We start from the raw sequence: 55,667 nt of genomic DNA, 5'->3' as shown, positions 1-55,667 counted from the left end.
TTCCAACTGCGCCTGCCAACTGATGCCGCACTCACGTAGGGCAAGGTCGATATCAGCTCGCTGCAGGCCACGCTGGCTCAGCTCTTCGCGAATACGCGCCGGGCCGTAGCCTGACCGGGCTCGATAGGAGACAAAACTTTCAAGGTAACGGGATTCGGAAAGCAGCCCCTCTTCCGTCAAGCGGTCGAGGGCGGTTTCGATCATCTCGGGCTCCGCGCCGCGCTGACGCAGTTTACGCGTCAGCTCGACTCGACCATGCTCGCGGCGAGCGAGCAGGTCCATTGCGGTGCGCCGAACGGCGACGAGTGTATCCAGTACAACGGTCATCGTTTGCTTCAGATATCAGTGTCAGCTTCTTCCACTTCTTCAATCGGCTCGCGGTTGGCGGCAGCTTTCACGTCTGGTGCTGCGGTCAGCAGCTTGTCGCGAATCTGCTTCTCAAGCGTGGCGGCGATGTCCGGGTTATCCGCCAGGAACTTGGCCGAGTTGGCCTTGCCTTGGCCGATCTTGCTGCCGTTGTAGGCATACCAGGCACCGGATTTCTCGACGAAACCGTGCAGTACGCCCAAGTCGATCATCTCGCCGTTCAGGTAGATACCCTTGCCATAGAGAATCTGGAACTCGGCCTGACGGAAAGGCGGAGCCACTTTGTTCTTCACGACTTTGACGCGGGTTTCGCTACCCACAACCTCGTCACCTTCTTTCACCGCGCCGGTACGACGGATGTCCAGACGGACCGAAGCGTAGAACTTCAGCGCGTTACCACCGGTGGTGGTTTCCGGGCTGCCAAACATCACACCGATCTTCATACGGATCTGGTTGATGAAGATCACCAGGCAGTTGGCATTCTTGATGTTACCGGTGATTTTACGCAGCGCCTGGGACATCAGACGGGCTTGCAGGCCCACGTGCATGTCACCCATCTCGCCTTCGATTTCAGCCTTGGGCACCAGGGCGGCCACGGAGTCGACCACGATCACGTCGATGGCGTTGGATCGCACCAGCATGTCGGTGATTTCCAGGGCCTGCTCACCGGTGTCCGGCTGGGAGACCAGCAGGTCGTCGACGTTGACGCCCAGCTTGCCGGCGTATTCAGGATCCAGGGCGTGCTCGGCATCGACGAAGGCGCAGGTGGCGCCCATTTTCTGTGCCTGGGCAATCACCGACAGGGTCAGGGTGGTTTTACCAGAGGATTCAGGACCGTAGATTTCAACGATACGGCCTTTTGGCAGGCCGCCAATGCCGAGCGCGATGTCCAGACCCAGAGAGCCAGTGGAAATAGCCGGGATCGCCTGACGGTCATGATCGCCCATACGCATTACGGCACCCTTGCCGAATTGACGTTCGATCTGACCCAGGGCCGCAGCCAAGGCTTTCTTCTTGTTGTCGTCCATTAAAGTCCTCACGTAATCAATAAGGCCTGGTCGGCCAACACCTGTATAAGTAGACAGTATTGTTCCACAAAGATCAGAGATCGCCTACCCCTGATTTTCTATTTCTGCTGCAACTCGTCGCAACAAGCCCTCTAGCGCGGCCTTTACCGTTTGTCGGCGGACCTCATCGCGGTTGCCGGTGAAGTGCTCAAGCTCGGCCGTGATCTCTTCGCCCACGCCAAACGCCAGCCATACGGTGCCGACCGGTTTGTCTGGCGAACCACCGTCCGGACCTGCCACACCACTGACGGCGACAGCAAACCGCGCCAGGCTTTTTTCCTGGGCGCCACGAACCATTGCCTCCACCACTTCCTGGCTGACCGCCCCGACTTTTGCAAACAATGTCTCCGGCACATTCAATTGCCGGGTCTTCTGCCGATTGGAATAGGTGACATAGCCCGCCTCGAACCAGGCCGAGCTGCCCGGAATTCGCGTGATGGCCTCCGCGATACCGCCGCCGGTGCACGACTCAGCGGTGGTGACGTGAGCGTTGAGCACCTGCAGGCGGCGACCCAGTTCGGCAGCCAGTTGAGTGATTTCCTTCACGGTCGTCTCCAGTCGTGGGCGGGGGGTTCACCTACCCTACAGGAGCCAATCGCGCGCGCAAGTGACGGACTGTCTCAAGACACTAACGGGCGACGGCTCGCACATACGCCTGGCAGGCACGCAAGGCAATCAGGGCGCTGTCGCCGTCGTCGGTGATGCGGATAATTCGCTGAGCATGCGCTGGGTCAAGTCGGGCTCGCGGGGCTGCATGAACCACGCTGCCGGCGGCGGTGGCGGCCGGCATTGGGCAGCCACTGGAAGCGTCGAGAAGGACTGACAGCCGCACATCAGCAGTGGCAATGCGGTCACGCAAAGCGGCTTGAGTACGTTGGGCATCGCTCAACTCCCGCGCATGTTGTTGGTCGATGGCACTGAGCTGTTGCTCAAGGGCCAGCCGTCTGTCTTGTTCGGCCTGCTGTAGATGCAGGGCTTTCTGGGTCTGTGCGGCCGACAAGCGTTCAATCTGTGCCCCGTACCGCCAAGCCTGCACCTGCCAGACAACGACCACCAGCACGCATACGCCAATCGCAACTAAGAAACGCATAACACCGCCTTCGCCCGGGCCCACAGCTGCAAACGATCCTCCAGGCCATTGAGCCCGCCGTTGATGCGCCGGGTGATGGTGGTGAACTGGTCTTTGTCAGCGAGTTCATTCAAGCCATTGCTTTGCCAGAACCAGGCGGCGGATTCACAAGCCCATTGCGGTTGCTCCAGTAATTCGGGTTGTCGCAGCAAGCGATCATCGCCGAACAGCGCTTGGCTGCAGGCCAGGTAGTTGCGGCGACCGGTGATCTGGATCAGCCCCCGGCCCCTGTACTTCTGGCCGTCGCCGTCCGCTTCAGGGGTGTTGCCCAGGCGTGCGGCCAGGGTGCCGGTGTCGTACTTGCTCAAATAAGTATCGCTGCCGAGTTCGCGCACGTAGCGCAGTTCGCCGGACTCGTGGCCGATCTGCGCGAGAAAAGCAGCAGCGCGCAGTACGCTGTTGATTTCGTACCGAACAAAAGTCGCATTCAGCGCGGTTGAAAAAAGGCCCGCCGTACGGCGAGCGCCTGGCATGATTTGAATCAATTGAGGCTGCGTTATCAACACCACAGTCACCTTGAAAGCCCCCCTAGACAAACCAACGTCCGTGTTGGAACTGCGATAGGCACTGACCATCCAGTCAGGTACAACGAACTCGCGCCCCCTGTGATTAAGAAGATCACCCAGGCACGCCAATCCGCCAGGTCGTCCTTGTGCCACCAACTGGCGATCACCGCCCCAACGAGGCCCGCGATCAATAATTCGAACCTGTCGATCTTGTCGAGCAGGCGCTGTAGATACTCCATGCGCTCGACTCCGTGGGGCATGTTTGAAATAGGTCAGCCCCAGCAGCACTCCCAGCTCGGAGCGATGTGTGTGGAGGAGCCGAAAACGGAAAGGCCCCGCACGATGGCGAGGCCTTGGATAGTTGCGCGGCCTATGCCGCGCGGTATTGCCTAAAAGCCCAGTACGAGATCAGGGCTATGTCCTTCAGCGCGGCCTATGCAACGGTACCGTCTGCGTTCAGGGTGTCCCACGACAGTTTGGTTGGCAGAACGTAGTTCTGAATGTTGTAGATATAGACACCAAGCCCAGCCGGTACGGCCAAATCGTTGTAGGCGAGGACGTTTGGGGCAACTTCCTGCAGAACACTATCGTCCCGATCTTTGACGGTAGGAACCTTTGGCCCAAAAGCCATGGTGCCGGCACCGTAGAAAGATCGAAGGATGACGCCATTCACATTATCTGCTGGAGAGATCAGCACCGTGATGGGATTAGTCATCCCGTTGATGATCTGGTTTTTGAATTTTTACCAAGTTCGCGTACAGGCATTTCTGTTCACCTATTAAGTCGAATGAATTGTCGCGGAGAATTCCGCTTTCATGTCGCTCAAAGGCGATGGGAGAGGTTCATGACCTTCTGGTTGGTGGGCCCGAGAAACTACTACTTACGGCAGCAGGTCGTAGGTCACATAAGCAGTACCGCCGCCATTCTGAGTCATTGCTACCCACAGGCCCTGACCGGCAGGGATGGTCACAGAGAACGGGAGAGTGGAAGAACCGCCAACGGCGGACAAGATAACGGGCACGTTGGTCACCCAGCGCCCTTCCGGAATGGTCGTGCCGGTACTAATAAATCCATTCCCGACGGGGCTGATCATCGTAGCTGTTCGAACTACCGCGCCATTGACGTTCTGCGCCGGAGTGAAAACTGCCTCTGCGTAGCTTGTTGCGATCGATTTGAAACGGCTGCCGATTTGTACTGGTTCCATGTTTTCACCTATTGAGTCGACTGATTGTTCGCGGAAGATTCCGCATTCATGTCGCTCAATGGCGATTGCTCGAGGCTCATGGCCTTCACATGATTCAACGTGCCGCATCGGGGACACTTGATCTGGAGCTCTGTAAACCCACCCGTACGGGCGAGAAGTCGGTTGCAGTTACCGCATCTGAATTCTTTCAACATCTGCAAATTCCTTTTACTGAACCACCTTTTCCGTGTGATTGAGTAGGAAGCGGCGTTACATTCGCCGCCCTCTCACACCCACCTACATACAGGTCCGTAGACGGCGGCATGCCTGCGGGATTTTTGAGCAGAGACCGTCCGAGGTAGAAGTTCTGGGTAAAGGATACAAACCAAGTGTCGTAATCCGTTTCCGCACCGTTGAGCACGGAAGGTGCCGCGACAATCGCGGTGGGCAGGTCGCATTGTTCGGGCGGCAGGCCCCAGCGGTTATCCAGGGCCAAGTCCATCAGTTGGCTGGCCAGGTCGCAGGCATCAAACGGTTCCGACCCACTGGCAACCATGGCCCTGAGTGAAACCGACAAGACATGCGCCTTGCGCCCGGCAAGGGAGCGAACGCCCGGGCCATTGCGCTCCACGCTGATCAAAATGCCGTTTTTGTCGCCCGTGTCGGAGAAGTCATGGTGATTACCGACCCGTAGTTGTGGGAACGCGCGCGTCAGCGCGTCGCCAATCGCCACAGGCAGTTGGGAAGGTTTTTCGAGAAGTCTCATCTGCTTGCATCCTTGCAGCGCTTACTGCTGATCCGGGCGAGAGTTCGGGGCCTGGTTGACCCCAATGCGCTTGGCCGCCCAGCGTTCATAAAGGCCGATGGCCACGTCCGCACCGGCCATGGCGGTGAGGCAACCAATGGCCCCGGCGGTCCAGATCGACATGCCGGCGGCGTAGCACAGCATCAAGGCCGAGACCCCGCAGACCATGCACGCCCCGGACCGCAGGGCCAGGCGCCGGATCAACGACCAACCGCGGGCGCCCTCCTTGTCGGCGCGCCACATTTCGCCGGACACCCCGCCGATCAGGGCCAGTACGATCACCAGCCAGATAGGCATTTCCGCTAACGCTTGCTGCTCGTTTGTCATGTCACGCCTCCTGGCTGAGCACTACCGGCGCCGGGCCGGCTCTTGGGTAAATCCATTTCGTAGGTAGGCATTCCAAAAAGCCCGGTTGCCCGGGCTTTTCAGTAATGCGGTCCATATTCGATCTTTCGGCGCTACTGGCGCGGTACGGATCTTTCCTCGATGTTTTTCCGACCACGATCCCTGTCTGCCGGATAACTGCTTCTGGTGCTTTACGCTGCACACCCGGGTCAGTTGCCAACCCTCTGAACCGTTATGAGGCCGGTTCATCGCTGCCTGTGTTGGTCATGCTTTGAAACTAAAGAGCGTCGGCATCCTTGCCGGTATTGCCTGGCATCCCTGCCATCGCTCAGATGGCGTCCTTGCCGGTGTTGCGTGCCTTCCTTGTCTTTCCTGGCAGCATCCTTGCCGCCTCCACCAAGCCTTGTTTGGCTGGCTTGAGATGAAGAATAGATATGTATGCATATACAGTCAATGCACAAATGCATTTATTTTTACCAAATAAATGCATTGACGCATTTACAGCCTTGTAGGACGGGGTTTTGGCGATTTTCTGCAGACGGAAAAAAGCCCGCTCGTTGGCGGGCTTTGTCTTACGCGGGAAGGTTAACGGGCGTACATACCCCACCAGAACACATGACCCAGGATGCTGATCTGCTCATCCTGGATTTCCTGGAAGCTGTAGTCCTCATCCGGGTGCTCATCGCGGTTGAAACTGCGCAGGCGGATCCCGGAAGGCAGGCGATAGAGCTGTTTCACGCGCAATTGGCCGTTGTGATTGATGGCATACAAGTCACCATCGACGATATCGCCGATGCCACTCTTGCCCGCGTTCACCCCGACCGTCGCACCGTCGCGCAGCACCGGCAACATGCTGTTGCCGCGCACCGTCACGCACTTGGCCTGGTCGAACTGCACACCGTTATGCCGCAGGCTGCGCTTGCCGAACCGCAGGCTGGCCTTCTCGCTTTCCTCGATGACGAATCTTCCTGATCCAGCAGCCAATTCAACCTCGCGCAGAAAGGGGATCGACACCTCGTCATCATTGACGGGCGTGTCGTCGTCCCACAGGCTTATGTCCTTGAGTTCCGAATGCATCGGGTCGCGCGCGTCATCGCGCAACGCGCCCATCGCCGCGCGCCCGCGCAGGTAATCGGTGCTGACACGGAAGTACTCGGCGATACGGGAGATGTGCTTGTCCGACGGATCAACGATCTTGCCGCTGAGGATCCGGGACAGCGTGGATTGTGGCACGCCGGTGCGCCGGTAAAGCTCCGTGGGGGAGATCCGGTCGCGGTCCAGCAATTCTCTTAAGACGATAGAAACGTTGCGTTTTTGCATAACGAGGATAGTGACGGGAGTTTTTTGGCTTGGCAAATGCTAATTTGCATTTTTTATGCATACTATCACGCACTATGACAACCAAATCCTCTGTCCACGCATCCCGCGCCGAGTACGCCCGACGCATGAACCGCGTACTCAACTACGTCGATACCCACCTGGATACCCCCTTGGAGGGTGCCCGGTTGGCCGATATCGCCAACTTTTCGCGCTTCCATTTTCATCGGATTTTCGCGGCGTGGATGGGCGAGACATTGGGCAGTTATGTCCGCCGGCGGCGACTGGAGAAGGCGGCGTTCCGCCTGTCCTGCGGCAACCACGAAACCGTACTGGAAACAGCATTGGCCAGCGGTTTCAACTCGGGCGAAGCATTCGCACGGGCCTTCAAACTACAGTTTGGCTGCACGCCATCCGAGTGGCGCACCAACACACCGCAGCGACTGGCAGCACAGGCGGCTGCCATCGGCCCGCGCCCGGGTGCGCAGCAGAGCAATCCTGATCAGGTCTTCGGCAATGCCCATCAGGCACATGAGCGTACGTTCGACGACGCTGGGCTCTCTTCTCCTTCAACGAAAGAGCCCACCATGGACGTACGCATCATTGATTTACCCAAGGTACACGTTGCCTACCAACGCCTGATCGGCCCCTATGGCCCCGCAATCGGCCACTTCTGGCGCGGGACCATGGCGCCGTGGATGCACTCCAATGGCCTCGGCGATGAACGGTGTTACGGCATAGGGTATGACGACCCATCCATCACGCCCCCGAACAAGTGCCGCTACGATGCTTGCGTTGAAGTGCCAGCCTCTTTTGTAACCAGCGCCCAGGCAGACATTCAGACCCTGCCGGGCGGCCGCTATGCCGTAGCGAGCTTCAAAGGGAAAACAGAAAAAATAGCCGATGCCTGGATGTGGCTGACGCGAGAATGGATGCCTTCCAGCGGTCTGCAATGCGATGACCGACCATGTTTCGAGATGTTCTTTGCGGCAACCGCAACCGATTCTGACACCGGTGAGTTCATCTGCGACATCTGCATCCCTGTGCGGTCGCTGTAATACAAAGGCATGAAAGATACCGGCGGCGCGTTTACTTGCAGTTAAGTAAATGCAGCGCCGGCTTTTGCGTTTTACCTATCCGTTTGCGACCTGCGAAGCTCCGACCTCGCATGTTAACCTTGCGCCCATCGCAAAATCGCAGGGCGGAATGCCCCACATTTGCCCCACTCCTTTCAACGAATTTGCCTACGACCAATGAGTAAAACCACTTCAGACCTGTCCTCCCACACCCCGATGATGCAGCAGTACTGGCGCCTCAAGAACCAGCACCCTGATCAGTTGATGTTCTACCGCATGGGCGACTTCTACGAGATCTTCTACGAAGACGCGAAGAAGGCCGCCAAGCTGCTGGACATCACCCTGACCGCGCGCGGGCAATCGGCGGGGCAGTCGATTCCGATGTGTGGGATTCCTTACCATTCGTTGGAGGGTTACCTGGTCAAGCTGGTGAAGCTGGGCGAGTCGGTGGTGATCTGTGAGCAGATCGGCGACCCGGCGACCAGCAAGGGGCCAGTTGAACGCCAGGTGGTGCGAATTATTACGCCAGGAACGGTGAGTGATGAGGCGCTGCTGGATGAGCGTCGCGATAACCTGATTGCCGCCGTGTTGGGCGATGAGCGCCTGTTTGGCCTGTCGGTACTGGATATCACCAGCGGCAACTTCAGCGTGTTGGAGATCAAGGGCTGGGAGAACCTGCTGGCGGAGCTGGAACGCATCAACCCAGTGGAGCTGTTGATCCCGGATGATTGGCCAAAGGATCTGCCGGCAGAAAAACGTCGTGGGGCCAAGCGCCGTGCGCCGTGGGATTTCGAGCGTGATTCGGCGCTGAAAAGTCTGTGCCAGCAGTTCTCCGTACAGGACCTCAAAGGCTTCGGGTGCGAGACCCTGACCCTGGCCATCGGCGCCGCCGGTTGCCTGCTTGGCTACGCCAAGGAAACCCAACGCACCGCCCTGCCGCACTTGCGCAGCCTGCGTCATGAGCGTCTGGACGATACCGTGGTGCTCGATGGCGCCAGCCGTCGCAACCTGGAGTTGGACACCAACCTGGCCGGTGGTCGCGATAACACCTTGCAATCGGTGGTCGACCGCTGCCAGACGGCCATGGGCAGCCGCCTGCTGACCCGCTGGCTGAACCGTCCGCTGCGGGACCTGACAGTGCTGCAAGCACGCCAGACGTCCATTACCTGCCTGCTGGACGGCTATCGCTTTGAAAAGCTGCAGCCACAGTTGAAGGAAATCGGCGATATCGAGCGCATCCTGGCGCGGATCGGCCTGCGTAACGCACGACCCCGTGACCTGGCGCGCCTGCGCGATGCCCTCGGTGCCCTGCCGCAACTGCAGGTGGCGATGACCGAGCTGGATACGCCGCACCTGCAACAGCTTGCAACTACAGCCGGGACTTACCCGGAGCTGGCGGCCTTGCTGGAAAAAGCCATCATCGACAACCCGCCGGCGATCATCCGTGACGGCGGCGTACTCAAGACCGGTTACGACAGCGAACTGGACGAACTGCAGTCCCTGAGCGAAAACGCCGGGCAGTTCCTGATCGACCTGGAAGCCCGCGAAAAAGCCCGCACCGGTCTGGCCAACCTGAAAGTCGGCTACAACCGTGTGCATGGCTACTTTATTGAGTTGCCCAGCAAGCAGGCCGAATCGGCGCCGATCGATTATCAACGTCGCCAGACCCTCAAAGGCGCCGAACGGTTTATCACCCCGGAGCTGAAAGAATTCGAAGACAAGGCACTGTCGGCCAAGAGCCGCGCCCTGGCTCGAGAGAAGATGCTCTATGAGAATCTGCTGGAGGACTTGATCAGCCAATTGGCACCGCTGCAGGACACTGCCGCAGCGCTGGCCGAACTGGACGTGCTGAGCAACCTCGCCGAGCGTGCGCTGAACCTTGATCTGAACTGCCCGCGTTTTGTCAGCGAGCCGTGCATGCGCATCGTGCAAGGTCGTCACCCGGTTGTAGAACAGGTGCTGACCACGCCGTTCGTTGCCAACGACCTGTCCCTGGACGACGATACCCGTATGTTGGTGATCACCGGTCCGAACATGGGCGGTAAATCCACCTACATGCGTCAGACCGCTTTGATCGTGCTGTTGGCGCATATCGGCAGCTTTGTACCGGCGGCCAGTTGCGAGCTGTCCCTGGTGGACCGCATTTTCACCCGGATCGGCTCCAGCGATGACCTGGCCGGTGGGCGCTCGACCTTTATGGTGGAAATGAGCGAAACCGCCAACATCCTGCATAACGCTACCGAACGCAGCCTGGTGCTGATGGACGAAGTGGGGCGCGGCACCAGCACCTTCGACGGTTTGTCCCTGGCCTGGGCGGCAGCCGAACGCCTGGCGCACCTGCGTGCCTACACGCTGTTTGCCACGCACTATTTCGAGCTGACGGTGTTGCCGGAAAGCGAGCCGCTGGTAGCCAACGTGCACCTGAACGCCACCGAGCACAACGAGCGCATCGTGTTCCTGCACCACGTGCTGCCAGGGCCCGCCAGCCAGAGCTACGGCCTGGCCGTGGCGCAACTGGCGGGGGTGCCGAACGATGTGATCACCCGCGCTCGCGAGCACCTCAGCCGCCTGGAAACCACGGCCCTGCCCCATGAGACGGTGGTCGCCAGCCCAGCCAAAGCCGCCAGCAAACCGGCTGCGCCGCACCAGAGCGACATGTTTGCCAGCCTGCCCCATCCGGTGCTGGATGAATTGGCTAAGCTTGACTTGGATGGCTTGACGCCGCGAAAAGCGCTCGAAATGTTATATGCACTGCAAGTTCGGATATAACGCAGACGCTTGCAAGCTGGTAGACTCTCGCGCGGTTTGGGATGCTGCAGGCTATTAGCCTGGCCTGCAGACTATCGCTCCCAAACCTCGCGAGCCCTGCCACAAAGGGTTTCGCTGCCGCCGCCTGAGGAGAAAATTAGAAATGACCTTCGTCGTTACCGACAACTGCATCAAGTGCAAGTACACCGACTGCGTCGAAGTGTGTCCGGTGGACTGCTTCTACGAAGGCCCGAACTTCCTGGTTATCCACCCGGATGAGTGCATCGATTGCGCCCTGTGTGAACCTGAATGCCCGGCCGTCGCTATTTTCTCCGAGGATGAAGTCCCGGCGGAGATGCAGGAATTCATTCAGTTGAACGTCGAGCTGGCGGAAGTCTGGCCGAACATCACTGAGCGCAAAGATCCGATGCCGGATGCAGCGGAGTGGGATGGCAAAAAAGGTAAGATCGCACACCTCGAACGCTGATAGCGTCGCCCCATCCAAAAGGCCCCTTGCGGGCCTTTTTGCGTTTCTAGGTGGCCGGTTTCCCTTTCCTACAGGCAAAAAAAAGGGGCGGTATGACCCGCCCACATTTTTTCCCTAGTCCCTGTATTCCTTTTCATCATCCTGATGAATCGCATCCTGCGACGTTCCTTCAACCATCGTTCCTTGATGGCCGTGCCAATCCGTGGACACAGGGCTGATCTTAAAGAGTTCCAAAGGAAGTTCAACGGGATCCTACCCATGAACTGACATGCAATCGCCCTGAATACGGAATAATTAATTGTTAAATTTCAATTGGTTAGAAAAAAGCTTCGAAGAAAACCGACGTCCGTGGAAGGTAAAAAAACCAAACACTTACGAAAAAGTAAGCAAATGCTTACAAGACCAACTGCGTGATTGAGAAACAAACACACCTTGACCATCTTCCAGACATGAAAAAGCCCCGACACGTCGGGGCTTTTTTCCCTTCAACCGCCTCAGTCGTCGCTGACGGTGATGGTCGGCATGGCTGGCGTGGCTGCTTCCTGCAGGACGATCCGCGCACCTACATGACGCGCCAGCTCCTGATAGATCATGGCGATCTGGCTGTCCGGTTCAGCCACGACGGTAGGCTTGCCACCATCCGCCTGCTCGCGGATGAGCATCGACAGCGGCAACGAGGCCAACAGTTCCACGCCGTACTGAGTGGCCAGCTTCTCGCCGCCGCCTTCGCCGAACAGATGCTCGGCATGACCACAGTTGGAGCAGATGTGCACCGCCATGTTCTCCACGACGCCCAGCACCGGGATGTTGACCTTGCGGAACATCTCTACACCTTTCTTCGCGTCGAGCAGCGCCAGGTCCTGGGGCGTGGTAACAATCACCGAGCCGGCCACCGGGACTTTTTGCGCCAGGGTCAACTGGATATCACCGGTGCCTGGCGGCATATCGATCACCAAGTAGTCCAGGTCGCCCCAGGCGGTCTGGGTAACCAGCTGCAGCAAAGCGCCGGAGACCATCGGGCCGCGCCAGACCATCGGCGTGTTGTCATCAGTGAGGAAGGCCATGGACATCACTTCCACGCCCAGGGACTCGATCGGCACGAACCACTTCTGGTCCTTGACCTTCGGCCGTGTGCCTTCGGCGATGCCGAACATCACGCCCTGGCTCGGGCCATAGATATCCGCATCGAGAATGCCCACGCGCGCACCTTCGCGGGCCAGGGCCAGGGCCAGGTTGGCCGCCGTGGTGGATTTACCCACGCCGCCCTTGCCGGACGCCACGGCCACTACGTTCTTGACGTTGGCCAGGCCAGGGATCTGTGCCTGGGCCTTGTGCGCGGCGATCACGCACTGGATGTCGACCTTGGCCGAGCGCACGCCGTCGAGGTCTTCAATGGCCATTTGCAGCATCTGCGCCCAACCGCTCTTGAACAGACCGGCTGCATAGCCCAGTTCCAATTGGACCGACACCTGGTCACCCTGGACGTCGATGGCGCGTACACAGCCGGCACTGACCGGGTCCTGGTTCAAATAAGGGTCGGTGTACTGGCGAAGCACGGCTTCCACCGCTGCGCGATTGACGGCGCTCATGGGCTACTCCCGAAAAAGACTGACTGAAACAGGCGGCTATCCTAACCGTTCCAGCGGCGTTACGGCATGCTTTCGCAGGTTGGGAAGATTCTGAAACAGCACCACGGGGTGAAATATATTTCCCGGCGCTTTATAGTGGCCGACCTCCGTTTCATCAAGTAGCCGAGCCCCATGTCCGAGCCACGCAAGATCCTCGTCACCAGCGCCCTGCCCTATGCCAATGGTTCCATCCATCTTGGCCATATGCTTGAGTACATCCAGACCGATATGTGGGTGCGCTTCCAGAAGCATCGCGGCAACCAATGCATTTATGTCTGCGCGGACGACGCCCACGGTTCGGCCATCATGCTGCGCGCCGAAAAGGAAGGCATCACCCCGGAGCAACTGATCGCCAATGTGCAGGCTGAACACAGCGCCGACTTTGCCGAGTTCCTGGTGGATTTCGACAACTTCCACTCGACCCACTCCGAAGAAAACCGTGAACTGTCGAGCCAGATCTACCTGCGGCTCAAGGAAGCCGGGCATATCGACCAGCGTTCGGTGACCCAGTATTTCGACCCGGAAAAGAAAATGTTCCTGGCCGACCGTTTCATCAAGGGCACCTGCCCGAAATGCGGCACTGAAGACCAGTACGGCGACAACTGTGAAAAGTGCGGCGCAACCTATGCACCCACTGACCTGAAGGATCCCAAGTCGGCGATCTCCGGTGCTACCCCGGTGCTCAAGGATTCCCAGCACTTCTTCTTCAAGCTTCCGGATTTCCAGCAGATGCTGCAAACCTGGACCCGCAGCGGCACCCTGCAGGATGCCGTGGCCAACAAACTCTCCGAATGGCTCGACAGCGGTCTGCAGCAATGGGACATCTCCCGGGATGCGCCGTACTTCGGTTTCGAGATCCCGGGCGAGCCGGGCAAATACTTCTATGTATGGCTGGATGCGCCGATCGGTTACATGGCCAGCTTCAAGAACCTTTGCGACCGCACGCCGGAGTTGGACTTCGATACGTTCTGGAGCAAGGACTCCAGCGCCGAGCTGTACCACTTCATCGGCAAAGACATCGTCAACTTCCACGCCCTGTTCTGGCCGGCGATGCTCGAAGGTTCGGGCTACCGCAAGCCAACCGGCATTGCCGTACACGGCTACCTGACGGTCAACGGCCAGAAAATGTCCAAGTCCCGTGGCACTTTTATCAAGGCGCGCACCTACCTGGACCATCTGTCACCGGAATACCTGCGCTACTACTACGCGTCCAAACTGGGCCGTGGCGTCGACGACCTGGACCTGAACCTGGAAGACTTCGTACAGAAGGTCAACTCGGACCTGGTCGGTAAAGTCGTCAACATCGCCAGCCGTTGCGCTGGGTTTATCCACAAGGGCAACGCGGGTGTACTGGTAGCCGAGAACGCTGCGCCGGAACTGACCGACGCCTTCCTGGCCGCCGCGCCGAGTATTGCCGACGCCTATGAAGCCCGCGACTTCGCCCGTGCGATGCGCGAGATCATGGGCCTGGCCGACCGCGCCAACGCCTGGATCGCCGACAAGGCACCATGGTCGCTGAACAAGCAGGAAGGCAAGCAGGCGGAAGTCCAGGCGATCTGCGCCACAGGCATCAACCTGTTCCGCCAGTTGGTGATCTTCCTCAAACCCGTGCTGCCACTGCTGGCCGCCGACGCCGAGGCGTTCCTCAACGTGGCGCCGCTGACCTGGAACGATCACGCCACCCTGCTCGGCAATCATCAGTTGAACGAGTTCAAGCCACTGATGACCCGTATCGACCCGGTGAAAGTCCAGGCCATGACCGACGCTTCGAAAGAAGACCTGGTCGCCAGCCAGACCGACACTGGCGAATCGGCGCCGGCGGGTAATGGCGAGCTGGCCAAGGATCCGATTTCCGCGGAAATCGACTTCGACGCTTTTGCTGCAGTGGACCTGCGTGTCGCGCTGATCGTCAAGGCCGAAGCCGTGGAGGGTGCCGACAAGTTGCTGCGCCTGACACTGGACCTCGGCGGCGAGCAACGTAACGTGTTCTCCGGGATCAAGAGCGCTTACCCGGACCCGTCCAAACTCGATGGCCGCCTGACCATGATGATCGCCAACCTCAAGCCTCGGAAAATGAAGTTCGGCGTGTCTGAAGGCATGGTGATGGCGGCCGGCCCTGGTGGCGAAGAGATCTACCTGCTCAGCCCTGACAGTGGTGCCAAGCCAGGTCAGCGCATCAAGTAAGCTACCTTGCATGGGCATGTTGTGGTGAAGGAGCTTGTTGTGGCGAGCGGGCTTGCCCCGCTCACCACAACAACTCCCTGCCCTCCCATTAAACCCAGTTTGCTATGCCTGTGGTCACAGCATGAACCTCATTCAACGCATCGACGCACTGCTGCCGCAGACCCAATGCGGCAAGTGCGGGCACCCGGGTTGCAAGCCTTACGCCGAGGGCATCACCCGTGGCGAGGCGATCAACAAGTGCCCGCCCGGTGGCCAAGAAACCATCGCCGACGTTGCACGGTTGCTGCAGGTGCCGGTGCTGGATCTGGACGCCAGTCGCGGGGAAGCACCCGCCCAGGTTGCCTACATCCGCGAAGCTGAGTGCATCGGTTGCACCAAGTGCATCCAGGCCTGCCCCGTAGACGCAATCGTCGGCGCCGCCAAGCTGATGCACACCGTCATCATGGATGAATGCACCGGTTGCGACCTCTGCGTCGCGCCCTGCCCCGTCGACTGCATTGAAATGCGCCCGACAACCACTGTATTGCCGATTGTCGGTGGCCTGGCGACAAATGATCAGCAACGCCATGAACGCCACCTCAAGCGCGACCGGGCAAGGCGGCGGTATGAGCAACGCAATGCGCGCCTGCAACGGGAGGAAGCGCAAAAACTCGCTGAACGCCAGGCCCGGACCAAGCGCTCCGTGCCGGTTTTACCTGTGCAAGCCGATACGGCACAGGATGTCGCGATCAAGAAAGCTAAAATCGCTGTCGCAATGAGCCGGGCCCAATTGCACAAATCCTTGAAGGCGTTTGGTCACCCTCCGACCTTTGAACAGCAGTCGCAGTTGATCATCCTGCAACGGCAATTCGAAGCGGCGGAACAAGCGCTGGCTGCCTTGGAGGTGGGTGTCGTACCGAAAGCAGCGACGTCATCCAGCAACACTGCTGATCTGAAACGCGCCAAAATCCAGCTGGCGATGCGTCGAGCGGAACTGAAGAAAGCCCAGGACCTGAACATCGAACCTCGGCAACTGGCCGAGGCGCAACGCAAGCTGGAGGACGCGCAGCGCCAAATGGATGCGCTCAACGACGCCTGATCTGCAAACCGGGTGTGTGTTGATACAATCCCGCCAACCTTCTGCAAGGAACCCACCGCCCCATGAACGCCGCAAAACGCCTGGAAATATTCCGCAGGCTTCACGAAGACAATCCAGAACCCAAGACCGAACTGGCCTACAGCTCGCCGTTCGAGTTGCTGATTGCGGTGATCCTGTCGGCCCAATCCACCGACGTCGGCGTCAATAAGGCCACGGCAAAGCTGTATCCCGTGGCGAACACACCAGAGGCGATCCATGCCCTGGGTGTGGAAGGATTGTCTGAGTACATCAAGACCATCGGTCTCTATAACAGCAAAGCCAAAAACGTTATCGAGACCTGCCGCCTGCTGGTGGAACTGCATGGCGGTGAAGTGCCACAAACCCGTGAAGCCTTGGAAGCCCTGCCAGGAGTCGGTCGTAAAACTGCCAATGTGGTGCTCAACACCGCGTTCAGGCAACTGACGATGGCGGTGGACACCCATATCTTCCGGGTCAGCAACAGAACCGGCATTGCCCGTGGGAAGAACGTGGTTGAGGTCGAAAAGCAGTTGATGAAGTTTGTACCCAAGCCCTATCTACTGGACTCTCACCACTGGCTGATCCTTCATGGACGCTACGTTTGCCAGGCCCGCAAGCCGCGTTGCGGCAGCTGTCGTATCGAAGACCTGTGCGAATACAAGGACAAGACGTCCGACGATTGAGGGATCATTGGTTTTTTCGATCAGCCGATTGAAAAAATCTTTTTTACCCGATCATGGATTATCGTTATAAGGAGCGCCAACGGCAGTCCTAGCCCGGAGTGAACCTTATGAGCACTGGCAAAGAACAACTGGAAGTGGAAGACGACCTTGTTGAGTCGGATGACGATGGGGCAGAAGCACCCATTGAGGTAGCCAAGACCAATTTGAGCAAACGCCGCACCATCGACAATCTTCTGGAAGAACGACGCTTGCAAAAACAGCTGGCAGATTACGACTTCGATCTGTGATCGAACGGTCGACGGCCGGAAGCCTCCCTTACGGAGGCTTTTTTCTGCCGGTCACCCAGACAATGTGCGCTGCAGTGCCCTCCTCTATACCAAGCCGTTACGCTGGGCCAGTTCGATCAGGTCCACAAGGGAGCGGGCGTTGAGCTTGAGCAGCAAACGTGTCTTGTAAGTGCTGACGGTCTTGTTGCTGAGGAACATGCCGTCGGCAATTTCCTTGTTGGTCCGGCCCCGGGCCAACTGCTGCAATACCATCATTTCCCGACCCGACAGACGCTCGACCATATCGGCCTCGCTGGCATTGCCCATGGTGGAGCGTACCGAGTTGAGTGCCTGGTTGGGGAAGTAGCTGTAGCCTGACAGCACCGCCTTGATCGCACTCAGCAACTCGGTCAGGTCCTGTTGCTTGCACACGTAGCCGGCAGCCCCCGCCTGCATGCAACGCATGGAAAAATGGCCAGGGGCCTGGGACGTCAGCACCAGCACCTTAAAGGGCACGGATTGCTTGGTAGAAGACAGCCGGCAAATAACTTCCAGCCCGTCAAGTTTGGGAATCCCAATATCCAGTATGACAATGTCCGGCATATGCTCCCGTGCAAGTTGCAATGCATCGACACCGTTATCGGTCTCGGCAACGACCTCATAACCATGACGCTCCATTAGCATACGCACAGCAAGACGAATGACGGGATGATCATCCACGATCAGCACTTTATTCATGAGAAAGTCCAATTTCGCTGTTCGAATTATTTAGAGCAAGCACAATAGCCTAGTCGTTTCCTGGTTGGCATAGCGTTCCCCCCCGAGCAACAGCAAGCAGAGACCCACCCCACAGCGATAAAGGAATCGCCCTACAAAAAAACGCCAACTCAGATGTATCCAGTTTTATAGATCCTTTCAGACCTTTCCGGGGACTTACATATTTTGAGTGAAATATCCATGGAGTATCAGGGGGTGGGTAAACGTGCCGCACACAACTCTCAGGAAATGCCCCTTCCCTCTGCACTCCACTCAAGAATCCCGACAAGAAATGTCCGACTGTTTTAGTTCCATTTAACATATTCTCTTACACCCTTAATTCCTACAGCGTATTCCGTGCTTTATACGTTTGCCTCACTTTCATGAGTGAATCTTCTGTAAGACCAGTTCCTAGTCAGGTGTAAAAAAATCATTCGCCCTACAAACTTTCAACAACAGCACCCTCGAAGGTGCATTTGAAAATGCGTCGACTGAAAAACATCAACAAATGTTTAACCAGCTATAAACATCGCAATTCCACACAAAATCCATAGACAAAAAAAATGGCCCCTGAATAAGGGGCCATTCTTAAAACCGGCTGAGACTTAGAACAACGAGCGACCTTTGTTGGCCGCAATGCGCATGCGCAGTGCGTTCAACTTGATAAAGCCTGCTGCGTCCGCCTGATTGTAGGCGCCGCCATCTTCTTCGAAGGTAGCGATGTTGGCGTCGAACAACGACTCATCAGACTTGCGACCGGTGACGATCACGTTGCCCTTGTACAGCTTCAGGCGCACAACGCCGTTCACATGCACCTGGGAAGCATCGATCATCTGTTGCAGCATCAGACGCTCAGGGCTCCACCAGTAGCCGGTGTAGATCAGGCTGGCGTACTTGGGCATCAGCTCGTCTTTGAGGTGAGCCACTTCGCGGTCCAGGGTGATGGATTCGATGGCCCGGTGGGCGCGCAGCATGATGGTGCCGCCTGGGGTTTCGTAGCAACCACGGGACTTCATGCCCACGTAGCGGTTCTCGACGATGTCGAGACGGCCGATACCGTGTTCGCCACCGATACGGTTCAAGGTCGCCAGCACAGTGGCCGGGGTCATTTCGACGCCGTCCAGCGCGACGATGTCGCCATTGCGGTAGGTCAGTTCCAGGTATTGCGGCTTGTCTGGAGCGTTCTCCGGGGAGACGGTCCATTTCCACATGTCTTCTTCGTGCTCGGTCCAGGTGTCTTCCAGCACGCCGCCTTCATAGGAGATGTGCAGCAGGTTGGCATCCATCGAGTACGGGGACTTCTTCTTGCCGTGACGCTCGATCGGGATCGCGTGCTTTTCAGCGTAATCCATCAGTTTTTCACGGGACAGCAGGTCCCATTCACGCCAAGGGGCGATCACTTTCACGCCTGGCTTGAGTGCATAGGCGCCCAGCTCGAAACGCACCTGGTCGTTGCCCTTGCCGGTAGCACCATGGGAAATGGCGTCGGCACCGGTTTCGTTGGCGATTTCGATCAGGCGCTTGGCAATCAGCGGACGTGCGATGGAAGTACCCAGCAGGTACTCGCCTTCGTAGACGGTGTTGGCGCGAAACATCGGGAAGACGAAATCGCGGACGAACTCTTCGCGCAGGTCGTCAATGTAGATCTCTTTCACGCCCATGGCTTGCGCCTTGGCACGTGCAGGTTCGACCTCTTCGCCCTGACCCAGGTCAGCGGTGAAGGTCACCACTTCACAGTTATAAGTATCCTGCAGCCACTTTAGGATCACCGAAGTGTCCAGGCCGCCGGAATACGCGAGAACGACCTTGTTTACGTCGGCCATGCCATCACTCCACGGGGTTGTACGGAAAGGCGTCGATTCTACCGACCAAAACCGTGGATTTACAGGGGCGCGACAGCAAATGAAGATAAAGCGACAGATTATGTCGAACGGGCGACCGATGGTCGCACCTTAAGACGTGTGTGCAGGATTACTTGCGCCAGTGGCTTGGGGCGCCGGCTTCTCGGGGGCTGCCACGCGTTCAAGCTGGATATTCACACGACGATTGCGTGCCCGGTTGGCCGCATTGGTGTTGGGCGCAAGGGGGTAGCTTTCGCCATGGAAGCGCAGGGTGATCTGCGACTCCTGGATACCGTTGGCCTTGAAGTAGTCCATCACCGCCAAGCCACGGCGGCGAGAGACGTCGCGATTGGTCAGGCGGTTGCCGCTGTTGTCCGAATGGCCATTCAACTCGATATGGTTGACCGTCGGGTCGGCTTTCATGAATGCAAGAATCACGTCGAGTTTCTTCTTGGCGGCTGCGTCCAACTCGATACCGCCACCCGGGAATCCGACTTCGGTCTGTTTGACCTGATCGTAATTCATCGGCAACAGCTTGGCGGTGCACAGCTGGTAGTCGTTATAAGCCTTATTGAATTTCACCGGCAACAAGCGGATTTCGGAGTAGCCGCCTTCACGGCCGTAGTGGCGGACCGTCGGGCTGCGCCCTTCCAGCAGTCCGGTGAACAGGCGACCGGCCTGGGCCTGCGAGCTATTGAACAACACATCGCCACTACCGGCACGCACGGCGCCGAGGTTGATATCGCCTCGGCCTGGCTGCCAAGGGGCGGCGGCGGCCAACAAGGTGGCCGAGCCTGTGCCCAGCGAACCGTTATAGGCTTTCAGACGAAATGTTGCCTGCTCACCCGCCCGGCGCACGAACTCACCCGAACCGAAGTCTGTGATCGGCTGGGTCAGACGGCACTCGAACTGGTCGCCCTCTACCTTCCACTCAATGTTCTCCAGACGTGTCTGGAACGTGAGGGCCATCGCGGGCAGGCTGGCGAACACACTGAGCAGGGCTAGATAATGCTGGCGCACGGGAGGCTCCACTGGTTTCTACAACACTTCAAAGCGTCATACATCGATAAGGCATACAAAAGGCTATCGGTTGCATCCTGCAAAACTTGATAGCGAGTGCCTGATAGAGTCTTTTCCGGTAGCATTCCCCCCAGATTGACCCGCCTGGAATCCCCAATGTCCGACCGCCTGACCCTGCTGCGTCCCGACGACTGGCATATTCATCTTCGCGATGGTGCTGCGTTACCCCACACCGTGGCCGATGTGGCGCGTACCTTTGGCCGCGCCATCATCATGCCTAACCTGGTTCCTCCGGTGCGTAACGCCGAGCAAGCCGATGCCTACCGCCAGCGTATCCTCGCTGCACGGCCGGCCGGCAGCCGGTTCGAACCGCTGATGGTGCTGTACCTTACCGACCGCACCCAGCCCGAAGAAATTCGCGAGGCCAAGGCCAGTGGGTTTGTGCACGCCGCCAAACTGTACCCGGCCGGCGCCACCACCAACTCCGATTCCGGCGTGACCAGTATCGACAAGATCCTGCCGGCCATCGAAGCCATGGCCGACGTCGGCATGCCGCTGCTGATCCACGGTGAAGTCACCCGTGGCGATGTGGACGTGTTCGATCGCGAGAAGATCTTCATCGACGAACACATGCGTCGCGTGGTGGAGCTGTTCCCGACCCTCAAGGTCGTGTTCGAGCACATCACCACTGCCGATGCAGTGCAGTTCGTCACCGAGGCCTCGGCCAACGTCGGTGCGACCATCACCGCGCATCACCTGCTGTACAACCGCAACCACATGCTGGTAGGCGGGATTCGGCCGCACTTCTATTGCCTGCCGATCCTCAAGCGCAACACGCACCAGGTGGCCTTGCTGGATGCGGCGACCAGCGGCAATCCGAAGTTTTTCCTCGGCACCGACTCCGCGCCTCACGCCCAGCACGCCAAAGAAGCCGCGTGCGGTTGTGCCGGCTGCTACACCGCCTATGCCGCCATCGAGCTGTACGCTGAAGCGTTCGAACAACGCAACGCGCTGGACAAGCTCGAAGGGTTCGCCAGCCTCAATGGCCCGCGTTTCTACGGCCTGCCGGCGAATACCGATCGCATTACCCTGGTTCGTGAAGACTGGACCGCCCCTGCCAGCCTGCCGTTTGGCGAGCTGACTGTCATCCCGCTGCGCGCCGGTGAAACACTGCGCTGGCGCCTGCTGGAGGAAAGCAAGTGAGTGAAGACCATTACGATGACGAACACGAGCACAGCGGTGGCGGATCCCGTCATCCGATGGCCGAGCGGTTCCGCGGCTATCTGCCGGTTGTCATCGACGTAGAAACCGGTGGTTTCAACTGCGCCACCGATGCGCTGCTGGAAATCGCCGCGACGACTATCGGCATGGACGAACAGGGTTTTGTGTTCCCGGAACACACCCACTTCTTCCGCGTCGAGCCGTTCGAAGGCGCCAATATCGAAGCGGCTGCCTTGGAGTTCACCGGTATCAAGCTCGATCACCCATTGCGCATGGCAGTAAGTGAAGAAGCGGCACTGACCGATATCTTCCGTGGCGTGCGCAAGGCATTGAAGGCCAATGGCTGCAAACGCGCGATCCTGGTCGGCCACAACAGCAGCTTTGACCTGGGCTTCCTGAATGCCGCCGTGGCGCGGTTGGACATGAAGCGCAACCCGTTTCACCCGTTCTCCAGCTTTGACACCGCTACTCTCGCCGGGCTGGCGTATGGCCAGACCGTGCTGGCCAAAGCCTGCCAGGCAGCCGGCATCGACTTTGACGGTCGTGAGGCTCATTCGGCCCGCTACGACACAGAGAAGACGGCCGAGCTGTTCTGCGGCATCGTCAACCGCTGGAAACAGATGGGCGGCTGGGAAGACTTCAACGACTGAAGTGGAATCCCGCGCATAAAAAAACCGGCCTTCTCAGGCCGGTTTTTTTTGCCGCAAACGTGACTTACAGCTTGCCGGCGTTCTCGGTCAGGTAAGCCGCAACACCTTCCGGCGAAGCGTTCATGCCTTTGTCGCCTTTTTTCCAGTTGGCAGGGCAGACTTCGCCGTGCTCCTCGTGGAATTGCAGGGCGTCGACCAGACGGATCAGCTCTTCCATGTTACGACCCAGTGGCAGGTCGTTGATGATCTGGGAGCGAACCACGCCTTTGTCGTCGATCAGGAACGCGCCACGGAAGGCCACGCCACCTTCGGACTCAACGTCGTAGGCCTTGGCGATGTCGTGCTTCATATCGGCAGCCATGGTGTATTTCACTTTGCCGATGCCGCCATCATTGATGGCGGTGTTGCGCCAGGCGTTGTGGGTGAAATGGGAATCGATGGAAACGGCTACCACTTCAACGTTGCGCGCCTTGAAATCGTCCATGCGGTGGTCCAGAGCGATCAGCTCCGACGGGCAGACGAAGGTGAAGTCCAGCGGGTAGAAGAACACCAGGCCGTATTTGCCTTTGATGGCTTCAGACAGTTTGAAGCTGTCTACGATTTCGCCATTGCCGAGGACGGCAGGTACGTCGAAATCCGGGGCTTGTTTGCCGACGAGTACGCTCATTGGTTATCTCCTGATGTAAGGGTGACGATTGAAGTAAAAGGACCGGCCTCGAGTCTGCCGTTTATAAGCGACAGCCCTGTGACGCAGTCACGCTTCGTGAAGACCGACCATCATACACTGAAAAAACCGTTCGTCAGTGCGGGCACGGTGCCAGTGAATACCCTACGATTCTACTTTGACAATCATTCTCGTTAACATTAAGATCCACCGCACTTAAGCCTTAAACCCGCGATGGTTCTCCCTTATGTATGTGTGCCTTTGTACTGGCGTCACCGACGGAAAAATCCGCGAAGCAATCTATGAAGGTTGCTGCAGCTACAAGGAAGTGCGTGAAGCCACCGGCGTTGCCAGCCAGTGTGGCAAATGTGCTTGCCTCGCCAAGCAAGTGGTACGGGAAACCCTGACACAGCTGCAGACCGCTCAGGCTGCGCTCCCCTATTCAGCAGAATTTACACACGCCTGATTAGGCATGTTTTAAAGAACCGGACTTAGTGTCCGGTTTTTTTATGCCCGCAATTCAATAAGTTAGCGCTAAGACGCGGAACACAAACATTCTTATTCCGATTAATTTTCATTTATTATTCAATAACTTAGGTTTGACACTAGGGATTTCGCCGCTCAAACTCCGCTTTATACACAGCTATTACAGGGCAGGACCCCAGTCATGAAAGGCGACATCTCAGTCATCCAGCAACTCAACAAAATCCTTGCCAATGAACTGGTCGCGATCAATCAGTACTTTCTGCATGCACGCATGTATGACGATTGGGGCCTGGAAAAGCTGGGCAAGCGCGAATACAAAGAATCGATCAAAGCCATGAAGGACGCGGACGCGCTGATCAAGCGCATCCTGTTCCTGGAAGGCCTGCCGAACGTGCAGGACCTGGGCAAGCTGAACATCGGCGAGCACACCCAGGAAATGATAAGCAGCGACCTGGGTTTCGAGCGCAAGAGCCACAGCGACCTCAAGGCCGCCATTGCTCACTGTGAAACCAAAGGTGACTTCGGCAGCCGCGAACTGCTGGAAGACATCCTGGAAGACCAGGAAGAACACATCGACTGGCTGGAAACCCAACTGGGCCTGATCGATAAAGTCAGCCTGGAAAACTACCTGCAGTCGCAGATGGGCGAGTAACCCCGCTTCCTGTAGAAGCAAAAAAGCCCCGCTCTCTCTCGAGAAGCGGGGCTTTTTATTGCAGGCCAATCACGCGTCGGTCTTGGCCGCCGCATTTGCCGCTGCTTCTTTGATCAGCGTTTGCAACGAACCATCAGCCGCCATCTCAACGATGATGTCGCTGCCGCCGACCAGTTCACCGGCAACCCACAGTTGTGGGAAGGTCGGCCAGTTGGCGTACTTCGGCAGGTTGGCGCGGATTTCAGGGTTTTGCAGGATATCCACGTAAGCGAATTTCTCGCCGCACGCCATGATGGCCTGGGAAGCTTTCGCGGAGAAACCGCACTGAGGAGCATTAGGCGCGCCCTTCATGTAAAGCAGAATGGTGTTGTTGGCAATCTGCTCTTTGATCGTTTCGATGATATCCATGGAACACCTCGGCTGGAACTTTGCGACTCACAGGTCGGCACGGTGGCGCATTGTAACGCAAAATTCCAGCGTGGTGCTCAGGCGGCTGCTACCTGCACCGGAACGCCATTGAGTGCGGCATTGCCCGACAACTCATCCAACTGCCGCTCGTCGGTCAAATCGTTGGCGCTCGCCCCCGGCTGTCCGCTGGCGATTGTCATCTGCACGCCTGGACGGCCATGGCCCCAACCATGCGGAAGGCTGACTACGCCGGGCATCATGTCCAGGCTGGCCAGGACTTCCACTTCAATCATGCCGATGCGCGAACTCACGCGCACGCGCTGCCCATCGCTCAACTGCCGACTGGCCAGATCATCCGGGTGCATGAGCAATTGATGACGTGGCTTGCCCTTCACCAGCCGATGGTAGTTGTGCATCCAGGAATTATTGCTGCGCACGTGACGGCGGCCGATCAACAGCAGTTCGTCGGCCACCGGCACCGGCTGCGCGGCAAAACGCGCCAGGTCGGCAAGGATCACCCCCGGCGCCGCCTGTACCTTGCCATCAACGGTTTTCAAGCGTGCCGCAAGATTGGGCTGCAGCGGCCCCAAGTCCACACCATGAGGATGGTCTGCCAGCACGGCCACCGACAACTTGTGGCTGGACGCATCACCGTACACCCCGGCACGCAGCCCGAAGTCGATCATCTGCGCAGGCGGCATGGTCGGCTTGAGCGCCGCGCCCGTCTGTGCGGCAAAGGCCTTGGCCAGGCCGACAAAGATCTCCCAGTCATGCAGCGCGCCCGCAGGCTTGGGCAGGATTGCGCGATTGAAGCGGGTGACATTGCGCACCGCGAACATATTGAAGGTGGTGTCGTAGTGATCATTCTCCAGCGCCGACGTGGACGGCAGGATCAGGTCGGCATAGCGCGTGGTTTCGTTGATATAAAGGTCGATGCTGACCATGAACTCCAATCCGTCGAGGGCTTGTTCCAACTGCCGGCCGTTGGGCGTCGACAACACCGGGTTGCCCGCCACCGTTACCAACGCACGGATTTGTCCTTCCCCTTCGGTGAGCATTTCTTCGGCCAATGCTGACACCGGAAGCTCGCCGCCATACTCCGGGCGCCCGGAAACCCGGCTCTGCCAACGATTGAAATGCCCGCCACCGGTCGATGCCACCAGGTCCACCGCCGGTGTGGTGCACAGCGCCCCCCCCACGCGGTCCAGGTTGCCGGTCACCAGGTTGATCAGTTGCACCAGCCAATGGCACAGCGTGCCGAACGCCTGGGTCGATACCCCCATGCGTCCGTAACACACCGCCTTGTCGGCGGCAGCAAAGTCCCGCGCCAACTGGCGGATCTGTTCGGCAGGCACCGCACACTGACGGCTCATGGCCTCGGCGGTAAAGCCAGCGATGGCGCGACGAACCTCCTCAAGGCCTTCAACCGGCAAATGGCTGGTGCGGGTCAGGTTCTCGCTAAACAACGTGTTGAGCACTCCGAACAGCAATGCCGCATCACCACCCGGGCGCACGAACAGGTGCTGGTCGGCCATCGCCGCCGTCTCGCTGCGCCGTGGGTCGACCACCACCACTCTGCCACCCCGGGCCTGGATCGCCTTGAGGCGCTTCTCCACATCAGGCACGGTCATGATGCTGCCGTTGGACGCCAGTGGGTTGCCGCCCAGAATCAACATGAAGTCGGTGTGATCTATATCCGGGATTGGCAATAGCAGGCCATGGCCGTACATGAGGTAGCTGGTGAGGTGATGGGGTAACTGGTCTACCGAGGTGGCGGAAAACCGATTGCGCGTCTTCAACTGGCCCAGGAAGTAATTGCTGTGGGTCATCAGTCCGTAGTTGTGCACGCTGGGATTGCCCTGATACACCGCCACTGCATTCTGCCCGTGCCGCGCCTGAATCCCTGAAAGCCGCTCGGCTACAAGCGCAAAGGCGTCTTCCCACGCAATCGGCTGCCATTCACGGCCCACGCGCAGCATCGGCTGGTGCAGGCGGTCGGGGTCATTCTGGATATCCTGCAGCGCCACAGCCTTGGGGCAGATATGCCCGCGACTGAATGTATCCAGCGGATCCCCTTTGATCGAGGTGATCGCCAGGCTGCCGTCGTCGGCCTGGGTGGTTTCCAGGGTCAGGCCACAGATGGCTTCACACAGATGGCAGGCACGGTGGTGGAGAGTCTTGGTCATGGCCAGTCTCTTTTATAGGGGCTTTGATCCCACTATGGGCCGGGAGCGGCAGGCGCGCCAGCAACGTTCGCCACGTGAATCGACCAGCATCAGGCCCGGCCATGAGCAAGCGTGAGCAAATGTTTCAAAACCCGCCCCATAGCCTCTGAAACCGACGCAGCCTGGTCTGCGCCCGCCTCCGCGCATTGCAAAAGGTCTCGGCGCCAGTGTACAAATGGCCCGCTGCTGTCTGGAATTCATCTTCAAAAGCGCTTCGGCGCCCTGCTTGAACACCCTTAAAAACCGTAGCCCTATTGGTAAGACGCGACATTTAATTATAAGATCGCGCCTTCCCCTATTTCGTCGCCCCGTGCGGCTTTCGCCGCAGGTCTCGCCCGTTGTCACAACAAACAAGGCTTTGAGTATCTGCGGTCTGTTGCAAAAAGGTAGTTAATGATGAGCGCAAGGCACTTTCTCTCCCTGATGGATTGCACGCCCGAAGAGCTGGTCAGCGTGATCCGTCGAGGCATTGAGCTTAAAGACCTGCGTAACCGCGGCGTACTGTTCGAGCCTTTGAAAAACCGCGTGCTCGGCATGATCTTCGAGAAGTCGTCGACCCGCACCCGTGTGTCGTTCGAAGCCGGCATGATCCAACTCGGTGGCCAGGCTATCTTCCTGTCCTCGCGCGACACCCAGCTGGGCCGTGGCGAGCCGATCGCCGACAGCGCGAAAGTGATGTCGAGCATGCTCGATGCCGTGATGATCCGTACCTTCGCCCACAGCACTGTGACCGAATTTTCCGCCAACTCCCGTGTACCGGTGATCAACGGCCTGTCCGATGACCTGCACCCGTGCCAACTGCTGGCCGACATGCAAACCTTCCTTGAACACCGTGGCTCGATCCAGGGCAAGACCGTGGCCTGGATCGGCGACGGCAACAACATGTGCAACAGCTATATAGAAGCGGCCATCCAATTCGACTTCCAATTGCGCGTTGCATGCCCGGAAGGCTACGAGCCTGACGCGCGCTTCCTGGAGCAGGCCGGCGACCGCGTGACCCTGGTCCGCGACCCGCATGACGCGGTGATCGGTGCGCACCTGGTAAGCACCGACGTCTGGACCTCCATGGGCCAGGAAGACGAAACCGCCAAGCGCCTGGCCTTGTTCGCCCCGTATCAGGTGACCCGCGCCCTGCTCGACCTGGCCGCGCCTGATGTGTTGTTCATGCACTGCCTGCCGGCCCACCGTGGTGAAGAGATCAGCACCGACCTGCTCGACGACCCTCGCTCGGTCGCCTGGGACCAGGCTGAAAACCGCCTGCATGCACAAAAGGCCCTGCTCGAATTCCTCGTGCCACCGTCGTACCACCACGCATGAGCCATCCATTACTGCTGAACCTGCGCAACCTGGCATGCGGCTATCAAGATCAACGGGTGGTACAGAACCTCAACCTGCACCTCAATGCGGGCGACATCGGTTGCCTGCTGGGCTCCTCGGGCTGCGGCAAGACCACCACGCTACGAGCGATTGCCGGGTTTGAGCCGGTGCACGAAGGTGAAATCAGCCTGGCCGGCGAAGTGATCTCCAGTGCCGGCTTCACCTTGGCCCCTGAGAAACGTCGCATCGGCATGGTGTTCCAGGACTACGCGCTGTTTCCTCACCTGAGCGTGGCCGACAACATTGCCTTCGGTATTCGCAAGCACCCGCAAAAAGACCGGGTGGTTGCCGAGTTGCTGGAGCTGGTAAACCTGAAGAACCTGGGCAAGCGCTTCCCTCATGAGCTATCCGGCGGCCAGCAACAACGCGTCGCCCTCGCCCGAGCCTTGGCGCCAGAACCGGCCTTGCTGTTGCTGGATGAGCCTTTCTCCAACCTCGATGGCGAGTTGCGACGCAAGCTCAGCCACGAAGTGCGCGACATCCTCAAGGCTCGCGGCACCAGCGCGATCCTGGTGACCCATGACCAGGAAGAAGCCTTCGCCGTCAGCGACCAGGTCGGCGTGTTCAAAGAGGGCCGTCTCGAGCAGTGGGACACGCCCTACAACCTTTATCACGAACCGCAGACACCTTACGTCGCCAGCTTTATCGGCCAGGGTTACTTCATCCGTGGTCAATTGAGCTCGCCGGAATCGGTCAGCACCGAACTGGGTGAGCTGCGCGGCAACCGCGCCTACACCTGGCCTACCGGCGGTGCGGTGGATGTGTTGCTGCGCCCGGATGACATCGTCTACGCGCCGGACAGCGGGTTGAAAGCGCGGATCGTCGGCAAGACGTTCCTCGGCGCATCGACGCTGTACCGCCTGCAACTGCCGACCGGCGCGCAGTTGGAGTCGATTTTTCCGAGCCATGCCGATCATCAGGTCGGTGCGGATGTGGGAATTCGAGTGGCCGCCGAGCACCTGGTGTTGTTCCAGGCGTCCGGCAGCACGGCCGCACACCTCCCTCCAGTCGAATCCGGCGTACGGCGTTACAGCCCGGTATAAAGCCCCGTCATACCCGGCCAATTTCCGCGAACTTGGCCTGGGTATGCTCAGCCAGCACCGCCGCCGGCAGCTCAACCTCCAACCCGCGCCTCCCCGCGCTCACAAAAATCGTCGCGAACGGCTGCGCCGTCACATCGATAAACGTGCGCAGACGCTTTTTCTGACCCAGCGGGCTGATGCCGCCCAACAGATAGCCAGTGGAGCGTTGCGCGGCCGCCGGGTCGGCCATTTCGACTTTCTTGACGCCTGCCGCGTGCGCCAGGGCCTTCAGATCCAGACTTCCGACGACCGGCACCACTGCCACCAGTAATTCGCCCTTCTCGCTGCTGGCCAGCAAGGTCTTGAACACCTGCGCCGGGTCCAGGCCCAATTTTTCCGCGGCCTCCAGCCCATAGGACGCCGCCTTTGGGTCATGTTCGTAACTGTGGACTCGATGTTCGGCGCGAACTTTTTTCAACAGGTCCAATGCGGGCGTCATGGTATCTCCGAGGCATGGCAAACAGATGGCCAATTCTAGGCCAAGCCCACGTAAAACGCTCTAGTCCGCACACTCTTGTGCTACAAGCGCAATGTGACAAGCGTGATCATTCACCAGACCAATAGTTTGAAAGTGACTGACAGTTCACTTTCGACCTTTGACAGCCGTCATTCTTGTCTATATTTTTTCGTTTCCGAATACTGTAGGAATACACCCGCAGCGTTCAAAGCAGTAAGCCATGGTCGGGATGGGGATCCCTGCCACGGTGAAAATCGCGCAACAGCCCGTTGAGATTGTGCGCAAGACAAGAACAACAACTGAGGTTTTCCATGACAACTGCTCTTCAACAGCCTTCACTTTCGAGCCAATGCATGGCCGAATTCCTGGGGACTGCGCTTCTGATCTTCTTCGGTACAGGATGTGTCGCTGCGCTCAAGGTCGCGGGTGCCAGCTTTGGCTTGTGGGAGATCAGTATCATCTGGGGGGTCGGCGTCAGCATGGCGATCTACCTGAGCGCCGGTATTTCCGGAGCCCACCTCAACCCGGCTGTCAGCATCGCGCTGTGCATTTTCGCCGACTTCGAAAAGCGCAAACTGCCCTTCTACATTCTCGCCCAGATCGCCGGCGCCTTCTGCTCGGCGGCCTTGGTGTACACGCTCTACAGCAACCTGTTTTTCGATTACGAACAAACCCACCATATGGTGCGCGGCTCCCAGGCCAGCCTGGAATTGGCGTCGGTGTTCTCCACCTACCCCCATGCGCTGCTGAGCACCGCCCAGGCGTTCCTGGTGGAAATGGTCATCACCGCCATCCTGATGGGCGTGATCATGGCCCTCACCGATGACAACAACGGCCTGCCACGCGGCCCGTTGGCGCCCCTGCTGATCGGCCTGCTGATCGCAGTGATCGGCAGCGCCATGGGCCCGTTGACCGGCTTTGCGATGAACCCGGCGCGGGATTTCGGGCCCAAGCTGATGACCTTTTTTGCGGGTTGGGGTGAAATGGCCTTCACTGGTGGCCGCGATATTCCTTACTTCCTGGTACCGATTTTCGCGCCGATTGTCGGCGCATGCCTCGGCGCCGCGGCCTATCGCGGGCTGATTGCCCGCCACCTGCCGAGCGCCGCACCTGCTATAGCTGAAGCAACACCTGACACGGCTGTCAACGGCAAGACCCGTATTTCCTGATAGCGCCAGCCTGGACGCACCTGCCCTTCTTGCGGCCCAGGCTGATTACCGACTTTCTTATTTTCCAAGGCATTCGACATGACCGATATTCAGAATAAGAACTACATCATCGCCCTTGACCAAGGCACCACCAGTTCCCGGGCGATCATCTTCGATCGTGACGCCAACGTGGTCTGCACCGCCCAGCGCGAATTCGCCCAGCATTACCCGCAGGCGGGCTGGGTCGAACACGACCCGATGGAAATCTTCGCCACCCAGAGCGCCGTGATGGTCGAGGCCCTGGCTCAAGCGGGCCTGCACCATGACCAGGTCGCCGCCATCGGTATCACCAACCAGCGTGAAACCACCGTGGTGTGGGACAAAGTCACCGGTCGCCCGATCTACAACGCGATCGTCTGGCAGTGCCGCCGCAGCACCGAGATCTGCCAGCAGCTCAAGCGCGACGGCCACGAGCAATACATCGGCGACACCACCGGCCTGGTCACCGACCCGTACTTCTCCGGCACCAAGCTCAAGTGGATCCTCGACAACGTCGAAGGCAGCCGCGAGCGTGCGCGCAACGGCGAGCTGCTGTTCGGCACCGTCGACAGCTGGCTGATCTGGAAATTTACCGGCGGCAAGACCCACGTCACCGACTACACCAACGCTTCGCGCACCATGCTCTTCAACATCCACACCCTCGAGTGGGATGCGAAGATGCTGGAGATCCTCGACGTGCCGCGCGAAATGCTGCCGGAAGTGAAGTCCTCCTCGGAAATCTACGGCCGTACCAAAAGCGGCATCGCCATCGGCGGTATCGCCGGCGACCAACAGGCCGCCCTGTTCGGCCAGATGTGCGTCGAAGCCGGCCAGGCCAAAAACACCTACGGCACCGGCTGCTTCCTGCTGATGAACACCGGCGACAAAGCGGTGAAGTCCAAGCACGGCATGCTCACCACCATCGCCTGCGGTCCGCGTGGCGAAGTGGCCTACGCCTTGGAAGGTGCTGTATTCAACGGCGGCTCCACCGTGCAGTGGCTGCGTGATGAGCTGAAAATCATCAACGATGCCCACGACACCGAATACTTTGCCGGCAAGGTCAAGGACAGCAACGGCGTGTACCTGGTACCCGCGTTTACCGGCCTGGGCGCGCCCTACTGGGACCCGTATGCCCGTGGCGCACTGTTCGGCCTGACCCGTGGCGTACGCGTGGATCACATCATTCGTGCAGCGCTGGAGTCGATTGCCTACCAGACCCGCGACGTGCTCGACGCCATGCAACAGGACTCCGGCGAACGCCTCAAGGCCCTGCGTGTGGACGGCGGCGCGGTGGCCAACAACTTCCTGATGCAATTCCAGGCCGACATCCTCGGCACCCAGGTCGAGCGCCCACAAATGCGTGAAACCACCGCACTCGGCGCCGCCTACCTGGCCGGCCTGGCATGCGGTTTCTGGGGCAGCCTGGACGAGTTGCGCGGCAAGGCGGTGATCGAGCGCGAATTCGAACCGCAACTGGACGAAGCCGCCAAGGAAAAACTCTACGCCGGCTGGCAAAAAGCTGTCAGCCGCACCCGTGATTGGGAGCCGCACGAAGGCGCTGAATAAGCCAACGTCGGGTTGTAACTGGCAGGGAGCGGATTCCTGCGTCATCATGGGCCACTTTTGTATGGCAGCCCAAAGGACGCCCCATGAATCTGCCTCCCCGCCAACAACAAATCCTCGAACTGGTCCGCGAACGCGGCTATGTCAGTATCGAGGAAATGGCGCAGCTCTTCGTTGTTACCCCGCAAACCATCCGCCGCGATATCAACCAGCTGGCGGACGCCAATCTGCTGCGCCGCTACCACGGCGGCGCGGCCTATGACTCCAGCGTCGAAAACACCGCCTACGCCATGCGGGCCGACCAGATGCGCGACGAGAAACAGCGCATCGGCGAAGCCATCGCCGCGCAGATCCCCGATCACGCCTCGCTGTTCATCAATATCGGCACCACCACCGAATCCATCGCCCGTGCGCTGCTCAACCACAACCATCTGAAAATCATCACCAACAACCTCAACGTCGCCACCATGCTCAGTGCCAAGGACGACTTCGACGTGCTGCTGACCGGCGGCAATGTGCGGCGTGACGGGGGCGTGGTCGGTCAGGCGAGTGTCGATTTCATCAACCAGTTCAAGGTCGACTTTGCCTTGGTGGGCATCAGTGGTATCGATGAAGATGGCAGCTTGCTCGACTTTGACTATCAGGAAGTCCGGGTTTCCCAGGCGATCATCGCCAATGCGCGCCAGGTGATCCTGGCGGCGGACTCCAGCAAGTTCGGGCGCAATGCCATGATTCGCCTGGGGCCGATCAGTTTGGTGGACTGCCTAGTGACTGACCAGCAGCCGGTGCCGGCGTTGGTGCATTTGCTCAATGACCACAAGGTTCGTCTGGAAGTGGTGTAGCGTCTGCACTGACGCCATCGGGGGCAAGCCCCCTCCCACATTGGAATGTGATCAGCCTGTGGGAGGGGGCTTGCCCCCGATAGCTATTGACCTGACGACCCATTTCTCCAGCCAGCACTGGCTCATGTTCACAAATTTTCCTTTGCCCGCCCTTCGATGAGTTTTTTCAATCGAACTCAGGTGGCTGCGCGCGCGTTTATCAGCTACCATTTTCGCAAATGAACATTAATGTTCGAATTCCAATACGAAAAAGATCGCGAGGCCAGCCGATGAACCCTTCTACCTTGCCTGCTCCACCGCTCGCCGAAGTCTATGACGTTGCCGTTATCGGTGGCGGAATCAATGGCGTCGGTATTGCAGCAGACGCAGCCGGTCGCGGTTTGTCGGTATTCCTTTGCGAAAAGGACGACCTGGCCAGCCACACCTCCTCCGCCAGCAGCAAGCTGATCCACGGCGGCCTGCGTTACCTCGAACATTACGAATTCCGCCTGGTGCGCGAAGCCCTGGCCGAACGTGAAGTGCTGCTGGCCAAGGCCCCGCACATCGTCAAGCAGATGCGCTTCGTGCTGCCGCACCGCCCGCACCTGCGTCCGGCGTGGATGATCCGCGCCGGCCTGTTTCTGTACGACCACTTGGGCAAGCGCGAAAAACTGGCCGGTTCGAAAAGCCTCAAGTTCGGCGCCGACAGCCCGCTGAAAAGCGAAATCACCCAAGGTTTCGAATACTCCGACTGCTGGGTCGATGACGCCCGCCTCGTGGTGCTCAACGCCATGGCCGCCCGCGAAAAAGGCGCACACATCCACACCCAGACCCGTTGCATCAGCGCCCACCGCAGCAATGGCATGTGGGAAATGAACATGGAGCGCGCCGACGGCAGCCTGTTTTCGATCCGCGCCCGGGCCCTGGTGAACGCTGCCGGCCCGTGGGTCGCCAAGTTCATCAAGGACGACCTGAAGCTGGATTCGCCCTACGGCATCCGCCTGATCCAGGGCAGCCACCTGATCGTGCCGAAACTGTATGAAGGCGCCCACGCGCATATCCTGCAGAACGAAGACCAGCGCATCGTCTTCACCATTCCGTACCTGAACCACCTGACCATCATCGGCACCACCGACCGCGAATACACCGGCGATCCGGCAAAAGTGGCGATCACCGAAGGTGAAACCGACTACATGCTGAAAGTGGTCAACGCGCACTTCAAGAAGCAACTGAGCCGCGATGACATCGTGCACACCTACTCCGGCGTACGCCCGCTGTGCAACGACGAATCGGACAACCCGTCGGCCATCACCCGTGACTACACCCTGGCACTGTCCGGTGGCACGGGCGAAGCGCCGATCCTGTCGGTGTTCGGCGGCAAGCTGACCACCTATCGCAAACTCGCTGAATCGGCGATGGCGCAACTGGCACCGTACTTCACCCAGATGCGCCCGAGCTGGACCGCTACCGCCAGCCTGCCGGGCGGTGAAAACATGACGACGCCAGAAGCCCTGGCCGAAGCGATTCGCAGCAAGTTCGACTGGATACCGAGCGAGATCGCCCGCCGTTGGTCCACCACCTACGGCAGCCGCACCTGGCGCCTGCTGGAAGGTGTGCAGTCGCTGGCCGATCTGGGCGACCACCTGGGTGGTGGCCTGTACACCCGCGAAGTCGATTACCTGTGCGCCGAAGAGTGGGCCACCCAGCCCCAGGACGTGCTGTGGCGCCGTACCAAGCTCGGCCTGTTCACCACCCCGGAAGAACAGGACAACGTGCAACGTTACCTGTCCAAGGTCGAGCAAACCCGTGCAAAGATTGAAGCGGCCTGATCAGGTCGCCCCGCGAAGCCCCTGCGCCGGAAGGCCCAGGGGCTTTTTTATGCAAGATAAATCCCACACGCCCTATTCGGTTTTCCGAACGCCATACCACAGCCTATTCGGATTGCCGGATCACGGTGTGACAAATTCCTCGAAGAAAAAATTTAATACCCTTATAAATCAAAGATATAACCTTTTATTCGAGGTATGGCACGACTCATGCTCTACACTCCCTGACGATTGCCTGAGACGCCTCAGGAGCCGTCACGGGCATTCGCTGTACAAGAGAGCCGTCTAGCCGGCTTCATAAAAAAAACAAATGTCGAGGAAGTATTGATGCGCATCGTTCCCCATATCCTGGGCGCAGCTATCGCTGCTGCTCTGATCAGCACTCCAGTTTTCGCCGCCGAACTCACCGGCACACTGAAGAAAATCAACGACTCCGGCACCATCACCCTCGCTCACCGCGACAGCTCCATTCCGTTTTCCTACATCGCGGATGGCTCGGGCAAACCTGTGGGCTACTCCCACGACATTCAGCTGGCTATCGTTGAAGCCCTGAAAAAAGACCTGAACAAACCCGACCTGAAGGCCAAGTACAACCTGGTCACTTCGCAAACCCGTATTCCGCTGATCCAGAACGGCACCGCGGACCTCGAGTGCGGTTCCACCACCAACAACGCCGAACGCGCCCAACAAGTTGATTTCACCGTCAACATCTTCGAAATCGGCACCCGTCTGCTGGTCAAGAAAGACAAGGATGGCAAGCCGAGCTACGCCGACTTCGCCGACCTGAAAGGCAAGAACGTCGTGACCACCGCTGGCACCACGTCCGAGCGCATCATCAAGGCGATGAACGCCGACAAGCAGATGGGCATGAACGTCATCTCCGCCAAAGACCACGGCGAATCCTTCCAGATGCTGGAAAGCGGCCGCGCCGTAGCGTTCATGATGGACGACGCCCTGCTGGCCGGTGAAGAAGCCAAGGCCAAGAAGCCGGACGACTGGGTCATTACCGGTACTCCACAGTCCTTTGAGGCCTACGCCTGCATGGTTCGCAAAGGCGACCCGGACTTCAAGAAGGCTGTAGATGACGCCATCGTTGCCCTGTACAAATCCGGCGAAATCAACAAGATCTACAGCAAATGGTTCGAGAGCCCGATCCCACCAAAAGGCCTGAACCTGAACTTCCCGATGAGCGACAAGGTGAAGGAGCTGATCGCCAACCCAAGCGACAAACCAGCCCCTGACGTAAAAATCTGATACCTGACTAAGCTTATCTCCTGAGGGAGCCAACCTCCCTCAGGCGTCTGTTACTACCTGCTGGCTTTATTGTGGAACACTCGACCTGGCGGTTTTCGAGCCGATCGCGTGTGCCTGGCGTTCATCGCCAGGCGGGAAAGGATCTTCCCCAAGCGGGTGCTTGTACATCGATCGATCTCGAGGGGAGACCCTAATGAATTACAACTGGGACTGGGGCGTGTTCTTCAAGTCCACTGGCGTGGGCAGCGAGACTTATCTCGACTGGTACATCGCCGGCTTGGGCTGGACCATCGCCATCGCTGTCGTGGCATGGATTATCGCCTTGCTGCTGGGGTCCATTCTGGGCGTCATGCGCACCGTGCCAAACCGCATCGTAGCGGGCATCGCGACCTGCTACGTGGAACTGTTTCGTAACGTGCCGCTGCTGGTTCAGCTGTTCATCTGGTACTTCCTGGTACCCGACATGCTGCCGCAGAACCTGCAGGACTGGTACAAACAGGACCTCAACCCGACCACCTCGGCCTACCTGAGCGTTGTCGTGTGCCTGGGCCTGTTCACCGCCGCCCGTGTGTGCGAGCAAGTGCGTACCGGCATCCAGGCGCTGCCACGCGGCCAGGAATCCGCTGCACGCGCCATGGGCTTCAAGCTGCCGCAGATCTACTGGAACGTGCTGCTGCCCCAGGCCTACCGGATCATCATTCCGCCGCTTACCTCGGAATTCCTCAACGTCTTCAAGAACTCCTCCGTGGCGTCCCTGATCGGCCTGATGGAACTGCTGGCGCAAACCAAGCAGACCGCCGAGTTCTCGGCCAACCTGTTTGAAGCCTTCACCCTGGCCACGCTGATCTACTTCACCCTGAACATGAGCCTGATGTTGCTGATGCGCGTGGTCGAAAAGAAAGTCGCAGTGCCCGGCCTGATCTCCGTGGGGGGTAAATAATGGACTTCGATTTCAGCGGCATCATCCCCGCCATCCCGGGCCTGTGGAACGGCATGGTCATGACCCTGCAGTTGATGGTCATGGGCGTGGTCGGCGGTATCGCGCTGGGTACGGTCCTGGCGCTGATGCGCCTGTCGTCCAGCAAACTGCTGTCGCGCGTTGCCGGCGCTTATGTGAACTACTTCCGCTCGATCCCGCTGCTGCTGGTGATCACCTGGTTCTACCTGGCGGTGCCGTTCGTATTGCGCTGGATCACCGGCGAAGACACCCCGATCGGCGCATTCACCTCCTGCGTCGTGGCGTTCATGATGTTCGAAGCCGCGTACTTCTGTGAAATCGTGCGGGCCGGCGTGCAGTCGATCCCCAAGGGCCAGATGGCGGCTGCACAGGCCATGGGCATGACCTACGGCCAGACGATGCGCCTGATCATCCTGCCCCAGGCGTTCCGCAAGATGACCCCGTTGCTGCTGCAACAGTCGATCATCCTGTTCCAGGACACCTCGCTGGTCTACACCGTGGGCCTGGTGGATTTCCTCAACTCCGCCCGTTCCAACGGCGACATCATCGGCCGCTCCAATGAGTTCCTGGTTTTCGCCGGTGTCGTCTACTTCATCATCAGCTTTTCCGCCTCGCTGCTGGTCAAGCGTCTGCAAAAAAGGTTTGCCGTATGATCTCTATCAAGAACATCAACAAGTGGTATGGCGACTTCCAGGTGCTGACCGATTGCAGCACCGAGGTTAAAAAAGGCGAAGTGATCGTGGTGTGCGGGCCGTCCGGCTCGGGTAAATCCACCCTGATCAAGTGCGTCAACGCGCTGGAACCGTTCCAGAAGGGCGACATCGTGGTCGACGGCACGTCCATCGCCGACCCGAAGACCAACCTGCCGCAGCTGCGCTCGCGCGTCGGCATGGTGTTCCAGCACTTCGAACTGTTCCCGCACCTGACCATCACCGAAAACCTGACCATCGCGCAGATCAAGGTGCTGGGCCGCAGCAAGGAAGAAGCCACCAAGAAAGGCCTGCAACTGCTTGAGCGCGTCGGCCTGTCGGCACATGCGCACAAGCACCCGGGCCAGCTCTCCGGCGGCCAGCAACAACGTGTGGCGATTGCCCGCGCCCTGGCCATGGACCCGATCGTCATGCTGTTCGACGAACCGACCTCGGCGCTGGACCCGGAAATGGTCAACGAAGTGCTCGACGTGATGGTGCAACTGGCCCAGGAAGGCATGACCATGATGTGCGTGACCCACGAAATGGGCTTCGCCCGCAAAGTGGCCGATCGCGTGATCTTCATGGACGCCGGCAAGATCATCGAAGACTGCCCGAAAGAAGAGTTCTTCGGCGACATCAGCGCCCGCTCCGAACGCGCGCAGCACTTCCTCGAGAAAATCCTGCAGCACTAAGAAGCAACTCGCTGCTCTGTCTGTGAAGACGGGCTTGTTGTGGCGAGCGGGCTTGCCCCGCGTCGGGCTGCGCAGCAGCCCCGGTACTGAAAAATGCCGTGTATCAGGCATCTCTCAGTACCTGATTTTGGGGCTGCTGCGCAGCCCGACGCGGGGCAAGCCCGCTCGCCACAGAATAAGCACCATCAGCACAACTGGTTGACCCAAGGCATCTGTGATGAAATGCGACCCCAACCAATTTCGCGCCGCACCGCCATCACTTGCCGTGAAACCACGCCTGATCCGCCAACTGTTCCTGCCGCCACTGATCATCGCCCTGATGATCGGCCTGGGTTTCATCGGCTTCTGGGTCAGTGAGTACTACGGCATCCGCACCCTCAGCGACACCGGCGAACGCCAGTTGGAGTTGCATGCCCGCACCGTCGAAAGCGAGCTGAGCAAATACACCTACCTGCCCAGCCTGCTGGAACTGGAGTCCAGCGTCTCCACGCTGCTGGCCGACCCGAACCAGGAAACCCGCAAGACCGTCAACGATTACCTCGAAGGCCTGAACCGACGCAGTCGCAGTCGGGCCATCTACGTGATGGACACCACCGGCCGCGTGCTGGCCACCAGTAACTGGCGCGATGCCGACAGTTACCAGGGTGAAGACCTGTCCTTCCGCGCCTATTTCCAGAACGCCGTGCGGGGCCAGCCAGGTCGCTTCTACGGCATCGGCAGCACCAACGGCGAACCCGGCTACTACCTGGCCCACGGCCTGGAAGAGCATGGCAAGATCATCGGCGTCGCGGTGGTCAAGGTACGCCTCGAAGCCCTCGAAGAGCGCTGGCAACGCGCACGCCTCGAAGCGTTCGTGAGCGACGAAAACGGCATCATCATCCTCTCCAGTGACCCAGCCCGGCGCCTCAAGGCCGTGCGCCCGCTGAGCGATGACACCAAGGACCGCCTGGCCCACAGCCTGCAATATTACTGGGCGACGCTGAACGAGCTGGAGCCCCTGGCCCGCGAGCGCCTCAACGAAGGTACCGAAAAGCTGACCTTCCCGGCCAACAGCGAAGTGGTCAACGACGCCCACGAAGTCAGCTACCTGGCGCAGACCCGTCCGCTCAACGACACGCCGTGGAATTTCACCCTGCTCACTCCGCTCAACGACCTGCGCCGCGCCGCAATCAACCAGGGCATCCTGGTGGCCGTTGCGTTTGGCCTGGTGGCGTTTTTGCTGATTGCCTGGAACGAGCGACGCAAAGTCATCGCCACCCGCCTCGCCGCACGGGAAGCCTTGCAGGAAGCCAACAGCCAGTTGGAACGACGGATCGCCGAGCGCACCGCCGACCTGCGCGCCAGCAACGAACGGCTCAAGGGCCAGATCCGCGAACGGCGCCAGGCCGAAGAAACCCTGCGCCGTGCCCAGGATGAACTGGTGCAGGCCGGCAAACTGGCGGCCATCGGCCAGATGTCCACCAGCATCGCCCACGAATTGAATCAACCACTGGCCGCGCTGCGGACCCTGTCCGGCAACACCGTGCGCTTCCTGGAGCGCGGCGCCCTGGATACCGCCAGCGCCAACCTCAAGACCATCAATGAACTGATCGACCGCATGGGCCGTATCACGGCCAGCCTGCGCTCCTTCGCCCGTCGCGGAGACGACCAGGGCGAAGCCAGCCTGGCCAAAGCGGTAGACGCCGCGTTCCAGGTGCTCGGCGCACGCCTGGACAGCCTGCCACTGACCCTGCACCGCGACTTTTCCCACGCCCAATTGCAAATCGACCAGACGCGCCTGGAACAGATCCTGGTCAACCTGATCGGCAATGCCCTCGACGCCATGCAAGCCCAACCGGCGCCGCAATTGTGGCTGGAGGGCAGCAGCAGCGAGGGCAAATACCGCCTGCAAGTGCGCGACAATGGCCACGGCATCGATCCCGAGGCGCGCAAGCATTTGTTCGAACCGTTCTTCACCACCAAGCCCGGCGAGCAAGGCCTGGGCCTGGGCCTGACGCTGTCCGCCAGCCTCGCGGCGGCCACCGGCGGCAACCTCGCCGTGGAACACCCGGCCAGTGGTGGAACGGCCTTTGTCTTGTGCCTGCCGCTGGCGGGCACTCAACAAGCTGAGTCGACATGAATACAAACGCTACCGCCGTTAAAGAAGACCTCACCGTGCTGATCGTCGAAGACGACCCCCACGTGTTGCTCGGCTGCCAGCAAGCCCTGGCCCTGGAAGATATTCCCAGCGTCGGCGTGGGCAGTGCCGAAGAAGCCTTGAAGCGCATCGGCGAAAACTTCGCCGGCATCGTGATCAGCGATATCCGTTTGCCGGGCATCGACGGCCTGGAGCTGCTCACCCGCCTCAAGGCCCTGGATAAAAGCCTGCCGGTGGTGCTGATTACCGGGCACGGCGATATTTCCATGGCGGTCGGCGCGATGCGCAACGGCGCCTATGACTTCATGGAGAAACCCTTCTCCCCCGAACGGCTGGTCGACGTCGCCCGGCGCGCCCTGGAGCAGCGCGGGCTGGCGCGGGAAGTGTGGTCGCTGCGTCGGCAATTGGCCGAGCGCGATTCGCTGGAAGGCCGCATCATCGGCCGTTCGCCGGCCATGCAGAACCTGCGCGAACTGATCGCCAACGTCGCCGACACCTCGGCCAACGTACTGATCGAAGGCGAGACCGGCACCGGCAAGGAACTGGTCGCGCGCTGCCTGCATGATTTCAGCCGGCGTCACGCCCACCAGTTCGTCGCCCTCAATTGCGGCGGCCTGCCGGAGAACCTCTTCGAAAGCGAGATTTTCGGCCACGAAGCCAACGCCTTCACCGGTGCCGGCAAGCGCCGCATCGGCAAGATCGAACACGCCCACGAAGGCACGCTGTTCCTCGATGAAGTGGAAAGCATGCCGATCAACCTGCAGATCAAGTTGCTGCGGGTATTGCAGGAACGCACTCTGGAACGCCTGGGGTCGAACCAGAGTGTCGCAGTGGATTGCCGGGTGATCGCCGCCACCAAGTCCGACCTCGACGAACTGAGCCGCGCCAACCAGTTCCGCAGCGACCTGTACTACCGCCTTAACGTGGTGACCCTGGAACTGCCGCCCCTGCGCGAGCGTCGCGAAGACATCCTGCAACTGTTCGAACACTTCCTGCAGCAGTCATCCCTGCGTTTCGACCGCACTGCGCCGGAGCTGGACAACCAGACCCTGTCGAGCCTGATGAGCCACGACTGGCCGGGCAACGTGCGCGAATTGCGCAACGTCGCCGAACGCTTCGCCCTCGGCCTGCCCGCCTTCAAGAAAAGCGGCGCCAGCAGCGGCGGCCAGGGGCTGGCCTTTACCGAGGCAGTGGAGGCCTTCGAACGCAACCTGCTCAACGATGCACTGCAACGCAGCGGCGGCAACCTGACCCAGGCCAGCCAGGAACTGGGGATGGCCAAGACCACGCTGTTCGACAAGGTCAAGAAGTACGGGTTGAGCCACTGATGGACTTGCTATTGAAGGCCGCCCTTGGCGCGGCAGTAGTGCTGATTCTGGCGGCGCTGGCCAAGACCAAAAACTATTACATCGCAGGGCTGGTGCCGCTGTTTCCGACCTTTGCGTTGATCGCCCACTACATCGTCGGCAAAGGGCGCTCGGTAGACGACTTGAAGACCACGATCCTGTTCGGGATGTGGTCGATCATTCCGTATTTTGTGTACCTGGCGACCTTGTATGTGATGGTCGATCGGATGCGGCTGGAAGCGTCACTGGCCGTGGCTGCCGTGGCGTGGTTGATGGCCGCGACGGTGTTGGTGAGCATCTGGGTACGCGTCCACACCTGACCCAACACGGTCAAAACTGTGGGAGGGGGCTTGCCCCCGATGGCGGTGCATCAGAGACAGAAAAGCTGTCTGACCCACTGCAATCGGGGGCAAGCCCCCTCCCACATTTTTATCCCGGTTGAGTCAGCGGACGATCTTGTCGACCTGAATACCCAGCTTCTTCAGGCGATACCAGAAGCTGCGCTCGGAAATACCGATCTTCGCCGCCGCTGCGGCCTGCACCCCGTTGCTCTCCTGCAACGCTGCCAGAATATAGGCCTTCTCCACCTCTGCCAGCGCCGCATCCAGGTCCTGGGGAATGCCCGGCCCATCGCTGAGGATCGCCGTCACACCGCCCTCGCTCGGTTTGGATGCAAACAGGTAACCCGGCAGGTCGATATCCTCGATTACCGGTGAGGCCGCCACGATGGTCGCGCGCTCCACGCAGTTCTGCAGTTCACGGATATTGCCCGGCCAGTGATACGCCGCCATGGCCTGCAAGGCTTCCGGGCTGAAGCCAGTGATACGTTTGCCGGCGGTGGCACTCAGGGTGTGGGCGAAGTGGCGGGCCAACGGCGCGATGTCTTCCACTCGCTCGCGCAAGGCCGGCAATGGGATCGGGAACACGTTGAGGCGGTAATACAGGTCTTCGCGAAACTCTTTGTTGGCCACCGCGTCCAGCAAATTCTTGTTGGTGGCGGCAATCACCCGCACGTCCACCTTGCGCTCGCGCGGGTCGCCCACCGGTTCGATCACCCGCTCCTGCAATGCACGCAGGATCTTCGCCTGCAACGCCAACGGCATGTCGCCCACTTCGTCGAGAAACAACGTGCCCTTGTCGGCCTGCTGGAAGCGCCCTACCCGGTCGGCCACGGCGCCGGTAAACGCGCCTTTGCGATGGCCGAACATTTCGCTTTCCAGCAGCCCTTCCGGGATCGCCGCACAGTTGACCGCCACGAACGGCTGGTCGGCACGGCTGCCGTGTTTGTGGATGGCGCGGGCGACCATTTCCTTGCCGGTGCCGCTTTCGCCGGTGAGCAGGATGGTGGCGCTGCTGTCGCGCACCGAGTCCACCGCCTGCAGCACTTTGCGAAACGCCGGGCTGTCGCCGACCAGGCTGTCGAACTGTGCATGCTCGTCCAGTTCGGCGCGCAGGCGCGCGTTGTCGCGCATGATGTCGCGAAACTGCAGGGCCTTGGCCACGGTGATGTCCAGCTCGTCGATATCGAACGGCTTGGCGATGTAGTCGTAGGCACCATTGCGCATCGACTGCACGGCGTTTTTCACGGTGCTGTAGGCAGTCATCACGATCACCGGCACGTGGGGGTAACGCACCTTGATCTCGGCCAGCAGCGCCGGCCCGTCCATGCCTGGCATGCGCCAATCGCTGATCACCAGGTCGATGTCTTCCTGCTCCAGCACCTTGAGCGCGTGCAGGCCGTTGCCGGCGATGAACACCTGCACGTTGTTCTGGCTCAGGGCCGACGCCAGCAGGTCGCAGAGCTTGGGTTCGTCGTCGACTACCAGAATGTTATGCGTCATGACTGTCCTCGTCGTCTTCGCCCATCGCCGGAATGTACAGGCTGAACGTGGCGCCGGCATCTTTTTCACTGGCGCATTCGATGCTGCCGTCGTGACTTTCCATGATCGAATAGACTTTGGCCAGGCCCAGCCCGGTGCCCGAGGCCTTGGTGGTGACGAACGGGGTAAAGATACGTTCGATCATGTCCGCCGGAATGCCCTGGCCGGTGTCGGCGATGCTGATCACTGTGTTGTCGTCCACCGAGCGAATGCCCAACGTCAGCCGCCCGCCTTCGGGCATCGCGTCGACGGCATTGAGAATCAGGTTGAGACACGCCTGCTTGAGCTGCTTGGCGTCGGCATAGATGGTCGCTCCCGGCGCCTGGTCATCGACATGCGCATCGATCGCATGGGTGGCCAGTTCCGGCGCGCAAAAGCCGAGGATCTCGTCCACCAGCGCGCGCGCCGGTTGCAACACGCGCAGTGGCGGGTTGGGCTTGGCGAAGTCGAGGAACTCGGTGATCAGGTCGTTGATGCGGCTGACCTCACTGACCACGTATTCCAGGTGACGCTTGTCGGTTTCCGGCAGATCGGCACGCCGATGCAACAGTTGCGTGGCTGTCTTGATGATGCCCAGCGGGTTGCGGATCTCGTGGGCCAGGCCCATGGCGACTTCGCCCAGGGCGTGCAGGCGATCGCGTCGGCGCAACTGGGCCTCGAGGTAATGCAACTCGCCCAGGCGCTCGGTCATATGGTTGAAGGTGCTGCTCAACTGCGCCAGCTCATCGCCGCCGCTGACCGGCACACGGTGTTCGTAGTGACCCGAAATCACCGCGTCCACACCTTGGGACAGGTCGCGCAGCGGTTTGGTCAGGCGCCGCGACACCAGCACCCCGGCCGCCAGCGACAAGGCCGAGCTAAGCAGGAAGATCAGCACGAACAGGTTGCTCTGGTTGACCAGCCCGACCAGGCTGGTGTGGCGCAGCAGACCGCTGAAAATCACACCCTGCAAATCCCCCGCATCATTGAAGATCGGCCAGTACAGCCCGCTGTAGTTGTTGGTGAACTGCTCGCTGGGCTGGCGGGTGCTGCGCATCGCCGCTTCGACGCTCTTGGGGATGCGCGAGGGGTGATCCACGAAGCGCTGGGTCGAGAAGATCTCGGAAAAACCGTCGGGGTTGGCCAGGTACAGGCGCAGGTCGAGGGAATGCACATCGGCCACGCTGGTGAGGAAACTGCTGTCCAGGTAGGTGGCGACCAGCAACAGGTAGTCGACACCGTCACGGCTGGTTTCGAAGGTCGACACCACCAGGCCGGTATTCACCCCGGCCACCTGCACGGTCTGCAACACCGCGTTGCTGGTCAGGTTGATCTGTTTGACGATGTCATCGGAGGCGGTGCTGAATTCGACCTTGTGGTCGCTGGCGCGAATCAGCGCCACCACGTCGATGTCGGTAGCGTCGGCAATGTCGGCGGTCAGGCGGTCGTGCTTGGCGGCTTGCCGGCTTGACGGCGGGCTGATGTAGCGCAGGAACAATTTGGCCATGCGCGCGTTGTCGTGAAGGATGTCGCCGATTTCGTCCTTGACGATCTTGGTCGACTCCTGCAGCCAGATGCGCACATTGCTGTCGAAGATCTGCGACAGCGTGGTCGCGGCCAGCTCGGCCGCGATCATGGTAGGAATCACGCTGACCAACCAGAACGCCAGCACCAGCTTGCGCTGGACGCTCCAGCGCGAAATGGCAAAGGGGCGGGCTTTCTGGCGGGTCTTGGTGATCATCAGGTTTCGCTTATCGCAGCAGCCATGGCAGGGTCGGAACGGTCCGGTCGAATAAACAGTTTTACAAGCTTGAGCAGGCCGTTGACCAGCCGGTTGCGGTGACGGAAAAACACACTGTTGCCCTGGAACTCGCAGCCCAGGCGCAGCTTACTGGCATACCCGGCCTGGCCGCACTCATACACGGCAATATTGTGTTGAATACAGTAGTCGACATTGGTCAGCCAGCTGCGGAAGTACAGGTTGTAGTCGCGGGTGAACGCCACGTCATGCCCGAAAAACTTGTCCACCAGCCGGTGTTGGTCGACCAGCACCAGGTTGAACGCCACCAGTTGCTCGTCCACCCAGTAAAGAACACAGACCGCGCGCTCATCCAGGCGTTCGAGCACACCGGTGAAGTAACCGGAGGGCAGCCGTTCGAACTGCAACTCGGCACGCGTGAGCGTGGCCTCGTACAAGCGCATCACCTCGGGCAGCACGTCGTCGATATTGCGCCGCCACTCCACCCGCGGCCCCGGCGCACGCAGCTTGCGGCGCAGGTCCTTGCGCGTGGATTTGCCCAGCGAACCCAGGTAGGCATCCACCGAGCCGTACGGCAGCGGCAACACACCAGTGGGCAAGCTCGGCATGCTCTGGAAGCCTGCCGCGCGGCAGCTCTGGAGCCAATGCGGGTCCTTGCTCGGCGCATCCTTGACCGCCACCAGGCCGATGCCGAAGTCATCGGCATCCTGGCGGGCGGCGCCCAGCAGGTGCTTGAGCAACAGCGGACGCTGGGCGTCCGGCACGCTGCTGGCGAAACCCACGTCGCAGCGTTCGGCCACCGGCGATCCGAGGGCATACAGCCCCAGCTGCAAAAGCCCCGGCCACAATCGCTCGACACGTTCGGTCAAGCGCTTGCCGGCGCCCGACACCGTGGTGTCGAGGCGATAATGCGTGATGAACGCGGCCGCCACGGCCACCAGCGTTCCATCTTGATAAACCGCGAGATAACGCCACTGGAAATCATCAATGGCGGCGTTTTCCACGGCGACGTAATAGTCCCAGTCCTCCAGGGCACCCGGGAAACAGTCGTTCCAGGCACTGCGCTGGATAGCCCGGATGGTCGGGAAGGCTTGGGCGGTGATCACATCGTGTCCTTTGTCAGAGTCTATGGCCGAGAGTGGGCTTGCTGTATCGAGTGGGCTCGCCACAAAGTGAACTGGCGCCCATGGCGGAGGTGTGTTGTTCGATGAAATCGGCGCTCAACTCGATCACCCGGCGGTATTGCAGGTCGACGGTGATCATGTGGTAGCAGTTGTCCAGCAGGATCTTGGTCACCGGCCCGCCGAGGTGGCGTTCCACGTAATCGGCGTTCCAGCGGCTGGTGATGTCGTCCTCGATGGAGTGCAATACCAGCGCCGGTACGTTGATCGACGGCATGCGTTTCTTGACCACGGCGTTCATCCAGTGCAATTCACGCACCGTCACGCCCTCCATCGTCAACAGGCCCGCCTCGCTGCTTTCGCCTTCCTTCATCTGCCGTTCAACGATGGCGCGCAGGCGTTCATTCTTGATGCCGTAGGGCGGCTTCTCGGTAAAGCGGAACAGGCGCACGCCGAACGGGATACGGATGAGCAACGGCGTGATAAACGCCATTTTGTTGATGCTCCACCCGTCGTACTTGAGCGTGGTGGAATACATCAGCAAACCGGCCACCTGGCCCGGATGCTCCGACGCCAGGTACATCGACATCACGGCGCCCATCGACAAGCCGCCGACAAACACCTGCGCGTGGCGTTGCTTCACGCCCACGAAGGTCTTGCGCACGCCTTCGTACCAGTCCATCCAGCCCGTGGCCTGCAGGTCGCTGTTGTCACCGCAGTGCCCGGCCAGGGTGGGCACGTACACCGTGCAATTGCCCACCTTGGCCAGGCCCTTGGCGACCTGGCGCAACTCCGTCGGGGTGCCGGTCAGGCCGTGGATCAACAGGATCCCGACCGGACCGTCACCGAGAACGAAACCGGCATCACCTTCACCGAGGTCGATCCCGACGCTGTTCACCGGTTGGTCGCCCGCACCAGCAGTTGCTCGAGCAGCTTCAGGCCCAGCTCGATTTCCGGGTAGCTGATTTCCAGGGACGGTGCCAGGGTGATCACGTTCTTGTAGTAGCCGCCCACATCGAGGATCAGCCCGAGTTTCTGGCCGTCCACCACCATGTCGCCCTTCATGCCTTCTTCGACCATGTAGTCCAGGGTCGCCTTGTCCGGTGTAAAACCATCCGGGGCGCAGATTTCGCAGCGCAGCGCCAGGCCCAGGCCGTCGACATCGCCAATGATCGGGAAACGTTTCTGCAGGTCCTGCAGGCCTTCGAGGAAGAACTTGCCCTTGGCCATGACCATCGCGCCGTAGTCGATCTCGTTGGTCATCTTGAACATTTCCAGGCCTACCGCCGTGCCCAACGGGTTGGAGGCGAAGGTGGAGTGGGTCGAACCTGGCGGGAAGATCTTCGGGTTGATCAACTCTTCACGGGCCCAGATGCCGCCCAGTGGGTTGAGGCCGTTGGTCAGCGCCTTGCCGAACACGATCACATCCGGCTGCACGTCAAAGTGTTCGATCGACCACAGTTTGCCGGTGCGGTAAAAGCCCATCTGGATCTCGTCGGAGACCATCAGGATGCCGTGTTGATCCAGCACGTGCTTCAACTCGCGGTAGAAGTTCATCGGCGGGATCACGTAGCCGCCGGTGCCCTGGATCGGCTCGACGTAGAACGCGGCGTATTCGCTGGAGCCGACTTTCGGGTCCCACACCCCGTTGTATTCAGTCTCGAACAGGCGGGCGAATTGCTGCACGCAGTGGCTGCCGTATTCTTCCTTGGTCATGCCTTTGGGGCCACGGAAGTGGTACGGGAACGGGATGAACTGCGCGCGCTCGCCGAAGTGGCCGTAGCGGCGACGGTAGCGGTAGCTGGAGGTGATCGACGAAGCACCCAGGGTGCGCCCGTGGTAGCCGCCCTCGAAGGCGAACATCAGGCTCTTGCCGTTGGTGGCGTTACGCACCACTTTCAGGGAGTCTTCGATGGACTGCGAACCGCCGACGTTGAAGTGCACGCGACCGTCGAGGCCGAATTTCTTCTTGGCGTCGACCGCGATCATTTCCGACAGCTCGATCTTGCCCTTGTGCAGGTACTGGCTGGCGATTTGCGGCAGCGTGTCGATCTGCTGTTTCAACGCGTTGTTCAGGCGCGGGTTGGCGTAGCCGAAGTTGACCGCCGAGTACCACATTTGCAGGTCGAGATAGGCCTGGTCTTCGGTGTCCCACACGTAGGAGCCTTCGCAACGGCTGAAAATACGCGGCGGCTCGATGTAGTGAACGGTGTCGCCGTAGGAGCAATACTTGGCTTCTTTGTCCAGAAGGATCTGGTCTTCGGCGGTAGCGATACGGATATCAGACATGATGGAAGAGTTCCTGGTTGTCAGCAGTAAAGGTGGTGGCGTTGGCGGCGATGCCCTGAGGCAGCAGGGCCAGCAATGCAGGCAGTTCGGCAAAGGTGTCGAAGCGTGCGTGAGGAATGTCGTTGGCTTCGCAGTACTTGGCGAGGCTGCCCTTGGCGAACACGAAGTCGGCGGTGGAGGCCACGCACATATCGGACTTGCCGTCGCCGATCACCAGCACGCGCTTGTTGCGTGGGGTGGACTTGCACTTGCAGTTGCCGGAAGCGGCACGGCAGGCGTCGCTGGCATACGGGAAATCGATGCGCCAGCTGTTCTGGTCGACCTGGCGCAGGCGGTTGGCAAGGATCGGCAGCAAGGTCACGTAGTTGCGCGACAGGATGCGGGCAATGCCCTGCTCGATGCCGTCGCTGACCACTTCGATGGTCGCACCCAGTCCCATGACGTGGTCGACGAAGTCGGGGAAGTCCGGGTCGATCTCGACGCTGTCGAAGTACGCCAGCAGCTCGGAAGGTGTGGCCTTGATCAGCGCCAGTTGGCGGCTCAGGCATTCGCGTGAACCGATATGCCCATCCAGCCATTCCTGTTCGATGGTTTCCCACTCGGGGCCGGCGAAGCGTTGGAGGACGTTGTCGATGACATCGGTGGGGGTAATGGTCCCGTCGAAGTCACACACGATATGCCACTGGATCATCGTTGTTTACCTTGGAGGAGCGCGCTGTGTGCGCTTGCACCAGAGGTAGAGCAGGGACTGTGCCAACTGGCCACCACCCAGCAGGGCTGGGCCCCTGGCGCGTATCGAGGGCGGAATGTGTCGTCGAAGCTACAATTTTTGTAGCTTGCTACAAACAAGATGAGTGCTTGCGTGAAGCGGGCCCTTCGCGCGTTCATGCGCACGTAATCAATCAAGGAACCTGACCATGTACAGGATCACATGCGCTGCATTCGCCGGTTTGCTTGGCCTTTGGAGCTTTTCAAACGCTGCCCTGGCCGAAGGCATCACCGGTGAAGTGGGCGCAGGCATCAGTTATCAACCCCATGACCCCACCGCCAGCCGCTACGAAGTCCGCCCCGTGCCCTACCTGGACCTGGATTGGGGCAGCGTCAGCCTGGGCACCGATGACGGCTTGACCTGGAGCGCGCTCAACACCCACGGCTTTACCGCCGGCCCCTATATCAACTACCTGTCGGGGCGCACGTCCAATGGCGATCTGCAAGGCCTGCGCAATGTGTCGGACATGGCCGAGGTGGGTGGCTTCGTCCAGTACGCCCCGGCTGATTTCTGGCGGGTCTACGCGCAAGTGGGGCAAGCCGTGGGCGGTGGGCATTCGCAGAGTGGCGCCCTCGGCAAACTGGGCGGCGAACTGGGCTACCCGCTGGGCGGTGGGATCATCGGCAGCAGCGGGCTGGTCGCGCATTTTGCCGATGCACGCCAGACCAACACGTTTTTTGGCGTGGATGACAACGAAGCCGCTTCCACCGGCTTTCGTCCCTACAACGCCAGCGGTGGCTTCCAGAACCTGACACTGACCCAGAGTTTCGAATTTCCCCTGGCTGCCAACTGGTCCTTGCTGACCAGCGCCAGCTGGATTCACTTGGTGGGATCGGCCGCCAACAGCAGCATCGTCAAAGAGACCGGCGATGTGAACCAGGGCCAGGTGCAGACGGCCATCAGCTACAAGTTCGATTAGGTTGGTCTGGGGTTTGCAACAAGGTGCTGGAATCCACTTTTCCAGGACACTCTTCATGGCTCGCCCCGCTTACCGCCTGCTCCATCACTCGCTCTGGGACCTGGTGCCCATCGCCCTGGGCCTGGCGCATTTCGCGTTTGTCGTCTGGCTGGTTGCCGCCTTCCATCACCTGAGCTGGTGGGCCCTGGTGCCGCTGGCGCTGCTTTACGCAGTCAGCCTGTCGTGGAGCATCAACAGCATCTCCCACAACCAGATCCACAACGCCTACTTCACCCATCGCGCCATGAACCGGGCCTTCGACCTGCTGCTGTCGGTGACCATCGGTTTCTCCCAGACGCTCTATCGCGACATCCACAACCGCCACCACCGTGGCAACGCCGACCTGCCGGGGCCGGATGGCAAGACCATCGACCCGCTGTCGATCTACCAGCGTGGCCACAACGGCCAGCCGGAAAACCCGTGGGCCTATACCTTCCTGAGTTTTTTCCGCGACGACCCCAAGCCGTTCTATGACGAGATGAAGCGCAAACGCCCGGCCGATGCGCGCTGGGTCAAGGTCGAGATCGGCGTGACCGTGGCGTTCTACATCGCGCTGGCGTTCTACAACTGGCAGGCGGTGCTGTGGCTGTTGCCGTTCTGGTACCTGGGCCAGTGCCTGTCATCGCTCAATGGCTACTACGAGCATTTCGGCGGCAACCCGGACCTGCCAATCGCCTGGGGCGTGAGTTCCTACAGCGTGTTGTACAACCTGATCTGGATGAACAACGGCTACCACGCCGAGCATCACTACCGGCCGAAGATGCACTGGACCCAGGTGAAGGCGTTTCATCGGGAGATTGCCGGGCAGCAGCGGGAGGCAGGGGTCAAAACACTTCCGGTGTCCCATGGTCTAGGGTTTTTGGTGGCACACCGCAAACCCTAGGCACTCAGTTTTCTTCGCCCTCTGCCAGGAGGGCGATACCACCGATAATCACCGCCACCCCCACCCAGTGCAGCGGGCTGATATGTTCCCCCAGCCCCAGCCACGAACCCAGCAACACCACCACGAACACCAGTGAACTCAGCGGAAACGCCAGGGACAGGCTGCTGCGCCGCAGGATCAGCATCCACACGAAAAACGCGCCGATGTAGCTGGCAATCGCCGCCAGGATTCCAGGGTTGCGCACCACCTCACCCAGCCACTGCCAGTTGAAATCCATCTGCCCCAACTGGTCGCCAGCGACTTTGGTAAACAGCTGGCCGGCGCTTTCCGTGCAGATCAGCAAGGCCCACAGCACCACCGTGCCCAAACGCCCATGCAACCATCCCGTATTCATCGTTTGCGTACTCATGCCTGACTCCCTGCAATCGCCACCAACATCACACCCAAGGTAATCACCAGCGTACCGAGCCAACGGCGCCGGCTGACGGTTTCGCCCAGCACCACCTTGCCCGCCAGCACCACCCCGCAATACGCCAGCGCGGCCGCCGGAAACAGCAGGCTCAATGGCGCACGCGAGAGGGCTTCGAGCCACACGAAAAATTCGACGGCATAGGCGCCGATCCCCGCCCACAGCAACGGCGCATTGAACACCTGGCCCCAGAACGCATTCAGGCGAAAACCGCCGTCCAACTCCGGCAAACGGTCCAGGCCGATCTTGAAACACAGCTGGCCGATCACATCGAGCACGATGGAAAACGCCACCAGCAACACCACGGTCAAGGTCACGGGAACAGCTCCTCAAACAGGTCAATCAGGGCTTCATTGGTCGCGGCATTGCGCTGCAAGTCCTCGGCACTCCAGCGTTCGGGCGGCGGCTGGTCGGACTTGGCTTCCCAACGCTTGAAGGCATTGCTGAACGCCGGCGTGGCGAACTCGCCGCACACGTCGATGCCGATGATGCGCTTGCGCGCCGCCAACGCCCGCAAGGCTTGCAGCAGGTGGGTCAGGCGCATGCCGCCCTGATCCCAATTGGTGGCGGCGTCTTCGCTGGCGAGTACGTCTTTGTCGAGGGTGATCCAGATTGCCTCGGTGGGCAGGCTGTCGATCATCTGCTCAAGGAACGCCGCCCAGTCCAGCTCGGCCAGGTTGCGCCAATGCAGGTGGTTTTCCCGCTGCTGGTGGCCAGCGCCGTCCCCTACCCGCCCCCAGACTTTGGAGGGCGCATGCTGCCAGGGAAACAGCTGCAATTGCCCGCGTTTGAGGGCACCGAGGTTGCCGCCGCGCAGTTGCGGGTTGTGCAGGTCGTCGCTGCACGGGCCGAGGGTGACGATGCGTTTGATCGCCGGCATTTTCAGCGCGCGATTGACCCACGAACCACAGTGACGCTTGGGCGCAAAGCGCACCCAGTCGGGGTGGTTGTCGAAGTGGATCAGGCTGATGGGCTCTTTCAAATCAGCCAGGAATGCCGGCGTGAGGTGGTGATAATCGCCGGAGCCGACAAACAGGATTTCCGGCCGTGCGTCGGAAGGCCGGGGCCGTTGGGCCAGGCGTTCGGCGAAGCGCTTCCAGGTTTTTTCGGTGGACCACAGGCGCAGCTTGGGGCCCAGGTCCAGCAGGTCGATACGATGGGCGCGCCCACTGGCCAGGCGCCGTGCAATCGGTGCCTGGCCGGTGAGGCTGTGGTCGAGGTCAAGAATGTTCAAGGCAGTGTCCCCTAAGGCTTTAAGGGGTCAATGCAAGGGACGGGCCAGCACCTGTCTCAAGACCAATGGAGAACAATGTGGGAGGGGGCTTGCCCCCGATAGCAGAGTGTCAGTCAACACATGTCTTAACTGAACCACCGCTATCGGGGGCAAGCCCCCTCCCACATTTTGACCTGCGTTCGGCTTTAGCTTTTTGCTTCGCTGATGATCTGCCGGATCGCCCCCACAAAGGCTTCAGCCGGCTGGCCACCGCTCACGGCGTACTGGTCGTTGAACACGATGGTCGGCACCGAGGTCACGCCACGGGAGATCCACAGTTGTTCCTGTTCGCGGACTTCGGCGGCGTACTCGTCGCTGGCCAGAATCTCGGCCGCACGCTGGATATCCAGCCCGACGCTCTCGGCAATGATCGCCAGCGTCGCGTGGTCGGACGGGTCCTGCCGGTCGGTGAAATACGCCTTGAACAACGCTTCCTTGAGGTTGTATTGCAAGCCCTCCAGCCCGGCCCAATGCAACAGGCGGTGCGCGTCGAAGGTGTTGTAGATGCGGCTCTGGCCGTCAGTGCGGAAGGCGAAGCCCAACCCGGCGCCCATGTCGCGGATGCGCTCGCGGTTAGCCTGGGATTGCTCGGCGGTGGAGCCATATTTCTCGGTGATGTGCTCGACGATGTTCTGCCCTTCGGCAGGCATGTTCGGGTTCAGTTCGAACGGCTGGAAGTGGATCTCGGCTTGCACATCGGCGCCAAGCTGGTCGAGGGCTTCGGTCAGGCCGCGCAGGCCGATGATGCACCAGGGGCAGGACACATCGCTGACGAAATCGATTTTCAGGGGAGTACTCATGGCAGGCAACCTCGCTGGCAGTAATGCGCCGTAAAGGTTGCACGATACACCAATGTCACAACACCTTCGAAGGCTCGCCCAGGTCAATCTGCGCCCAGTGCGCCGCATCTTCCCGATGGGCTTGCAGGTACGGCAACACGGCCGTCAACAGGGGCGCCTTGAACGCTTCCTGGAACCGATGGGCCATGCCGGGAATCAGCTTCAACTGGCTGCCCTGGATATGCGCCGCCAGGTGCACGCCGTGCATCACCGGCAACAACGGGTCGGCCGTGCCGTGCACCACCAGGGTCGGCACGCGCAGTTGGTTGAGCAACGGCACGCGGCTCGGTTCGGCGAGGATCGCCATGATCTGGCGCTTCACGCCGTCCGGGTTGAAGGCGCGGTCGTAGGACTGCGCCGCCTGGTGCAACAGCGCCTGGCGATCATCCTTGACGTTCGGGCTGCCCAGTGCGGCGAGCAAGTCGGCCTGCTGCTCCAGGGCCACTTCACGATTCGGCGCGCTGCGTCGCGACAACAGCTGTACCAGCGCGGCATTCGGCGCCGGCAGGCCTTCGGCGCCGGAACTGGTCATGATCAGCGTGAGGCTTTCGACCCGCTGCGGCGCCATGGCGGCCAGGTGCTGGGCGATCATCCCGCCCATGCTCGCGCCGAGTACGTGGAATTGCTGGATCTGCAACGCGTCCATCAGGCCTATGGCGTCATCGGCCATGTCGGTCAAGGTATACGGAGCCGCCACCGGCAGGCCGAGTTTGTAGCGCAGCACTTCGAAGGTCAGGTTGGCATTGGCCGGAGCCTGGCGCCAGGTAGACAGGCCGACGTCTCGATTGTCATAGCGGATCACCCGGAACCCTTGCTGGCACAAGGCGACGACCACCTCGTCAGGCCAGTGGATCAACTGCCCGCCCAGGCCCATCACCAGCAGCAAGGCAGGGTCGGACGCACGGCCGATGCTCTGGTAGGCGATGCTCACCTGAGCCAGGTCGACCATTTGGGTCGGGACATTCACATCACATCGAGAAGCCGCAAAAGACGGCAGGCCGAACACTAAGGCGGCCAATAAAAACAACACACGCATGGAAAACACCGAAACGCAGAACCCCAGTAGAGCGCGAGTCTGATGAAGTTTGTTCAAGCGCGCTGCCACAGTTGCGTGACAGTTTGATGAAGAGTGCCCAGCGGTCGACACGATATGTATATGGCGCCGAGTACCGACGCTGACGAGCTCTAATCGGTTTTTCAAGCGATGGAGCCCTGTACATGCCCCCTGATCCGCACTATGGCGCACA

57 protein-coding genes and 1 pseudogene (2 of these 58 cut by a window edge) are annotated in these 55,667 nt (G+C 60.0%); 27 read left to right on the top strand and 31 right to left on the bottom strand.

The annotated features are described in order from the left end of the window. The 12 genes and pseudogenes from recX to AC3WP7_RS02565 form a co-directional block, all read right to left on the bottom strand. Positions 1 to 327 carry the 5' portion of a recombination regulator RecX gene (gene recX, locus AC3WP7_RS02620; RefSeq protein WP_093119393.1) on the bottom strand. 141 nt of this gene lie to the left of the window's left edge, so only the first 327 of its 468 coding nucleotides appear in the window; its start codon is at positions 325 to 327; its stop codon lies off the left edge, out of view. An 8-nt stretch (positions 328 to 335) separates the two neighbouring features. Beyond that, positions 336 to 1,394 (bottom strand): recombinase RecA, encoded by a 1,059-nt coding sequence (gene recA, locus AC3WP7_RS02615; protein WP_102591698.1) that lies wholly within the window; start codon positions 1,392 to 1,394, stop codon positions 336 to 338. A gap of 84 nt (positions 1,395 to 1,478) precedes the next feature. Continuing rightward, on the bottom strand, positions 1,479 to 1,979 hold the full coding sequence (locus AC3WP7_RS02610; protein ID WP_093512265.1) for a CinA family protein: 501 nt from the start codon (positions 1,977 to 1,979) through the stop codon (positions 1,479 to 1,481). Positions 1,980 to 2,061: 82 nt separating this feature from the next. Then, positions 2,062 to 2,523, bottom strand: a complete 462-nt coding sequence (locus AC3WP7_RS02605) for a lysis system i-spanin subunit Rz (protein ID WP_016977938.1) — start codon at positions 2,521 to 2,523, stop codon at positions 2,062 to 2,064. Next, a complete protein-coding gene (locus tag AC3WP7_RS02600) occupies positions 2,511 to 3,068 on the bottom strand; it encodes a glycoside hydrolase family 19 protein (RefSeq protein WP_102591722.1) in 558 nt (185 codons plus the stop codon). Before AC3WP7_RS02600 ends, AC3WP7_RS02605 begins: the two co-directional genes overlap by 13 nt. A gap of 68 nt (positions 3,069 to 3,136) precedes the next feature. Then, positions 3,137 to 3,307 (bottom strand): annotated as a pseudogene (locus AC3WP7_RS02595) (MFS transporter); the annotation flags it as partial. Between the two features lie 194 nt (positions 3,308 to 3,501). Continuing rightward, positions 3,502 to 3,783 (bottom strand): hypothetical protein, encoded by a 282-nt coding sequence (locus AC3WP7_RS02590; RefSeq protein ID WP_102591699.1) that lies wholly within the window; start codon positions 3,781 to 3,783, stop codon positions 3,502 to 3,504. A gap of 165 nt (positions 3,784 to 3,948) precedes the next feature. After that, entirely contained in the window at positions 3,949 to 4,272 is a 324-nt protein-coding gene (locus AC3WP7_RS02585; RefSeq protein WP_058423764.1) for a hypothetical protein, read from the bottom strand. Positions 4,273 to 4,280: 8 nt separating this feature from the next. Then, positions 4,281 to 4,466 carry a Com family DNA-binding transcriptional regulator gene (locus AC3WP7_RS02580; RefSeq protein ID WP_058423765.1) on the bottom strand — a complete coding sequence of 62 codons (186 nt, stop codon included), beginning with the start codon at positions 4,464 to 4,466 and terminating at the stop codon, positions 4,281 to 4,283. Next, positions 4,460 to 5,017: a hypothetical protein gene (locus AC3WP7_RS02575; protein WP_102591700.1), complete on the bottom strand. Its 558-nt coding sequence runs from the start codon at positions 5,015 to 5,017 to the stop codon at positions 4,460 to 4,462. Before AC3WP7_RS02575 ends, AC3WP7_RS02580 begins: the two co-directional genes overlap by 7 nt. A gap of 21 nt (positions 5,018 to 5,038) precedes the next feature. Beyond that, positions 5,039 to 5,383, bottom strand: coding sequence for a phage holin family protein (locus tag AC3WP7_RS02570; RefSeq protein ID WP_071488725.1), 345 nt, complete (start codon positions 5,381 to 5,383; stop codon positions 5,039 to 5,041). A gap of 603 nt (positions 5,384 to 5,986) precedes the next feature. After that, complete coding sequence (locus AC3WP7_RS02565; protein WP_092241067.1) at positions 5,987 to 6,721, bottom strand: LexA family transcriptional regulator; 735 nt, start codon at positions 6,719 to 6,721, stop codon at positions 5,987 to 5,989. Between the two features lie 125 nt (positions 6,722 to 6,846). On the opposite strand from AC3WP7_RS02565, the gene AC3WP7_RS02560 reads away from it, so the two are divergent. From AC3WP7_RS02560 to fdxA, 3 genes are all read left to right on the top strand, one after another. Further along, a complete protein-coding gene (locus tag AC3WP7_RS02560; protein WP_207240091.1) occupies positions 6,847 to 7,776 on the top strand; it encodes an AraC family transcriptional regulator in 930 nt (309 codons plus the stop codon). Positions 7,777 to 7,971: 195 nt separating this feature from the next. Continuing rightward, positions 7,972 to 10,563, top strand: coding sequence for a DNA mismatch repair protein MutS (gene mutS / locus AC3WP7_RS02555; protein ID WP_071488722.1), 2,592 nt, complete (start codon positions 7,972 to 7,974; stop codon positions 10,561 to 10,563). A 142-nt stretch (positions 10,564 to 10,705) separates the two neighbouring features. Next, positions 10,706 to 11,029 carry a ferredoxin FdxA gene (gene fdxA, locus AC3WP7_RS02550; RefSeq protein ID WP_071488721.1) on the top strand — a complete coding sequence of 108 codons (324 nt, stop codon included), beginning with the start codon at positions 10,706 to 10,708 and terminating at the stop codon, positions 11,027 to 11,029. A gap of 494 nt (positions 11,030 to 11,523) precedes the next feature. Here the strand turns inward: fdxA and apbC are convergent, their stop codons facing one another. Beyond that, entirely contained in the window at positions 11,524 to 12,618 is a 1,095-nt protein-coding gene (gene apbC / locus AC3WP7_RS02545; protein ID WP_093119431.1) for an iron-sulfur cluster carrier protein ApbC, read from the bottom strand. 171 nt (positions 12,619 to 12,789) lie between these two features. On the opposite strand from apbC, the gene metG reads away from it, so the two are divergent. From metG to AC3WP7_RS02525, 4 genes are all read left to right on the top strand, one after another. Next, on the top strand, positions 12,790 to 14,841 hold the full coding sequence (metG, locus tag AC3WP7_RS02540) for a methionine--tRNA ligase (RefSeq protein ID WP_093119434.1): 2,052 nt from the start codon (positions 12,790 to 12,792) through the stop codon (positions 14,839 to 14,841). A gap of 121 nt (positions 14,842 to 14,962) precedes the next feature. Then, complete coding sequence (gene rsxB / locus AC3WP7_RS02535) at positions 14,963 to 15,919, top strand: electron transport complex subunit RsxB (protein ID WP_102591703.1); 957 nt, start codon at positions 14,963 to 14,965, stop codon at positions 15,917 to 15,919. Positions 15,920 to 15,981: 62 nt separating this feature from the next. Beyond that, entirely contained in the window at positions 15,982 to 16,620 is a 639-nt protein-coding gene (gene nth, locus AC3WP7_RS02530) for an endonuclease III (protein WP_102591704.1), read from the top strand. 107 nt (positions 16,621 to 16,727) lie between these two features. After that, complete coding sequence (locus AC3WP7_RS02525; RefSeq protein WP_092241058.1) at positions 16,728 to 16,907, top strand: PA3496 family putative envelope integrity protein; 180 nt, start codon at positions 16,728 to 16,730, stop codon at positions 16,905 to 16,907. 84 nt (positions 16,908 to 16,991) lie between these two features. Here the strand turns inward: AC3WP7_RS02525 and AC3WP7_RS02520 are convergent, their stop codons facing one another. The 3 genes from AC3WP7_RS02520 to AC3WP7_RS02510 all read right to left on the bottom strand — a co-directional run bounded on the left by AC3WP7_RS02520 (position 16,992) and on the right by AC3WP7_RS02510 (position 20,503). Further along, entirely contained in the window at positions 16,992 to 17,624 is a 633-nt protein-coding gene (locus AC3WP7_RS02520) for a response regulator transcription factor (protein ID WP_058423776.1), read from the bottom strand. Between the two features lie 623 nt (positions 17,625 to 18,247). Then, positions 18,248 to 19,465, bottom strand: coding sequence for an argininosuccinate synthase (locus tag AC3WP7_RS02515; protein WP_010212738.1), 1,218 nt, complete (start codon positions 19,463 to 19,465; stop codon positions 18,248 to 18,250). 129 nt (positions 19,466 to 19,594) lie between these two features. Then, a complete protein-coding gene (locus tag AC3WP7_RS02510) occupies positions 19,595 to 20,503 on the bottom strand; it encodes a flagellar protein MotY (protein WP_092241056.1) in 909 nt (302 codons plus the stop codon). Between the two features lie 156 nt (positions 20,504 to 20,659). Between AC3WP7_RS02510 and pyrC the strand changes: the two genes are divergently transcribed. Both pyrC and rnt read left to right on the top strand, forming a co-directional pair. After that, positions 20,660 to 21,706, top strand: coding sequence for a dihydroorotase (gene pyrC / locus AC3WP7_RS02505; protein ID WP_071488714.1), 1,047 nt, complete (start codon positions 20,660 to 20,662; stop codon positions 21,704 to 21,706). Continuing rightward, positions 21,703 to 22,374 carry a ribonuclease T gene (gene rnt / locus AC3WP7_RS02500; protein WP_010564138.1) on the top strand — a complete coding sequence of 224 codons (672 nt, stop codon included), beginning with the start codon at positions 21,703 to 21,705 and terminating at the stop codon, positions 22,372 to 22,374. The genes pyrC and rnt overlap by 4 nt, the downstream gene beginning before the upstream one ends. A 64-nt stretch (positions 22,375 to 22,438) precedes the next feature. Here rnt and AC3WP7_RS02495 read toward each other — a convergent pair whose 3' ends face one another. Further along, on the bottom strand, positions 22,439 to 23,041 hold the full coding sequence (locus AC3WP7_RS02495; protein WP_003172097.1) for a peroxiredoxin: 603 nt from the start codon (positions 23,039 to 23,041) through the stop codon (positions 22,439 to 22,441). 244 nt (positions 23,042 to 23,285) lie between these two features. On the opposite strand from AC3WP7_RS02495, the gene AC3WP7_RS02490 reads away from it, so the two are divergent. Both AC3WP7_RS02490 and bfr read left to right on the top strand, forming a co-directional pair. Beyond that, positions 23,286 to 23,504 carry a bacterioferritin-associated ferredoxin gene (locus AC3WP7_RS02490; protein ID WP_058423779.1) on the top strand — a complete coding sequence of 73 codons (219 nt, stop codon included), beginning with the start codon at positions 23,286 to 23,288 and terminating at the stop codon, positions 23,502 to 23,504. 201 nt (positions 23,505 to 23,705) lie between these two features. Then, positions 23,706 to 24,176: a bacterioferritin gene (gene bfr, locus AC3WP7_RS02485; RefSeq protein ID WP_012722487.1), complete on the top strand. Its 471-nt coding sequence runs from the start codon at positions 23,706 to 23,708 to the stop codon at positions 24,174 to 24,176. A 69-nt stretch (positions 24,177 to 24,245) separates the two neighbouring features. On the opposite strand, the gene grxD is transcribed toward bfr, so the two are convergent. Both grxD and AC3WP7_RS02475 read right to left on the bottom strand, forming a co-directional pair. After that, positions 24,246 to 24,584, bottom strand: a complete 339-nt coding sequence (grxD, locus tag AC3WP7_RS02480) for a Grx4 family monothiol glutaredoxin (RefSeq protein WP_016970749.1) — start codon at positions 24,582 to 24,584, stop codon at positions 24,246 to 24,248. A gap of 77 nt (positions 24,585 to 24,661) precedes the next feature. Then, the gene (locus AC3WP7_RS02475) at positions 24,662 to 26,770 is read right to left on the bottom strand and encodes a molybdopterin oxidoreductase family protein (RefSeq protein WP_102591705.1); all 2,109 of its coding nucleotides are present in this window, start codon (positions 26,768 to 26,770) and stop codon (positions 24,662 to 24,664) included. A 435-nt stretch (positions 26,771 to 27,205) separates the two neighbouring features. On the opposite strand from AC3WP7_RS02475, the gene argF reads away from it, so the two are divergent. Then, positions 27,206 to 28,126: an ornithine carbamoyltransferase gene (gene argF / locus AC3WP7_RS02470; protein ID WP_102591706.1), complete on the top strand. Its 921-nt coding sequence runs from the start codon at positions 27,206 to 27,208 to the stop codon at positions 28,124 to 28,126. After that, a complete protein-coding gene (locus tag AC3WP7_RS02465; RefSeq protein ID WP_071488711.1) occupies positions 28,123 to 29,229 on the top strand; it encodes an ABC transporter ATP-binding protein in 1,107 nt (368 codons plus the stop codon). The genes argF and AC3WP7_RS02465 overlap by 4 nt, the downstream gene beginning before the upstream one ends. Before the next feature lie 7 nt (positions 29,230 to 29,236). Here AC3WP7_RS02465 and ybaK read toward each other — a convergent pair whose 3' ends face one another. Further along, positions 29,237 to 29,707: a Cys-tRNA(Pro) deacylase gene (gene ybaK, locus AC3WP7_RS02460; RefSeq protein WP_071488710.1), complete on the bottom strand. Its 471-nt coding sequence runs from the start codon at positions 29,705 to 29,707 to the stop codon at positions 29,237 to 29,239. A gap of 329 nt (positions 29,708 to 30,036) precedes the next feature. Here ybaK and AC3WP7_RS02455 point away from each other — a divergent pair, with 329 nt between their 5' ends. The 11 genes from AC3WP7_RS02455 to AC3WP7_RS02405 all read left to right on the top strand — a co-directional run bounded on the left by AC3WP7_RS02455 (position 30,037) and on the right by AC3WP7_RS02405 (position 42,521). Continuing rightward, the gene (locus AC3WP7_RS02455) at positions 30,037 to 30,894 is read left to right on the top strand and encodes an MIP/aquaporin family protein (protein ID WP_071488709.1); all 858 of its coding nucleotides are present in this window, start codon (positions 30,037 to 30,039) and stop codon (positions 30,892 to 30,894) included. Positions 30,895 to 30,972: 78 nt separating this feature from the next. Beyond that, positions 30,973 to 32,478 carry a glycerol kinase GlpK gene (gene glpK, locus AC3WP7_RS02450; RefSeq protein WP_071488708.1) on the top strand — a complete coding sequence of 502 codons (1,506 nt, stop codon included), beginning with the start codon at positions 30,973 to 30,975 and terminating at the stop codon, positions 32,476 to 32,478. Positions 32,479 to 32,561: 83 nt separating this feature from the next. Beyond that, the gene (locus AC3WP7_RS02445; RefSeq protein ID WP_102591707.1) at positions 32,562 to 33,317 is read left to right on the top strand and encodes a DeoR/GlpR family transcriptional regulator; all 756 of its coding nucleotides are present in this window, start codon (positions 32,562 to 32,564) and stop codon (positions 33,315 to 33,317) included. Between the two features lie 269 nt (positions 33,318 to 33,586). After that, complete coding sequence (glpD, locus tag AC3WP7_RS02440; RefSeq protein ID WP_071488707.1) at positions 33,587 to 35,125, top strand: glycerol-3-phosphate dehydrogenase; 1,539 nt, start codon at positions 33,587 to 33,589, stop codon at positions 35,123 to 35,125. Positions 35,126 to 35,449: 324 nt separating this feature from the next. Beyond that, a complete protein-coding gene (locus tag AC3WP7_RS02435) occupies positions 35,450 to 36,376 on the top strand; it encodes a glutamate/aspartate ABC transporter substrate-binding protein (RefSeq protein WP_058423787.1) in 927 nt (308 codons plus the stop codon). Positions 36,377 to 36,569: 193 nt separating this feature from the next. Next, the gene (locus AC3WP7_RS02430) at positions 36,570 to 37,316 is read left to right on the top strand and encodes an amino acid ABC transporter permease (RefSeq protein WP_071488705.1); all 747 of its coding nucleotides are present in this window, start codon (positions 36,570 to 36,572) and stop codon (positions 37,314 to 37,316) included. Further along, positions 37,316 to 37,987, top strand: coding sequence for an amino acid ABC transporter permease (locus tag AC3WP7_RS02425; protein ID WP_071488704.1), 672 nt, complete (start codon positions 37,316 to 37,318; stop codon positions 37,985 to 37,987). The genes AC3WP7_RS02430 and AC3WP7_RS02425 overlap by 1 nt, the downstream gene beginning before the upstream one ends. Further along, on the top strand, positions 37,984 to 38,718 hold the full coding sequence (locus AC3WP7_RS02420; protein WP_071488703.1) for an amino acid ABC transporter ATP-binding protein: 735 nt from the start codon (positions 37,984 to 37,986) through the stop codon (positions 38,716 to 38,718). The genes AC3WP7_RS02425 and AC3WP7_RS02420 overlap by 4 nt, the downstream gene beginning before the upstream one ends. 217 nt (positions 38,719 to 38,935) lie before the next feature. After that, positions 38,936 to 40,837, top strand: coding sequence for a two-component sensor histidine kinase AauS (aauS, locus tag AC3WP7_RS02415; protein WP_071488702.1), 1,902 nt, complete (start codon positions 38,936 to 38,938; stop codon positions 40,835 to 40,837). Beyond that, positions 40,834 to 42,183: a two-component response regulator AauR gene (gene aauR / locus AC3WP7_RS02410; RefSeq protein ID WP_071488701.1), complete on the top strand. Its 1,350-nt coding sequence runs from the start codon at positions 40,834 to 40,836 to the stop codon at positions 42,181 to 42,183. Before aauS ends, aauR begins: the two co-directional genes overlap by 4 nt. Then, positions 42,183 to 42,521 (top strand): GlpM family protein, encoded by a 339-nt coding sequence (locus AC3WP7_RS02405; RefSeq protein WP_071488700.1) that lies wholly within the window; start codon positions 42,183 to 42,185, stop codon positions 42,519 to 42,521. The genes aauR and AC3WP7_RS02405 overlap by 1 nt, the downstream gene beginning before the upstream one ends. A 123-nt stretch (positions 42,522 to 42,644) precedes the next feature. On the opposite strand, the gene AC3WP7_RS02400 is transcribed toward AC3WP7_RS02405, so the two are convergent. Genes AC3WP7_RS02400 through AC3WP7_RS02375 form a run of 6 tightly spaced genes read right to left on the bottom strand, consistent with a single transcriptional unit; the run spans position 42,645 to position 49,920 of the window. Continuing rightward, on the bottom strand, positions 42,645 to 44,042 hold the full coding sequence (locus tag AC3WP7_RS02400) for a sigma-54-dependent transcriptional regulator (RefSeq protein WP_093119450.1): 1,398 nt from the start codon (positions 44,040 to 44,042) through the stop codon (positions 42,645 to 42,647). Then, complete coding sequence (locus AC3WP7_RS02395) at positions 44,032 to 45,801, bottom strand: sensor histidine kinase (protein WP_102591708.1); 1,770 nt, start codon at positions 45,799 to 45,801, stop codon at positions 44,032 to 44,034. The genes AC3WP7_RS02400 and AC3WP7_RS02395 overlap by 11 nt, the downstream gene beginning before the upstream one ends. Further along, a complete protein-coding gene (locus tag AC3WP7_RS02390; protein WP_093119453.1) occupies positions 45,801 to 46,925 on the bottom strand; it encodes a GNAT family N-acetyltransferase in 1,125 nt (374 codons plus the stop codon). Before AC3WP7_RS02390 ends, AC3WP7_RS02395 begins: the two co-directional genes overlap by 1 nt. Positions 46,926 to 46,938: 13 nt before the next feature. Continuing rightward, complete coding sequence (locus AC3WP7_RS02385; RefSeq protein WP_093119456.1) at positions 46,939 to 47,838, bottom strand: alpha/beta hydrolase; 900 nt, start codon at positions 47,836 to 47,838, stop codon at positions 46,939 to 46,941. Then, positions 47,835 to 49,229, bottom strand: a complete 1,395-nt coding sequence (locus AC3WP7_RS02380; protein ID WP_071488695.1) for an aspartate aminotransferase family protein — start codon at positions 49,227 to 49,229, stop codon at positions 47,835 to 47,837. Before AC3WP7_RS02380 ends, AC3WP7_RS02385 begins: the two co-directional genes overlap by 4 nt. Continuing rightward, on the bottom strand, positions 49,222 to 49,920 hold the full coding sequence (locus AC3WP7_RS02375) for an MtnX-like HAD-IB family phosphatase (protein WP_071488694.1): 699 nt from the start codon (positions 49,918 to 49,920) through the stop codon (positions 49,222 to 49,224). Before AC3WP7_RS02375 ends, AC3WP7_RS02380 begins: the two co-directional genes overlap by 8 nt. 226 nt (positions 49,921 to 50,146) lie before the next feature. Between AC3WP7_RS02375 and AC3WP7_RS02370 the strand changes: the two genes are divergently transcribed. Both AC3WP7_RS02370 and AC3WP7_RS02365 read left to right on the top strand, forming a co-directional pair. Next, positions 50,147 to 50,917 (top strand): MipA/OmpV family protein, encoded by a 771-nt coding sequence (locus tag AC3WP7_RS02370; protein WP_092241040.1) that lies wholly within the window; start codon positions 50,147 to 50,149, stop codon positions 50,915 to 50,917. Between the two features lie 55 nt (positions 50,918 to 50,972). Then, the gene (locus AC3WP7_RS02365; RefSeq protein ID WP_092241038.1) at positions 50,973 to 51,839 is read left to right on the top strand and encodes a fatty acid desaturase family protein; all 867 of its coding nucleotides are present in this window, start codon (positions 50,973 to 50,975) and stop codon (positions 51,837 to 51,839) included. Positions 51,840 to 51,843: 4 nt separating this feature from the next. On the opposite strand, the gene AC3WP7_RS02360 is transcribed toward AC3WP7_RS02365, so the two are convergent. The 5 genes from AC3WP7_RS02360 to AC3WP7_RS02340 form a co-directional block, all read right to left on the bottom strand. Then, on the bottom strand, positions 51,844 to 52,248 hold the full coding sequence (locus tag AC3WP7_RS02360) for a DMT family transporter (protein WP_058423798.1): 405 nt from the start codon (positions 52,246 to 52,248) through the stop codon (positions 51,844 to 51,846). Beyond that, positions 52,245 to 52,625, bottom strand: a complete 381-nt coding sequence (locus AC3WP7_RS02355) for a DMT family transporter (RefSeq protein WP_016977488.1) — start codon at positions 52,623 to 52,625, stop codon at positions 52,245 to 52,247. Before AC3WP7_RS02355 ends, AC3WP7_RS02360 begins: the two co-directional genes overlap by 4 nt. Next, entirely contained in the window at positions 52,622 to 53,542 is a 921-nt protein-coding gene (locus AC3WP7_RS02350; RefSeq protein WP_102591709.1) for an arginase family protein, read from the bottom strand. Before AC3WP7_RS02350 ends, AC3WP7_RS02355 begins: the two co-directional genes overlap by 4 nt. Before the next feature lie 185 nt (positions 53,543 to 53,727). Further along, on the bottom strand, positions 53,728 to 54,381 hold the full coding sequence (locus AC3WP7_RS02345; RefSeq protein ID WP_092241034.1) for a DsbA family oxidoreductase: 654 nt from the start codon (positions 54,379 to 54,381) through the stop codon (positions 53,728 to 53,730). Positions 54,382 to 54,436: 55 nt separating this feature from the next. Beyond that, on the bottom strand, positions 54,437 to 55,456 hold the full coding sequence (locus tag AC3WP7_RS02340; protein ID WP_093512291.1) for an alpha/beta fold hydrolase: 1,020 nt from the start codon (positions 55,454 to 55,456) through the stop codon (positions 54,437 to 54,439). Positions 55,457 to 55,638: 182 nt separating this feature from the next. On the opposite strand from AC3WP7_RS02340, the gene AC3WP7_RS02335 reads away from it, so the two are divergent. After that, positions 55,639 to 55,667, top strand: the beginning of a protein-coding gene (locus tag AC3WP7_RS02335; RefSeq protein ID WP_256579908.1) for a dermonecrotic toxin domain-containing protein. Its footprint extends 5,539 nt past the window's final position; 29 of the gene's 5,568 nt are visible here — the first part of the coding sequence; it begins with the start codon at positions 55,639 to 55,641; its stop codon lies beyond the right edge, outside the window.

It is taken from the genome of Pseudomonas sp. FW305-3-2-15-C-LB1 (assembly GCF_058787615.1).
The sequence above is the reverse complement of the archived record's forward strand: the minus strand, read 5'-3'. Positions and strand labels throughout refer to the sequence as shown.

Excerpts from the sequence above, each read along its gene's own strand:
- grxD (WP_016970749.1), bottom strand. The coding sequence starts at position 24,584 with ATGGATATCATCGAAACGATCAAAGAGCAGATTGCCAACAACACCATT.
- rsxB (WP_102591703.1), top strand. The coding sequence starts at position 14,963 with ATGAACCTCATTCAACGCATCGACGCACTGCTGCCGCAGACCCAATGC.
- aauS (WP_071488702.1), top strand. The coding sequence starts at position 38,936 with ATGAAATGCGACCCCAACCAATTTCGCGCCGCACCGCCATCACTTGCC.
- AC3WP7_RS02605 (WP_016977938.1), bottom strand. The coding sequence starts at position 2,523 with ATGCGTTTCTTAGTTGCGATTGGCGTATGCGTGCTGGTGGTCGTTGTC.
- AC3WP7_RS02365 (WP_092241038.1), top strand. The coding sequence starts at position 50,973 with ATGGCTCGCCCCGCTTACCGCCTGCTCCATCACTCGCTCTGGGACCTG.
- AC3WP7_RS02395 (WP_102591708.1), bottom strand. The coding sequence starts at position 45,801 with ATGATCACCAAGACCCGCCAGAAAGCCCGCCCCTTTGCCATTTCGCGC.
- pyrC (WP_071488714.1), top strand. The coding sequence starts at position 20,660 with ATGTCCGACCGCCTGACCCTGCTGCGTCCCGACGACTGGCATATTCAT.
- AC3WP7_RS02490 (WP_058423779.1), top strand. The coding sequence starts at position 23,286 with ATGTATGTGTGCCTTTGTACTGGCGTCACCGACGGAAAAATCCGCGAA.
- argF (WP_102591706.1), top strand. The coding sequence starts at position 27,206 with ATGAGCGCAAGGCACTTTCTCTCCCTGATGGATTGCACGCCCGAAGAG.
- mutS (WP_071488722.1), top strand. The coding sequence starts at position 7,972 with ATGAGTAAAACCACTTCAGACCTGTCCTCCCACACCCCGATGATGCAG.
- recA (WP_102591698.1), bottom strand. The coding sequence starts at position 1,394 with ATGGACGACAACAAGAAGAAAGCCTTGGCTGCGGCCCTGGGTCAGATC.
- AC3WP7_RS02515 (WP_010212738.1), bottom strand. The coding sequence starts at position 19,465 with ATGGCCGACGTAAACAAGGTCGTTCTCGCGTATTCCGGCGGCCTGGAC.
- AC3WP7_RS02570 (WP_071488725.1), bottom strand. The coding sequence starts at position 5,383 with ATGACAAACGAGCAGCAAGCGTTAGCGGAAATGCCTATCTGGCTGGTG.
- aauR (WP_071488701.1), top strand. The coding sequence starts at position 40,834 with ATGAATACAAACGCTACCGCCGTTAAAGAAGACCTCACCGTGCTGATC.
- AC3WP7_RS02420 (WP_071488703.1), top strand. The coding sequence starts at position 37,984 with ATGATCTCTATCAAGAACATCAACAAGTGGTATGGCGACTTCCAGGTG.
- AC3WP7_RS02580 (WP_058423765.1), bottom strand. The coding sequence starts at position 4,466 with ATGTTGAAAGAATTCAGATGCGGTAACTGCAACCGACTTCTCGCCCGT.
- AC3WP7_RS02435 (WP_058423787.1), top strand. The coding sequence starts at position 35,450 with ATGCGCATCGTTCCCCATATCCTGGGCGCAGCTATCGCTGCTGCTCTG.
- AC3WP7_RS02525 (WP_092241058.1), top strand. The coding sequence starts at position 16,728 with ATGAGCACTGGCAAAGAACAACTGGAAGTGGAAGACGACCTTGTTGAG.
- AC3WP7_RS02475 (WP_102591705.1), bottom strand. The coding sequence starts at position 26,770 with ATGACCAAGACTCTCCACCACCGTGCCTGCCATCTGTGTGAAGCCATC.
- AC3WP7_RS02590 (WP_102591699.1), bottom strand. The coding sequence starts at position 3,783 with ATGACTAATCCCATCACGGTGCTGATCTCTCCAGCAGATAATGTGAAT.
- bfr (WP_012722487.1), top strand. The coding sequence starts at position 23,706 with ATGAAAGGCGACATCTCAGTCATCCAGCAACTCAACAAAATCCTTGCC.
- AC3WP7_RS02445 (WP_102591707.1), top strand. The coding sequence starts at position 32,562 with ATGAATCTGCCTCCCCGCCAACAACAAATCCTCGAACTGGTCCGCGAA.
- AC3WP7_RS02405 (WP_071488700.1), top strand. The coding sequence starts at position 42,183 with ATGGACTTGCTATTGAAGGCCGCCCTTGGCGCGGCAGTAGTGCTGATT.
- AC3WP7_RS02380 (WP_071488695.1), bottom strand. The coding sequence starts at position 49,229 with ATGTCTGATATCCGTATCGCTACCGCCGAAGACCAGATCCTTCTGGAC.
- apbC (WP_093119431.1), bottom strand. The coding sequence starts at position 12,618 with ATGAGCGCCGTCAATCGCGCAGCGGTGGAAGCCGTGCTTCGCCAGTAC.
- AC3WP7_RS02585 (WP_058423764.1), bottom strand. The coding sequence starts at position 4,272 with ATGGAACCAGTACAAATCGGCAGCCGTTTCAAATCGATCGCAACAAGC.
- AC3WP7_RS02375 (WP_071488694.1), bottom strand. The coding sequence starts at position 49,920 with ATGATCCAGTGGCATATCGTGTGTGACTTCGACGGGACCATTACCCCC.
- AC3WP7_RS02465 (WP_071488711.1), top strand. The coding sequence starts at position 28,123 with ATGAGCCATCCATTACTGCTGAACCTGCGCAACCTGGCATGCGGCTAT.
- AC3WP7_RS02455 (WP_071488709.1), top strand. The coding sequence starts at position 30,037 with ATGACAACTGCTCTTCAACAGCCTTCACTTTCGAGCCAATGCATGGCC.
- AC3WP7_RS02425 (WP_071488704.1), top strand. The coding sequence starts at position 37,316 with ATGGACTTCGATTTCAGCGGCATCATCCCCGCCATCCCGGGCCTGTGG.
- AC3WP7_RS02495 (WP_003172097.1), bottom strand. The coding sequence starts at position 23,041 with ATGAGCGTACTCGTCGGCAAACAAGCCCCGGATTTCGACGTACCTGCC.
- AC3WP7_RS02360 (WP_058423798.1), bottom strand. The coding sequence starts at position 52,248 with ATGAGTACGCAAACGATGAATACGGGATGGTTGCATGGGCGTTTGGGC.
- nth (WP_102591704.1), top strand. The coding sequence starts at position 15,982 with ATGAACGCCGCAAAACGCCTGGAAATATTCCGCAGGCTTCACGAAGAC.
- AC3WP7_RS02560 (WP_207240091.1), top strand. The coding sequence starts at position 6,847 with ATGAACCGCGTACTCAACTACGTCGATACCCACCTGGATACCCCCTTG.
- AC3WP7_RS02565 (WP_092241067.1), bottom strand. The coding sequence starts at position 6,721 with ATGCAAAAACGCAACGTTTCTATCGTCTTAAGAGAATTGCTGGACCGC.
- metG (WP_093119434.1), top strand. The coding sequence starts at position 12,790 with ATGTCCGAGCCACGCAAGATCCTCGTCACCAGCGCCCTGCCCTATGCC.
- AC3WP7_RS02340 (WP_093512291.1), bottom strand. The coding sequence starts at position 55,456 with ATGCGTGTGTTGTTTTTATTGGCCGCCTTAGTGTTCGGCCTGCCGTCT.
- fdxA (WP_071488721.1), top strand. The coding sequence starts at position 10,706 with ATGACCTTCGTCGTTACCGACAACTGCATCAAGTGCAAGTACACCGAC.
- ybaK (WP_071488710.1), bottom strand. The coding sequence starts at position 29,707 with ATGACGCCCGCATTGGACCTGTTGAAAAAAGTTCGCGCCGAACATCGA.
- AC3WP7_RS02520 (WP_058423776.1), bottom strand. The coding sequence starts at position 17,624 with ATGAATAAAGTGCTGATCGTGGATGATCATCCCGTCATTCGTCTTGCT.
- AC3WP7_RS02575 (WP_102591700.1), bottom strand. The coding sequence starts at position 5,017 with ATGAGACTTCTCGAAAAACCTTCCCAACTGCCTGTGGCGATTGGCGAC.
- AC3WP7_RS02430 (WP_071488705.1), top strand. The coding sequence starts at position 36,570 with ATGAATTACAACTGGGACTGGGGCGTGTTCTTCAAGTCCACTGGCGTG.
- AC3WP7_RS02370 (WP_092241040.1), top strand. The coding sequence starts at position 50,147 with ATGTACAGGATCACATGCGCTGCATTCGCCGGTTTGCTTGGCCTTTGG.
- glpK (WP_071488708.1), top strand. The coding sequence starts at position 30,973 with ATGACCGATATTCAGAATAAGAACTACATCATCGCCCTTGACCAAGGC.
- AC3WP7_RS02345 (WP_092241034.1), bottom strand. The coding sequence starts at position 54,381 with ATGAGTACTCCCCTGAAAATCGATTTCGTCAGCGATGTGTCCTGCCCC.
- glpD (WP_071488707.1), top strand. The coding sequence starts at position 33,587 with ATGAACCCTTCTACCTTGCCTGCTCCACCGCTCGCCGAAGTCTATGAC.
- AC3WP7_RS02400 (WP_093119450.1), bottom strand. The coding sequence starts at position 44,042 with ATGACGCATAACATTCTGGTAGTCGACGACGAACCCAAGCTCTGCGAC.